Raw genomic sequence first — 57,671 nt, 5'->3', positions numbered from 1 at the left:
TAACGCAGGTGACGAAGTTGTAGAACACGGCGGTATCGACATCAATAATTTATCTCAAACCCAAAAACAAGATTACGCAGAGTTAACTGCCGATGCATTAGCAGTCATCGCGCAAGCGGCTGATAATTGTTCAAATGGAATGGCTGTTGGCGAGACAAAACAATGTGACCTTAGCGCCAGCAATACAACGACAAACATTATTGTAGCAAAAGGCCAAATTGACGTTGAACAACAGGAAAATCAAACTGTTATTGTTCATACAACAAAAGCAATGGAGTTTACCTCTCCAAATGCAGTGACAAACGGTGAAGTCATTTCACTTAATTTCAGTGAAAACCTTGATAAAGATTACAACATGACCCTTAAAACGCTACCTGGCGGAAATAACGTTACCTTTAAGGGAATGCTCATTAATACCGCTGACAGCGATGCAAAATATTGGTCTACTGAATCAACAACTGGACTAGCTCTTAAATATGATGCCAATATCAAGCTTCCATCCCTTATCAGCGGTAATGCCGTAATTACTGGTAAAGATAACCAGACATTTAATTGGTCTGCTGATAGTAATGGCGATATTACCGCTCAATAGAGTTACGCCTAGCATTCATTAACCAGCACTATAATCTAGTGCTGTTTTTTTACATTTAACCAATTGTTTATTAAACAATAAATTTCTTCCAGCTACGATAGCAGAAATAAGCAGTAACCTTTACTTTTCTAGGTTCAGTTAACATCATTTAATATCTGAGCAGTTCTGTTAGACAAGTGTCATGAAAATTATTTGAAAACAACCATTACTGTCATCTCTTTGTCAAAACCAAGTCATTAACACTGCGAATGATTGCTTTCAATTTATTAACAACCTACCCTCTCTCACAGTATTTATACATATATTGATAAAAGGTCTTGTATGAAGAAGCTATGTTTAGCGGCAATAGTAACAACAACATTATTAGGTTGTAATGTTGGTGATGAAGTTGTAAATCACGGCGGGATTGATGTTGATAACTTGAGCCATGCTGATTTACAAAACTATGCAGACGTAACTGCAGATGCCTTAACTGTTGTAGCAAAAGCAGCAAAGGACTGTGCTGAGAATCTACCGGTTGGTAATTCTAATGAATGTTATATTCCTGAAATTCAGGGAAATATTGATATTGCTGTTACAAAAGGCCGTATCAAGGTAGAAAAACAAACTGACAGAGTTGTTATTCATACCATTGAAGCGATGCAGTTTACCACCCACAACGCGATTGCAAATGGCGAAATTATTTCATTATCTCTGGATAAAAACACTGATGATGATTACATCATGGCGATGAATAATAGTAATCAAATCACATTTAAAGGTATGTTGGTTAATACTGCGGACAACGATACTACATACTGGTCTACCGAATCTACATCGCCACTGACTTACCGATACAATATCAATGAAGTTCATCCTTATATCACAAATGGTAGCGCGATTATTTCAGGTAAAGGTAACCAGTACTTTACTTGGTCTGCTGATGCAGATGGCGACATTTCTGTTATTCGATAAATGAATGATCGCCCAGCACGTCATTATACATTGGTCTATGCTGGACGATTAATAGAATCTTATTCATTACTATAATGAATCACGCTCTATTTTAAATTAGCTGTAACACTTGTTTAATTAACGTCACCCCTTCTGGGGTAAACGATAGAATAAACGCCGCGCAGTTAAGTATGATCATTGCCCATAATATGGCTTTAAATGGCTGTTTTTGAGATTTATGGCGCAATATCTTTTGTGCCCATAACGCACCAGGCCATCCCCCCACTAAGGCTAATATATGCAAGCTTGCTTCTTTGGTTCGCCATTTATCTAACTTAGCCGCACGTTTATCATGTGCATACACCGCAAACGTCACAACGCTTAATACTAAATATCCAATCAGTACTTGATAAGGGGTATTAAAAAGCGCCACTGATATCGCAACAAAAGCCAAAAAGATAACACTAAACCACTGTGACTTTGAAAAAGGTGCGGTGTATTTATCTAAACCTGAATGTGCTTTGGTCAATGTCACTGTTGTTGCTGACATGCGCCCTTTTTTATCTTTACTTATACGAAATGTTACGGCCTCATTGATACGAGGACGACACTGTTTATCCGGCAAGGCAGAGACATGAAAAAAAACATCTTGCTCGCCGTTATCTGGTGCAATAAATCCAAAACCTTTTTGTTGATTCCAGCTAATAATCTTTCCCGGTTGGGCCATGTTTGTTCCTAGCTTAAAAAATGTCGTCTATCGCGACGATAGACGTTGTTTTAAATGTTGATGGGCTGAATCAGAGATATCGCTACCCCATGCTTGACGCGCTAACCTATCGGCCGCCACTAATGTTGAACCTGAACCAAAAAACGGATCGGCAATAACATCACCTTCAACACTACTTTGCTCTATTAATATCTCTAATAGTGGGACGGGCTTTTCTGTCGGATAACCACGATAAACACGCTTACATTCCAATACATCTGGAATCGATAAGTTATTCAGTTTTCGCTTACCTTTTTCGAAAAACAAAATAAATTCATAACGTGCTCGATAATGATATCCCATGCCTATCGCGACTTTATCCCACACGATGGGTTTCCAAAACTTAAACCCCACCTGCTCTGCAATCGGTTTAATGTGAAACATTGTTTCTTGATCACAGAACAAATAGAAATGACTGTTTGGTTTTAAAACGCGATAGGCTTGCGTCAATAAACTTTCAAATCGTTCATTGGGGAAAATATCAAACCATTGGTTACTCGATCCTTTACTTTGTTTTAATCGCGTTGTTGTTCCCACTGAGCGGTGTTTTTCAAGCGACTCATAAGGTGGATCGGTGATCATCAAGTCAATACTTTGATCGGGCAAAGCTGTTAACCACTCAATCGCATCTTTTTGGAAAATTTGCATCAACAAACCTAATCTAATATGTGGGAGGAGAAACACGCAAAATAATGTCCGTCATAATACGTTAAATAACAAAAAACTCATAAAAATGTGATCTAGAATTAAATGTGTGCATATTCTTAAAGGTAATATCGTCTAATTCCAATATGGAATAATTAAATCACCAAGGATAAGGAACAGTGATGAGTAAACGCGCTTTGGTTGTCGAAGGTGGGGCAATGCGTGGCATTTTTGCCACTGGTGTATTAGATGCTTTTATTGAACGTAGTTACAACCCATTTGATTTTACTATCGGCGTATCAGCAGGCTCTGTAGTACTCATGGGATATCTGTGTGAAAGTTATCAACGTAACTATAAAGTTATTACCGAATACGCACGTAGTAAGGAGTTCATTAATTACAGACGTTTTGTTAAAGGTGGTAACTTAATTGATATTGATTGGTTATGGAACACCAGTATCAGTCATCTTCCTTTAGAGCTACACAAATATGAGAATCGTAATGTCCCGCTATACGCCACAACAACGGTGGTCGATACGGGTGAGCCTAACTACGTTGAAGTAACACGTAACAACTTAAATGAAGTGATGACTGCAACATGCGCCCTACCGATCATTTACCGTCAATTTCCACAAGTTGACGGTATTGAAATGAGCGATGGCGGTATTGCCGATCCTATCCCAGTGATCGAGGCTTACAATAAGGGCGCACGTGATATCACAGTTATTCTATCTCATGCTCAAGGTTTGTTTGCTAAAAATCGACAAGTGCCATGGTTAACACGTCGCTTATTCCGAACAAATCCCGTGTTTGGGCAAGAGTTTTTAACCAAAGAGTCTCGCTATAATAAGGCATTGTATTTTATTCATAATCCGCCAAAGGATTGCAAAATCACCGCCATTGCACCTGATAAAACGTTTATGATCAAAAGATTAACTAAAGATATCAGTAAATTAGATCAAGGTTATCAACAAGGTAGAGAAGCAGGATTAAGGCTGATCAATAATGATCTTCAATTTAAGCCATGATATTTAATGACTTTTTTACTACAAATAGCATCACTATTACGTATACTGCCCGATTCAATTTACACCACGGTTAGTTTTAGATGATTATTTTTACCACCAATGTTGGCGATATTACGATTGAGCTGAACAAGCAAAAAGCGCCTGTTACGGTTAAGAACTTCTTAAAATATTGCCAAGACGGTTTTTACAACGACACTATTTTTCACCGAGTGATCAAAGGCTTTATGATCCAAGGTGGTGGTTACACTGTGAAAATGAAAGAAAAACCAACCCGCGCCCCCATTGTTAATGAAGCAAACCGTGGTCTGAAAAATGTGATAGGTACTATCGCAATGGCAAGAACAGATGCCCCGCATTCAGCAACGGCTGAGTTTTTTATTAATGTTGCTGACAATGATTTTCTTGATCACACAGCAACAACAAATGCGGGCTGGGGATACACTGTTTTTGGCGAAGTAACGGCTGGAATGGACGTAGTAAACAAAATTTCAAAAGTAAAAACATTATCTGTTCGCGATCATGACGATGTCCCTCGTGATCCGATTGTGATTGAAAAAGTCACTATCATTGAATAGTAAAAAGCCCGTATACGTTTAACTCGCTATGATCGAGTTAGCGTAATACGGGCTTTATCGTTAACTGTAAAGGCTTAAATATCACTACAAACCTAATGTAAGTTTTCTTGCTTCTCGCCTAGCTTGCGGCGTTAATATACCAATATTCGATATAAGAAAATGATCAACGAAAGGGAAATCGGTTTCACTGTAATTTCGCAATACTAACCCTATCGCTTGCTGCACCTCATAATCACTATCATCGGCTAATAGCAGTACTGTCTCGCACAGTAAGTCGACATTGGTATGCTGTTTGTGATGACAATGCGCCAATAATGACGCTCGTTTCAACCATTTATTATCAGACTCTCGCCATTCAATTAGTTTTGATTCAAATTCGCGATGCCCTAACACAACAGGACTGATTAACTGCTCAACTAAGCGATCAGCAATATCAACCCCATCAACAGTTTCCAGCATTTCTTGATAAGTATGAAAAGCATGTTCATTTCTAAATGCATGGTAATACTCACCAGCATCAAGTGCTAAATAACGCTCTTCACGATAAACACCGGACCATAGCCAAAGCAGTAAGCGACGATAATTTTCTGCATTATCAATTTTTGTATGTGCTCTCGCATCTTTAAAAATTTCACTTCGTTGCTCGGCATTAACCCCATAGCAAGGCTGATTTACCCTAAGTGTTTGTTGCATATTGGCAGCAACCGCTTTATCTGCAACTTTGGCTAAGTGCTGCTGTATATAAATAACCATAGGTATAACAAGTGACATTGGGCGAATCTTTCCTTTTGCACTGTGTAATGACGCTATGACACTACACATTATGGCCAATTGGCTGACTTTTTATTATATAAACGAACCAAATGGAACGCTGTTCGCTTAACTGTTTCATATTCACTCTAAACAATCAATTTATAAAACACTTTATAATCCCAAGCGATTCGAAACCGTTTTATTTTAGGTTATCAATAGCAAACTAGTTATCAGCACAATCTTCCATTTTTTGTATACAGATTAATTGAGCAGCGTGCAAAACTAAAAAGTGTAAACATCTAATAACACTTCTATCTTTTTTACAGAAATTAACTAATTCATTACAATTAATGATTTTCAACCCCGCCAATGCGTGATAAATATGTTAATTATGTAAACTCAATCAGTTTAAATAACTTTTTATTTTATGATTTATAGTCAAAGATTTTCATATTTCTCATAGTGAAAAGGATATTTAAGACTAAATATTTATAACAATTATGACTCACTACAATCATTAACAGGATGTTTTATGGACACATCAACTTCTCCAACCGCTAATCGTGGAAACTGGAGTTCACGAATTGGCTTTGTTATGGCCGCAGCAGGATCTGCTGTTGGTTTAGGAAACATTTGGAAGTTTCCTTATACTGCTGGCGACAATGGTGGCGGCGCGTTTGTTGCTATTTACTTGTTTTTCGTTATTTTCATTGGCTTTAGCGTCATGCTAACTGAATTTGCAGTGGGACGTAAAACAGGTTTGTCTGCCGTTGGCGCATTTAAAACCACCGATCGTCGTTGGACGTTTGTTGGCATCATGGGAGTATTAAGTGGCCTACTTATCATGGGGTTTTACCCTGTTGTTGGTGGTTGGGCCATTGCTTATATCTATAAAATTTCAACCGGATTATTAAGTACGCCAACGGCTATTAACGATAGTTTTGGTAGCTTTATTTCTGATCCTATACAACCGCTTTTCTGGATGGGACTTTACCTTTTATTTAATATTTTTGTCGTTATCCGAGGCGTTTCAGGTGGTATAGAAAAAGCAGGTAAAGTGTTAATGCCACTGCTTTTCATTATCTTAATCATTGTGTCTATCAAAGGCCTTACCTTACCTGGCTCAATGGCGGGCTTAGAGTTTTTATTCAAGCCTGATTTTTCAAAAATTGATAGTTCTGTTGTGCTTGCTGCACTGGGACAGGCGTTCTTCTCACTAAGTTTAGGTATGGGCTGTATGCTGACATACGGCAGTTACTTACGCAGAAAAGAGAATATCGTACAAACCACCGCTATGGTTACGGCGATGGATACGGGGGTAGCATTACTCGCCGGCATCGCTATGTTCCCTGCAATGTTTGCGTTCAGCATGGAACCTTCTGCAGGGCCAGGTTTGGTATTTGTCGTTGTTCCGCAATTGTTTGCTGAAATGGGTGGCATCGGCTTCTTACTTGCAATTTTATTCTTCGTTGCTTTAAGTGTGGCGGCATTAACCTCGTCAGTGTCATTACTGGAAGTGGTCGTTGCCTACTTAATTGACGAGAAAGGTTTTAGCCGTGTGACTGCGGTGATCAGCGCAAGTATTGTGATGGCGCTACTTTGTATTCTTGCTTCGCTATCTATTGGTGGCTTTGGTCCTAAGCTATTCGACACTGGCGCATTTGATGTCTTTGACTTACTTACTGACAAAATCTTCCTTGCTGTTGGTGGTATGTTGGTGTGTCTATTTGCGGGCTGGCGTTTAGATCGAAGTGAGCTAAAAAAAGAAATTACCAATAACGGAAAAGTGTCATTCCCACTGTTCAACCTTTGGTATGTATTGATTAAATATATCATTCCAGTGGCTATCGCTATTGTTGCAATTTCAGGTGTGAAAGCTGGATTTGATAGTGATAAAGGCGACATCATGTTATTAGGTTTAGCGATTATTGCGCTGTGTGGGGTTTTCTCTAAAAAGCTGTAAATCTATTCGCTACAATATAACAATGAAAGGTTTGTCACTAACAATGACAAACCTTTTTTTTCTTATCGGTATACATTTATTACAAATGAAATCTGGCCATACTTGTATATTTTTATAAATTTGTATTCTCGTATTGAGACCCTTCATAATAATTCGTACACTGAGAGCGTTTAAATAATTAACTGCCATGCATACGGTTTTACTGTAATAAGCTCAATCATAAATCATATTTTTCCTCATTTTCTTATGAATGCGCGACTACACAGCTAATAACAAAATGCCAATACTAACTAGGTGAACTATGTTCAAACGCTTCGAAGGTTTCACGAACGCTTTTCCAAAGCAAGAGCCCACACAACCCCCCCAAGGTATTTTTGCATTTTGTCGCTATTACACTCGTGGATTTGAAAAGCCGTTAGCTTGCATGGCGTTACTTAGTGCTATTGTTGCAATTATTGAGGTTGTGCTATTTGGTTTTATGGGTAAGTTAGTCGATTGGCTAGCAGCAAGTGATCCTAAAACATTCTTAGCTGAAAACGGGACAACCTTAATTTGGTTATCCGTGGTCGTGCTTATCGTAATGCCACTATTAGTCTTGATCTCATCATTGCTATCACACCAAACGTTACTGGGTAACTACCCAATGTCCATTCGTTGGCAAGCTCACCGTTATCTGCTCAAACAAAGCCTGTCGTTTTACCAAGATGACTTTGCCGGACGTATTGCAACTAAAGTCATGCAAACTTCTCTTGCAGTAAGAGAAACGGTAATGAAAACGGCTGATGTTTTCGTTTACGTCTCTGTTTACTTTACTTCGATGTTAGTGATCCTTGCTCAAGCGGATTGGCTATTGATGTTACCTATGTTGGCTTGGTTAATCGCTTATATTGGTATTCAAATTCACTTTATTCCTAAGCTAAAGAAGGTCGCAGCAGAGCAAGCTGATGCCCGCTCGACCATGACAGGACGAATTGTTGACAGTTATACCAATATTGCAACAGTCAAACTGTTCTCCCACAGTAAATATGAAACCGATTATGCCGAAAAAGGGATGAAGGGCTTCCTTGCAACGGTTCATCATCAAATGCGCTTGGTTACCGGATTTGATATTTGCGTTCAATTAGCTAACTACTTATTACTTTTTTCTATTTCTGTCCTTTCTATTTACCTGTGGATGCACAGTGCAATTCAAGTGGGTTCGATTGCAATTGCGATTAGTTTAGCGCTGCGTATTAATGGCATGTCGATGTGGATCATGTGGGAAGTGGGTGCGCTATTTGAAAATATGGGTACCGTTGTCGACGGTATGAAAACGCTGTCTAAGCCAGTTGAAATTGAAGATGAGCCTAACGCTAAGCCATTAGCTGTGCAAAATGGTGGCATTGAATTTGATAACGTAAGCTTTAACTATGGCGAAAATAAAGATGTTATCAACCATCTCTCGTTGAATATTAAACCTGGTGAAAAAGTTGGCTTAGTCGGTCGATCTGGCGCAGGCAAATCAACCTTAGTTAACTTGCTATTACGTTTTCATAATTTAGAAGGCGGAAATATTCGCATAGATGGGCAAGACATTGCGAAAGTTACGCAAGATTCATTACGCAGTAAAATTGGCATGGTAACGCAAGATACGTCTTTGCTTCATCGCTCTATTAAAGACAACATTCTTTATGGTGATCCTAAAGCCAGTGAAGAGCAGTTGCTTTCCGCAACTAAACAAGCACATGCCCATGAGTTCATCGAAACATTGACAGACCCGTTTGGTAATATTGGTTACGATGCTCAGGTGGGTGAACGTGGTGTTAAACTCTCAGGAGGACAACGTCAGCGTATTGCTATCTCCCGCGTATTACTGAAAAATGCGCCAATCTTAATCTTAGATGAAGCAACCTCAGCGTTGGATTCTGAAGTGGAAGCGGCGATTCAGGAAAGTTTGGTTGAATTAATGGAAGGCAAAACAGTTATCGCGATTGCCCATCGTTTATCGACTATTGCAGCGATGGATCGTCTTATCGTATTAGATAAAGGCCAGGTTATTGAGCAAGGTACACACCAAGAGCTCATCAATCAGAAAGGTATTTATGCTCAGTTATGGGCACATCAAACTGGTGGCTTCATTGGCGAAGAAAATCATCACCTTGCCACTGAAAGTTAACTATTAACTTAGCCTATGTGTGATTGATGTTAAAAGAGGTCGCTTAGCGACCTCTTTTTTATAATAAGATTATCCGTATTCAATAGCACTGCCCCTTTCATACAACTCTTCCCTTGATTCACGTTGAAACGCCTAACAGTAATATTCCTCATGAAGATAACCCACCAAAAAACAAAAGCTTAATTGAGTTACACGTTGTTACATAAGAATATTTGTTGATTATTTAATTAGCTATTATCATCCCGCTCCCTTTACAAATTTTAAATCCATTTTCCTTTTCTGAGCTTATATGGTTAATAGTCAATCAATTCTAATTGTCGATGACAGTGTAATTATTCAGCAAACGACTAAATTAATTCTGTTGAAAGCGAAATTTGAAGCACAACGAATTTATTTTGCATCAAATGCACAAGATGCAATAAAGCTTTGCCAACGCAATGTATTCGATATCATTTTTATTGATTTTAATTTAGGTCTTGGCAGCACAGGCCTTCAGTTACTTGAGCGCCTCCACCACAATCAATTGATCACTCATCATCCTTTGATTTTTATTGTTACTGCAGATGATTCAGAATCAATTTTGATGGGATTTTCTGAATACCAACCTACAGACTATTTAATTAAGCCTTTTCGTTTAGAAACACTGACAACGCGAATAAATCTCCATTTTAATAAGCATAAGTTTGAAGATGCTGTATTTAACACTTACCAATCAAAGGGTTGGTTAGGTGTACAAGAGTTTATTGAAAACTATTCTTATTGTGATAAATATTGGTCGAGTGTAACAGCCTTGGCTAAACGATTATTGCTAAATAAAGTGACGACAAGTTATAACGATATTGACGTCATGTTAAATAGTTTACTTCAACAAAATGACTATGTGCCTGCTAAATTATTATTAGCGCAATTATGGTTAGAGCAAAATAAATTTGACCAGCTTACTCCGTTGCTTACATCAATTAATTCTTCTAGCCCACAACAACACCTGACACTATTAGATCTTAAAGCTCGCTCTGCATTAAAACAGAACCGTATAAGCATAGGCTATGAATTTTGGTTAGCGGCGCATAAAGTAAGCCGTAATAATCTCTACCGCTTGTTTGGTTTAATATGGATTGAGTTTTGTCTTCAACACGACACTGAGATCGAACGTCATATCAGAGAAGCCTGTTTTTCACTGCGTTTTTCCATTTGGGATAAACCTCAAAACTACGCATTTTTAGTGTGGGTACAGCTACAACAATACAACAAAAAGCACCAGTCGATAGAGAAACTATGGTGCTCTATTAATCAGCAGCAGAAGATCACTAAGCACGATCGCGCCTATATCTATTTATTACAGGCATATCAGGCCGCTGAAAATGATTCTAATTTGATTGCGTATCGTGAATTTATGAATGCATTAAATTATGTAGAGCACCATGAATATAATGAATTACCAAGCGAATTTCTTATTATTGCGCTAAGTACAGCCATTAAGCTTTCAATGCATACTCATATAATTAAATTTGTAAAGCAGTTGACCAACATTTTCAATTTACAACCTAATGAACCACATAATGTCATTAAGCAGATGTGGCTAAAAGCGCAGACGGCTAAAATTAATGAGAGCAAGTGTGCTGAGTATAGTTATACCTTACAGTTGGTAAAACAAAAACAATTTGTGACGGCTGGACAGTTACTTTTTACATTATGGCCGATGTACCGTTTTGATATCACTTTGGCACGCTGCATAGTGGAACTATTTGCTCGTGGACACCTCGATTTATATGTTAGTGAAAAAAATACTGTCAACGAAGCAAGGTGGGTATTTGAGTCACAAGATATTAAACCTGAATGGTATAAAACATTAAAAACGAAACATACCGTACTCAACCAGCGCCTTTACTAAACGTTAATGAGAATTAAGTCATGCGTCACTTTACTTTACTAATAATTTTATTTATTAGCTCATTAACCTGGGCTGATGACAATGTTCAAAAAACAACATTAAAAGTTGGATACCTTTCATTAGATTGGTCACCGTTATCCTCACTCAATAAAAAGCAAGAAGTCGTAGGGCTATTACCTGACTATATGTCAATTATCAGCCATAACGCTGGGTACACTATTGAAAATATTGTTTATGATACGCCGACTGAAATTCTAACAGCATTAGCACGCGATGAGCTTGATGTTGCCATAGGGGTAAGCAACAGTGCAGAAAGAGAAAAGTTTTTTGCATTTAGTGAGCCTCTATTGGCTTTTCCTTACGCAATGCTTAGCTATTCGTCTTCTAATATTCTCTTAAATTTTGATGACAAGATAATCGCCATTGAAGAGAACAGTGTTCTTAGTGGTTTATTACCTCAAGTTAACGAAAGTATTACCACGATTTCAATGACTGATTCAAAAACCGCTCTCAATTCTGTTAAAAGAGGCGTGGCTGACGCTTACATCGGCAATTCAATTCTTTTAAATAAGCTACTAAAAAGTAATGATCCATCGATCCCATTTGAAGTAACAATACTTGAACAATTACCTTTAGAGCAGTTGCATCTTGCAAGTTCAATAAAAAATAGTGCCATTATCAAACAACTCAATAGCACTATCGTTGCCCTATCTAAAACAGAAATAAATTGGCTTCACAATAAATGGCTGACAAGTAATCAAATTGCTCTACTCAAGGATCCGAGTAAGATTAAACTTACTGGCGATGAAAGTCATTTTCTTGAGTCTTTAGCTACGCTAAAAATTGGTTACCAATTTGATGATAATCGTCTAAAAGATGAAGATATTCTATATCTGCAAGTTGAAGATATCGCTCAAAAAATGAGTTCAGGGCTCGGTATTAATTATGAGTTTATCCATATTAATGACTACTCCCAAGCTAAAGCGTTGCTTGCACAAGGGGATATACATATTCTTAGCGCCGTTGCCACGTCATCATTACGGAAAAAAGAACTGCTTTTTAGCATGCCTTATGGGCAAGAAGGCTGGGTTATTGTAAATAAAATATCAAAACGAAATAGCTACGGAATTACACCTAAAAATAGTATTGGTGTTATTAAATCAAGTTTTGTTAAAAACCTTGCTTTAAACTTATACCCAGATAATAAAACTATTAGTTTTGATTCAAGAAATGACATGCTTGCTGCATTGATTAATGATCAAATCGATTATGCTGTTATTTCACTTAGCCAAGCGCATGTGTTGTTACAAAATGAATACCTTGGCCAATTAAAAATTGTCCCTAGCAAGTTGGATAACCACCAACGTTCAATTAATTTTGCAGTAGATAATAACAATCTTCAGCTAAGAAATATCATTAATAAAGTGATAATGACATTGCCACCAGAAGATCTAACGAATAGTTTTAGAAAGTGGCATTCTATAACCATAAAATCTGACGTTAATTACAGCCAAATCATTGGCTGGGCGATCATAGTTACAACAGTAATTTTTAGTATTATTACTGTAATTATCTATTGGAATCGTCGTTTAAGTCGAGAGATCACACAACGGAAAAATGCCGAACAAAAGCTAACTTATCTAACGAATAATTTTGATGGTGTTTTGATTCAACACTTACAATACAGTGCAAACCCATTTGATATTGAATTTTTATTCATTAGCGAAAAAATCAATCTATTCATTGATTGTGATGCATCTAAACTATACGAAGATCCGGCTTTATTAATTGATATTTTGAAACAGCGTGAAGACTTCGAATCTCTTTATTTAACAATGCAACAGGCAGTTTCTATTGGCTATTGGAGTACTAATTTACAAATTCATTCCAACACGCTTAAACCGCGCTGGATAGAACTACGTTGCCAAATATCGGAAGTTGAAAACGGTTGGCAGTGGAATACTATTATTCTAGATATTTCGCAAACCAAAGAACAACAAGTAGCACTAATGGAAGCTAACGAGAAATCACTGGCTGCGACTGAATCTAAATCACGCTTCTTGGCCATGATGAGCCACGAGATCCGCACGCCAATCAGCGGAATTCTAAGTTTATTAGAGCTAATGGAACCACATGCGAAAACTAATGAATTACGCCAAATTCATCATAATTTGTCACAATCAGGGCGTAACTTGCTCAACATTGTCAATGATGTATTAGATTTTTCGAAAATTGAAGCTGGTAAGCTCAGTATTAACCCAAGTGAAAATAATATTTCGGATCTTATTCATGAATTAGTACAGCCCCACTCTATTCATGCACAGCAAAAAGAAATTACATTCACCTTGTGGCTCGATCCTTCCATCGCACACTGTTTGCTGTTTGATGAAGTACGTTTAACGCAAATTCTTAATAATCTTATTAACAATGCGATTAAGTTTACCGTGCAAGGAAACATTCATCTGGCTGTTGATATGATCCAAGAATCAGCATCAGAACAAAAGCTGACATTCTCTATCACTGATACGGGGATTGGTATTAAACCTAAAGATTTAGAGCGTTTATTTCAACCATTTGTTCAAGTTGAGCAAAACAGTAACCGTCGCTTTAGTGGTACAGGGCTAGGTTTATCCATTTGCCACCAATTAGCCCAACTAATGGGGGGTGAAATTGTAGCGAAAAGTGACATTAATGTTGGCACTACATTTAGTGTTACGATCCCCTTCACTGTTGTTGAAAAGAAATCTGTCAAGCCGTTACATAAACATTGTGGCTTTTTGGGCGATATTGACGAGCAGTTTTTAGAGTTATATTTACAATCATGGCATTGCTCATACACAAAAATTGCAATTGCAAATAAAGCTAAATTACCAGCATTCATTCTAACGAATAAAATCAATACGATTATCGTGAAAGACACATGGCTTACTGATCACAATATTGATGCAGCATGGTTTAAGGCTAATTTACCGTCAATAAACGTTATTACAATTAGCTCTCCGAGCCATTTTTTCACTCAAAGCACCTCGGAAGGTTATATCATTTCTTGTAATCCATTATTGCCGAATCTGTTCTATCAAGCGCTAGCAAAACAGACCTGTAAAAATACCCTATTCCCTGATATAACCACCACAGAAAAGCGTGTATACACCTATGAGCAGGCTGTTGCAAAAGGGCGTTACATTCTGGTTGCAGAAGATCACCCTATTAACCAGCAGATCCTTAAACAACAACTAGAGCAACTTAACTATGCCGTTGATATTGTCGATAACGGTCAAAAAGCACTAGATGCATTAAGCAAGAATTCATATGATCTATTACTAACAGATTGCCATATGCCAGAGCTTGATGGTTTTGAGCTGGTTAAAGCCATTCGTAAACAAGAACAGATAAAAGCTGCTAAGCCTCTTCCTGTATTGGCGTTAACAGCAGATGCGCTATCTAACGAACAATTTTTTAAAGAGATTGGATTTGATGCGTATTTAATTAAGCCAATAACATTAGATGAATTAAATACCGTATTAAACCAATGGCTACCGAGTAGAAATTGTGACAATGTCACGTCAACATATGAGCACCTCGTCCCTAATACGTTAACGGATAGTGAAAGCACAACGGATTTAGTTAATATTAACGAGCTTATTGATATCTTCGGTGATAGTGAAACAGCCTATACATTGCTCGATCAGTATCTTGCATCATGTATTAAAGACCAGCATGAATTGAATATGGCTATTAACGAAAATAATATTGAATTAGTAGGCTTAATTATTCATCGAATTAAAGGTGCAGCTCGCGTCATGACGTTCCACCAGCTTGATGCACTTTGCATCGATGTGGAAAAGGATATTCAACAGCATAGAATAGAGACTTTACAGCACCATTATGAATCATTAATAGCTTTAGTTGGTCAACTCACTCAACAAATCGATAATTTAAAAGGTAACTAAAATGCGCATACTATTGATAGAAGATCATGATTTTCAGCGCCAAGTGCTAACAACGCAGTTAGCTCGTATTATCGATCCTGTTAATGATGAAATTCATTGCGCGGTTAACGGTGCCGAAGCATTAAAAATTATGCAGCAATATCAACCACAGTTATTGTTGTGTGATTTAAATATGCCGGAAATGGATGGCATCAGTTTTCTTGGTCATATTGCAAAACAGCAGTTTAAGGGTGCTATTATAATCACCAGCGCCTTGAAACAAGATATCTTAGCCAGTGTTGAGAAAATGTGTCTTAACTATAAACTTAATTTATTAGGCACATTGGCTAAACCTACCTGTTTAAAGCAAATTAGTGCTTTAATTGAAACAGCAAAGCAAACTAATGCATTACCTGAACGCCTACCGTCTTGTGATATAAAATTGGATGAAGCCTTTATCGATCTCGCCTTTAAACAATACTGGTTTGTGCCTTACTTTCAGCCTATCGTATCGCTTGAAACAGGTGAATGGGTTGCTTGTGAAGCGTTAATACGTTTAGTGCATCCTGAATATGGTACGGTTCCGGCTTACCAGTTTATTGATCAAATCATGGCGCACAATAAAGAAAAGCAATTAGCAATTTACATTATTCATTACGTAATTTGTTATCGTTCATATTTCCATAATCGAAAAATTGCGATAAATATTTCATCTAAAACATTGGCTGATCCACATTTCATCAACTGCGTACTGAAATTAAAAGAACAATATTACGATTTAAATCAATGGTTATATTTTGAACTAACAGAGTCCGATATATTTGAATCAGTCGGTGAAGCCATTGAGTCTGCATCACGCTTGAGTATGCACGAGTTTGTTTTATCCATTGATGATTTTGGTACTGGCTATTCGTCACTTAAGCAGTTAGAAACATTAACGTTTAATTCCCTTAAACTTGATCTTGGCTTTATTCAGGCATTACCAACAAGCATTACGGCACAAGCCATTGTGGAATCATGCTTACTACTCACTAAACGCTTAGATTTAATCACTATTGCTGAAGGCGTTGAAAACCTTGCTTTATGGAAGCAATTACAGGAAATGCACTGTCAACAAGCACAGGGATATTTTATATCTCCCCCTTTGCCATATGACAGTATTGAGCAATGGTATCAGCAGTGGCAACAAAAAAGCGCCTCACTTGCTATTACTCCCGCTGAATAAAAAAAGAGTTAGTGTTTTTGAACACTAACTCTTCTTATGCCCTCTTAAAAATTACAATGCTGCAATTTCAGCTTTTCGCGTTTTAGAGGTCACACAAAAATTCCCACGGCGAGTTCGACATTTTGAGCATCTTTCACACTCAACATCGATCCGATCCCCCTCTTTCCAACGTTTGATCAGTTGTGGCTCCGTCAGTAGCGGACGTGAAAACGCAAACAATTCAATATTTGTATTATCAGCAAGCGCTTCAATTGCACAGTAATTACTTAAGCCACCAACAGTCATAACAGGCACTTTAACGTCTTCACTTATCACACGGCCATATTCGCTAAAGTAACCTTCCGCTTGAATCTCATAACCATCATGCACTTCACCAACCATAGTATCGGCTTTGCCATGAATATTGCCTGAGATGATAATGGCATCAACCCCAATCGCTTCCAGTTTTTTACAAATAACACGCGTTTCTTCAAAAGTTAATCCACCTTCAAAAAATTCTGTCGCGGTTAATTTCACTAGGATCGGGAAATCTTTACCGACTAACTTTCTGATCGCATCGTAAATTTCAATTAAGAAACGCATACGATTTTCAAGGCTACCGCCGTACTGATCTTCACGTTGGTTGTAGTAAGGGCTTAAAAACTGATTTATTAAATAAGTATGCGCCGCATGAATTTCTACACCATCAAAACCCGATTGTTGAGCACGTAAGCTTGCTTGGGCAAATGCATTAACGATGTAATCAATTTCTTTTTGTGTCATTGCTTTACCCAATGTTTGGGTACTTTTTTCACACACGGCACTAGGTGCAAAAATAACACGTTCGCCAAGATTATAGGTTGTTTTCGTGCCACCATAGGCTAACTGCATGACAATTTTTGAATCATATTGATGTACAAGCTCTGTAAGCTTTTTATATTCTTCAATAAAAGAATCGTTATACATCCCCATCATGCCTGCATTCGGCTTTTCTTCTTCTACAATATTGGCATAACCCGTGACAATTAAACCAACCTCACCTTTGGCAAGCTCTTCATAGATAGCATAAAGCTTATCTGTCATATGACCTTCTTCTGTCGCCATATTTTCCCACGTTGCACTGCGTACAAAGCGATTTTTTAACGTCATCGAACCAATGTGAGTTGTAGAAAACAAATTACTCAAGGTGAAGCCTCTTACATCTTTTTATGATTTATCATCAGATTGAAGAACAAAAAGAACAGCGACACGATCAAGGTATCGGTTCTTTTTTCTAATATCTGTCAACTTTGAACAGATGGAGGGGATAGTACTGATAAAGGAAGGTGAAAACTTTAATCTGGATTAAGTTAAAGGCAGTTCTGTAGCACGTAAAAGTAATAATTTGGCTTAAAAACGGAATATATCCACATACCCTCTGTATATAGAGCGCAGTCTTGCGAGTAATTTAGCTCATCATAATACTTTTACTTAACCGTTAGTTGCAAAGATCTGGGTTAAATGATGTCCTTTCAATACTCGCAACCCATTGCTGTAACTGCTGGTCTGTAAATAACGGTGCCTTAAATGTATGGATATAATGCATCATTGCACTTACTGATTTGACTACATTATCAGGCATCTCGGTTTTAAAAGTACAATCACCAACAAAAACCACTGCGGAATGAAATGCCGTTTCATCAACACCCAATAAATATTGAAGTGTCTTAGTATGTTGAGCATTTTGATGTAACGGGTTTTTAAATACTGATGAGCGATTAAACGATGCTTGTTGCCATACTGACTGATAGGTCCCACCAAAAATCCACCCTTTAATATTTATCGTTTCCACGACAAAAATACCGTATTGAGAAACAACAAGATGATCAATTTGCGTTGTACCACTTTCAGTAGGCAAGGTTACATTAGTTAATACTTTGTAATGTTTTGCTGGCAAAAGTTTTAATCGGTAATGAACAATTAATTCACCTGCACGACCTTTAAACCACGGTGAATTTACTAAAAACAGAATAAAAACAACCGGAATAATCCAACATAAAGGCTGTAGAGCATTAAATATTATTGATGTCATATCCATGAATTAGGTTATCCATTCCAGTAAGAACGATTACGCCTCTGTCTAACATTATTTAAGTGAAAAAATTAACGTTTTTAGAGATAAAATACTAAGTCAAAAATATGGCAGTATATTTACTGTTTTTAAAGGTCAAAAATGTAACGTTTTAATACACATGAAATTATATTGAAAAATACACATGGCGTTACATATAAAGCTATTATACAAATCATGAAATACAACTATTTGAGTATCGTTTAAATTTTACTTCTATTTCTACAAATGGAATTTAATTATACCGCTGTTTCATAGTAAAATATTTGCATTATGAATGCGTAAAAGGCATGTTATTAGGCTTTAATTAAAATCTAATTTCGTGGAGTTATATTAGTGTTTAAGCGTTCTACCTCACTTGTTGCACTTACTTTTTCTGTTTTTAGTATTTCTAATGCTTTTGCTGATACCACTCAACATAATACCTACCAAGCTGTCCCGTCCAAAAATGAGTTGATCACTCAAACTGATTTTGGCAATCAAACCTATGTTTTTCACTTTAGTAGCGGCTCACATCAACTCGCCCGTATCGACTTTATCGACCATATGCCTACTAACCAAAGTGTATGTAAAAGTTGGAAATATGTTTCAGCGCTAAGTAATTACAATGTGGCTAAACAAACCTTATTACGTGTATCTACTAGCTTCGATCCAAGCAATAACACCTGTACGGCCTATGCTTACGCCAGTAATAATGGCGCACAAATGTCGCAAGTTCTTGACCTATTTCAAACTAAAAACTACGTTGACATCGCAGGTTTCAACTTATCGGCTGACGGTTTTACCGCAGCAGTAAACGCACTGTAATCAAAGCCTTAATATCAACAAGAGATCCAAGTACTATTTAGTGATACTCAAATATTCATTTTCTTGGATCCTTACTCTCCGATACGTTTCACGATCACTTCTCCCCTTGCAACTAATCTAAAACTGACACACCAGTAAATGTTAATAAATCTTATTACCATTCATTAATGGATCCTTATCTCTCAATAAAACACATTTATAACGATAATTATTATCATTACTATTTCGAAAATTTTTTAAGGATAGCCATTTTGAAAACGCCCATTAAAACGTTGCTTTCTCTAACTGTTGGCTTAACAGTTTCCAATATCGCTTTAGCAAGCACCTATCCCATCACAGTAACGGATGTTGCGGGTAGACAAGTTACCTTTGATCATCAACCTCAAAACATTGCACTTTCAACCAGTCGAATTTTTCCATTGCTAGAAATTATTTATCAAAAAGAAGCAGAAAAGCACCTTGTTGCGGCAAGAGATGATATGCGAGTTTCAGCGCCAAGCATGTATGCTAGCTATATTAAGCAATACCCCTCACTAAAAAATGTTCCGACTATTGGTCTTATTAAGTCTGGAGAATTTGATGTTGAACGGTTTATTAATCTAAAACCTAAACCTGATCTTTTTATTGTTGATCTATCAAATATTAAGTTGGCTGAAGATAAAGGCTTATTGAAAAAACTCAATGATGCTGGCATTAAAGTATTAACGGTCGATTTCCGTGAAAATCCACTCAAAAACACAGTGAAATCAGTACAGGTTTTCGCTGATGCTGTTAACCGCTCAAAGCAAGGCGATGCATTCGCCAAATACTATACAAGTCACTTGAATGTGATAAAAGAGACACTGGCACAGCACCCAAACACACCGACTCCGCGCGTGTTTATTGAACGCGCTGCAGGTTACAGTGACTCCTGCTGCCGTACTTTTGCTAATGGTAATATGGGCGCTTACATCCCAATGCTTAAAGCTGAAAATATTGCGATAGCGCCACTTGATGGTTCTGAAACTGGACAGATGTCACCAGAGACAGTCATTACCTCACAGCCTGATGTTTATATTATGCAAACAACCGGTTGGATCACCAATGACGGTCAGCCAACAAGTGGGATTCCTCTTGGTTACTCTCCTAACCATGCTGCAATTAAACAAGCGACCACCGATTTGATGAATCGACCATGGCTACAAGCACTAACAGCGTATCAACAAAAGAATGTTTATTCGATTTATATGCCATTTTACAACTCGCCGTATAACTTAGTGGCGATTGAGTATTTTGCAAAATGGTTACACCCTTCACTTTTTTCAACGTTACAGCCAGAAAAGACATTTGAAGAGATGAACCTTAAGTTTGGTCATCGTCATCTGAGTGGTCAGTTTGGTCAAGATAACTTCAAGGCAATGAATCAGTGAATAGCATTACAGTTGAATTGAGAGCTCACCATATTCGTTCTCGTAATAAAAGAATCGCACTGATCAGCCTTGCCATATTAAGTGTGTTATTTGTCATTATTGATGTGCTTATTGGCTCACAAGGCCTCTCTTTTTCACAAGTGATCCAAGCGATTTTTTCACCAAGCCAAAGTGCTATCGCCAGTCGAGTCATTGTATGGGATATACGTATGCCAATGTCACTCATGGCGCCTTTTATTGGGGGGGCATTAGCCTTGGCAGGCGCACAAATGCAAACAACATTGCGTAACCCGCTAGCGGATCCTTATACCTTTGGCGTTTCAGCAGCGGCAGGATTCGGCGCGTCTTTAGTTATCACCCATGTTGTTGCTCTACCCTTTATCCCAGCACAATATCAAATAGCCGTGATGGCGTTCATTATGTGTTTATTAACGACGTTATTGATCGCAGGGATTTCATCGATAAGGCGTATTTCAATTGAAGGTGTGATGTTATTTGGTGTTGCCGTTATGTTTGCATACGATAGTTTGCTGATCATGATGCAATACATTGCCAGCGAAACCCAATTGCAAACTTTAGTCTTCTGGCAAATGGGATCGCTAGATCGCGGTAGCTGGGAAAAAATTGTTTTCTTACTGATTTTGTTACCCATTGTATTAATCATTATGATGAAAGATGCTTGGCGATTATCTTCATTAAAAATGGGACAAGAACGTGCAGAATCGATGGGAATTAATGTCAAACGTCTACGTATGAAGACCTTAGTGTTAGTTTCAATTATTACTTCTATCTCGGTTTCATTTGTTGGCGCAGTCGGATTTGTAGGTTTAGTGGCTCCGCATATTGCACGGATGGTTTTAGGTGAAGATCAACGCTTCTTCTTGCCCGCATCATTCTTAGTTGGAGCGGTATTATTAGAGTTAGCCTCTATTGCGAGTAAAGCAATTATGCCAGGGATCATTTTGCCTCTTACTGTTGTAATGTCGATTGTTGGGATCCCTTTCTTTATCTTTCTTGTGATTAAAAAAGGGGGACGCTAGCATGAGCCTTGATATCAATCATGTCACAGTGACATTTGGTAAACAGTCGGTCTTGAATGACTTAACATTGCCCACTATTCACTGCGGCGAAATGGTAGCCTTGATAGGAAAAAACGGTGCAGGTAAATCGACACTCTTGCGCCAAATGACTGCGCTGCTTAAACAATATCCTGAACAAATTCGATACCTTAAACAACCGCTTTCATTAAAGGATATAGGCTATTTACCGCAAGAGCATCGTATCCACGCTAACGTTACGGTACTCGAGTTATTGATCACGACAATGAACATTCACTCAACGTCTTTGATCGCGAAAAAAGAAAGTGCAGAGCAAGGGTTATTCTTATTAAAAGATATGGGGATTTTACATCTCGCTAATAAACAATGTTTTGCACTCTCTGGTGGTGAAAGCCAAATGGTAGGACTTGCCCAAGCGTTAATAAACACCCCTAAAGTATTGCTGTTAGATGAGCCAACTTCAGCACTTGATATGCAAAACCAATTGCGATTACTCAATTATGTTCGCTCCTATACTAAACGCACAGGGGCATGTGTAATTATGGTGATCCACGATCTTAACTTGGCGCTTCAATATGCCGACCATATTGCTGTACTACATAACGGCAAATTATTTGATTATGGCTCGCCTAAAACAACAGTAACGAGTGAGCTTATTTCTGCGGTATTTAATGTTGATTCGCATATCATTATGGTTGATCACACCCCTATTGTAGTCTTGAAAACAACGCATTAAATAATAATAACAACTAAAAAGCCCGTAACAGAACAATGTGCGTCTGTTACGGGCAAGTATTTGATGACTTATGATATGGGCTAAATATTAGTTTGTTGATACCACGATTTTCTTACCTAATGACATCGCAAGATTATTATCATAATAAGCGGCTTCATTAATAAAGTGAGGGTACGCTTCATAATCCCCTTCCCAGAAAATCTCTGTACCATCGAACAAGGTGAAAATAGGGTCGCCTGAGCGCAGTGGTTCAAAATCATTATCTTGAACAGATTGATGAACCATACCAATTCGCTCCCCTTGTTCATCTACTGGAAGCTTGAGGGTTTCTTCATAACGGTAAGCGTCATAACTTGCAGGTAAGTCAGGCACTTCATTAGTGTTATTTAAATGAACAAAATCCAAAATATGTTTTGTCATCGCTTCCATCCAATCTAATACATCCTGACGGATAACCGATTGTGGTTGCGGCCCTATTTCAACGATCACACCTTGCTTGGCAATTGAGCAAAGAAATAAATGCTCATTAACAGAGGTATGATCTTCAAATACCACCACTGCTTTTGGCATTTTAGACTTAACATACGCCCCTAACTGACGATTAAATAGATCAGACTGAAGTAAGATTAACGAAGGTCCCATATTACTGGTGGTATTATGCAGATCGATAATAAAATCAGTATTTGCCTTTCCTTTTGGTCCAATTTGCTGATTAATTGCTTTAGCGCGAGTCTGTTCATAACTCGTCAGCTCATTATTCACGAGATCATCAATACCAAATTGGCGATTCAAATCATGATCAACATATCGCTTATTTTCACCGTATGCTTTTGGGTTAGCAAAGACAGTGTCGACAGAAAAACTCTCACGCGCTAATTGTAGGGGATCACTTTGCCACTTTTTGAGTAAGTAAATACCACTAAATTCATTACCGTGAGTACCACCAACAACTGCAACTTTATTTATCTTACTCATCCTTGACCTTCCTAATATCCAAACCTTTTTATCAGTGTACTGATAATATACATCGATACCAGTCTATTTTATCAACCAAAAAGCTATAGATTAGAATTTAATAGGTCGTGTTTGCGCTAATTTAAGATACGAATGCAGCTCGCCATTTTTGTACTCGATGGCGGAATGGATATTAGCGTGACGGTTAGCAAAGACAGTAAAGCGATAGGTATTTTCTGCTTTTTTAATTTCTATTTCGATCGCTCCATCTACTAGCTCCCAATAGCCAGTGGTGTGTAGACGATTGAATAGCGTGTATTCATCAAGCGTTCCGTCATCATGTAACCTTAACTCTGTTATGTACCCTGCACTACAAGTTTTTAACCATACCTGCTCCACAATTTCATTGTGTTCAAAATTGCGTTTGGTTTCTAACCATAGATTCATTTGTTGTTGCTGTTCAACAGCTAATGGCAGGAGATCGTCTAAAGTGAATAAACGTACGCGCTCTGTTTCACGATAAAACAACTGTAAAAGTTGAAGTGTTTTTTTCTCAAACATCCCTGCCACCCAATAATAAATAAATGCAATAAAGTATTTACACAGCTATTGATAGCAAAGATATTCGGTTTGGTATCACAATGTCACTTCTTTACAGCAACTTATGCCGCAAAGGTCACATTAATATTGGTTAAAAATTCACTTTACCTCTGAGGTTTTTGGTTTTCCCTCGCTGGGTTTTCTTATCGACACGACGTACCTGTGAGTTTTTCGTAGGACGTGTCGCTTTACGCGCTTTTTGTGTTGTCATAACACTTTGAATAAGTGTTTTTAGACGTGCTAACGCTTCATCACGGTTCATCTCTTGGGTACGATGTTGTTGACTTTTAATAACAATGACACCCTCTTTTGTGATACGGCTATCAGATAGTTTTAAAAGGCGTTCTTTGTAAAAGCCAGGTAAGGATGAACGATTGATATCAAACCGCAAATGGATTGCGCTCGACACTTTGTTGACGTTCTGACCACCAGCACCTTGAGCTCGGATAGCGGTAAGCTCTATTTCCCAATCGGCAAGTTGGACTGAATTTGAAATAACTAACATGTATTTACTCTCTGCATTTCTTACGTCAATTTTACCATAGAGAGCGTTAAATCGTTATATAGCAATATGGAAAGAAATAGTTATGCCTTCTTCATACTCAGAGCCACAACAAGGATCTAAATACTGTAATAGAAGCCAGTTAAGTATATCTCTGTATGCCGTGATCTTCTTGGCAAGTTTGTACTACTACACTAGTTTTTTATCATCAACACAACTACCCTCAAACGTCATTATTTAGCAGAAATAGTATACTTACATGGAGCTCATTATTCGTCTTTTATCTGATTTAGGACACGATCTTCGTCCTTGGTTAGATGATATTTCAACCGCGATTGTCGCTTGTTCATTGGTTGTTTTCGGTGGGGATTTTAATCGTTTTTTACGCAGGCATTTGTCCCATTACAATTTTATTATTAGGACTATTGTATTTATTCTCGTCAATGCCTTCGGTTATGGCTTTTTAATTATCAATTTATCACCTTGGGTATATCGTGAGCTGTTAAATCTTCCTAATTATTTGTCAGTTTGTATTATAAGCATCTTTTTTATCTTTATTGGCTGTTGGGCACAACGAAATAAACATATATAAAAAAAGCGACCATAACGGTCGCTTTTTTTAAATTCATTAACAACTAGTACTGTGAATTAGTCACGACTTCTTCACCGAAAACACCATTTTTAGCAATTGGTCGGTTACTTGAGTTGGCAGCTCGCATAATACGAATGCCTTCTGCTCCCGCTTTGCGAGCTGAAATAATATCACCGTCAGAATCACCATAATATAACTTAATATTATTTTCTTTTATGTAAGGCGTTTTAGTAAATTCTGTTTTACTTGATCCTGCAAATATCACCTTATGCATATTTTTAATACCAAATACATCTTTTAAATATTGCGTGGTAATTTCACATTTTGACGCTGTACGACCTGTAATAAAGTAAATTTGATCGCCACGTTTTTGGTGCATAGCAATCAACTCTTTACCTATTTGCTTTGGTAAACTAAATTTCTCCCACTCACAGTTCATTTTATCCCAGAACTTCTGCTCATGCAGGTATGAAAAACTATTTGGAGAAAACTCCTGCTTACCACGATAGAAACCCGGTGTACTGAATAATACCGTGTCATCAATGTCAAAGCCGACAGCCATTGGTGGCTTACCTTTTAATTTTTCAGCAATTTGCTTAACTGAGATCCAATGGACGTCTTTTGGTTGCCCCATTTCCATTATTTGGATCGTACTATAACCAGGATCAGTCGCCGGTACTTTAGGATCCGCAAAAGCCGCTGTAGAAAGTGTAGATAAAGCAAATAATGAGCTAACGGCTAATAATGTAATTTTTTTATTCATAATAAGATCTCTGTTCATTCGTTATGAATAATTTACAACAAAAGTATTCATAATTATGCGCAATACATCACAATGATATTTTCAAATAATGAAAAATAAGATCTATATTTTATATAACAATTTAATTAACTCACTTTCTTCTATTGAATTTTTTATTTAAAAATAAACATTTCTATAATATTTAACAATTTGATTCAGGTTACATTCATACTCTATATCATTTAATTGGTGATAATTAATACGCTATCTAACGTATAGAGATAAAATGAAAAAACTAATTTTACCGCTTATGGTGACAGTACTATTAGCTGGCTGTAATGAAACAACAGTAGTTAATAATAAAGACTTTAGCCCTGAGCAAAAAGCGCAAATTGAAAAGATTGCCAGCCAATATATTATTGAGCACCCTGAAGTTTTAGTAAAAGCATCAGAAACACTGCAAAAGCAACAGATGGAAAAGCAGGTACAATCAGCGAAGCAAACTGTTGTCGCTTATGCTGACCAACTTATTAAAGATGCTAAAACACCATATGTTGGCCCTAAAGATGCCAAAGTAAACGTTATTGAGTTTTTTGATTACCAATGCATGTTCTGCTCAAAAATTTCACCTATCGTGAAACAACTTGAAGCTGAAAACCCCGATGTAAAATTCATTTTCAAAGAAACGCCAATCTTTGCATCACGTTGGGAAGCTTCAAAATATGCGGCAGATATGGGTAACTGGATTTTTGCCCATAAAGGCAGTGACCTTTACAGTAAATACCATAATGCCGTATTTGCCTCAGGTAAAGATGAAGGCAAATTAACCAAACAAGATGTTAATGATATTGCAACTAAGTTGGGCATTGATATTAGTAAGTTTGATGCAAACAATAGTTTTGAAGGCAACTTCCAGCTATTTAGTAAATTAGGTTTTCAAGGAACACCGGCATTAATTGTTATGCCAACAGATAATGTAACCACAGACAATGTTCACATTATTAATGGCTACGATCCTCAGGGGCTTAAAGATGCCATTGCGGAAGTAAAGAGCAACGCTAAATAATTCAGTACGTTATTAAGCGAGTATCAAGCCAGTCAGGAAGACTGGCTTTTTACTATAAAAAACCTACGTAAACACGAAACTCAAGCCTATAAATATAATCTAGTAATACTGAAACATCTTTTGTACATCACGATAATCATTTGTTTGCGTTAATGACAGCATTAATAGAATACGGGCTTTTTGGGGATTTAGAGTTCCGGATGCAACAAAACCATATTTAGTGTCATCGATTTCTGCCGCAAGTGTTGTCGCGCCAGTAGGTACACGAGAACTCCGAACGACCATGATCCCGTCTTTACTTGCTTTAGCGAGTTGTTCGAAAATACCTTTATAAATATTACCATTACCAACACCAGCACTCACAATACCATCAAATTTTGCATCAATTAGCGCTTTAACAGGTAAGTCAGAGGCGTTGGAATAGTTATAAACGATCCCGACTTTAGGTAAGGTTTTCACTTTCGATATATCAAACCTAGAATCTTTCGTATTATGACGCTCTGGACTGCGTTGATACACCGCATCGCCATTATGGATATAACCTAACTCACCAAAATTAGGTGATTTAAATGTATCGACAGCTGTTGTACTGGTCTTAGTGACATCACGCGCATCCAAAATCACATCATTCATCGCCATTAACACACCGCGGCCTTTTGAATCAGTGTCAGCAGCGGTGATCACAGCATTGTATAAGTTAACAGGTCCATCAGCACTCATCGCGGTTGATGGGCGCATTGCACCCACTAATACAACAGGCTTATCACTCTTCACGGTTAAATTTAAAAAGTATGCTGTTTCTTCCATGGTGTCAGTACCATGTGTAATAACAATACCGTCAACATCGTCTTTCGCTAAGAGTTCATTGACACGTTTAGCTAACGTAAGCCATACCTGATCATTCATGTCTTGCGAACCAATATTCGCAACTTGCTCGCCACTGATATCGGCAATTTTTGTCATTTCCGGTACAGCATTAATAAGGGCATCAATACCGACTTGTCCTGACGTATACGCACTGCCTGTTGCCGATTGCCCTGCACCAGCTATTGTTCCACCCGTTGCTAATATCTTAATATTAGGCAGTTCAGTACCTTGAGCAAAAGAGGATGATTGAAAACTTAAACCAGCAACCAAGATACCTAAGCAAACTAAATTCTTTTTCATTAATACTTCTCTCGATATTTATTACAAAATATTTATAAATTGAGAGTAGTTATTAATAGAAATCATTTTTGCGCAGAGAATCACCCTTCATATAAATGATAATTCGATATTCATCACACAAAGGAATAACGCAATACAAGCATTAACATTAATAAGACGTAATATTTTAATCCATCACATCAGAACAACATATTAATTATATTAATAACAAATTTTTAAGCACCAATAGCTGAGAATGGATCAACTTTAAAATAGTGGCTCTGACAACAATCTGCTAATTGAGCATCGACATAATGCTCAATCATTTCAAGAGATTCTGCTTCCCAAACACATTGAAACGTTTGATTATCAACATAAACTAAAGCAAGGTGTAATTGTAAATTAGATGGTAAATTGCACCCCATATACTGCGACTTAATGAAAAATTGCTCTTCATTTGTCATTTTATGTTCACTGGTAAAGAACATCACTGACCCTCCTTAACCGTTAAATTAACAATAAGTATAGGTCAGCTTTTTACATAATTAATTATGGGCGATATCTTTAACGGCACGTAAATAGGCTTTTTCAGATTCTATATACTCTAAAGACTTTTTGGCTCTTAACCATTCAGGATACAATAAATCTCTTTTTATCAATAAGTTATTTATAAAGGATTGTTGTTGTTCTGACGCCGGGTATTTTGTCTTAATACGTTGAATTTCAAACATCACATGAACTTTATTACTAACAATTTCTTTATAACTTTGAAAATCAAACTTTTGCAATTGCGGCCAAGTATCATAAAAAGCACTTAGACACTTTTGCTCTATGAGCGATAATTCATCGTCCATAATTTTGTACCACGCATAGGACTGTCCTAAGCGCTCATACATTACGCGTTCTCTTTCAGTATAATAAATCGGTGTTGTGTTATCCCTAACCTGTTGATCGATACTTCCCATCACATTCGACTGAGGTTGATATTTCACAAAACTACCTGTGGTTACTTTATTGTTCCTATTATTCAAATAATGCTAGATATTTTTGTCAATATAATGACAATTTATCTCAATCCGTATTAATTAGTTTATATAAAAGATGGATAAAGACTCATAGCTTTAGCAATAAATGACCACTATACATCATGTTAGATATTCCCCCTTTTTTGCACAGTAGTCTTATTTAACCTTCGATTATGTTTAGTTTGTAATCACTCTATGGTGGCATTTTAAACAGCAATGAAAGCGGCGTGTAAATTTTCATCGAAAAAACACAACACGCTAGGTTTTATAAGGGCTGGGAACAATTTTAAGGTATCCTATAGACTCCTTTTTTGCTTGGCGTTAATAACGACAAGCGAGCAAACGCTCATTACTCAGACTTAATTTATGCTTTACGATCAGAAAAGTCACATCCGCTACCCGAAAGGATTTTTTGCGATGTGGACAGTTTATAGTTTCACAGGTGCAGCTATTCTCGCCTCTATCATCTTCTCGCTGCTATTATTCCTTTCCATTGATGATGATCCATTAATGAAGTTTCTCTTTGGTGGATTGGCGGTTATTTTCGAACTAGGAAAATTCTTCGCATGGTACGAAGTTGGGGAACGTAAAGCACGTCGTAACTATACTGGCACACTATCTGCTTTTACTTTTTACGCCGTTCTTGCCGCAATTTCGATTGGTGGATCTATTGGCGGTATTAACAGCGCAACGAATAAAGCACAAAGTGAAGTTAACGTTCAAAAAAGCAAAATCAATGCATTCAACATGCAGATTGAAGCCATTGAAAAACAAATTGATCTCAATAACGTCGCAGCAGAAAAATACATCCAGATGGAGCGCATTGCCTCTGGTGTTGCACGCATTCAAAAACAAAATGATGAATTACGTAAGCAACAACAAAAGCTTGCAATGGAACGTGATAGCATTCCTGTCGTTAGCCAAGGCTCGGTTTTAGGATTGATTGATAGTCTTGCAGAATCGTTACATGTAACCCCTCAAGCCGCACAGTTAGGTTTAGTGGTGTTTCTATCAGTATTATTAGATTTCTTTGCTGCATTCTTTGTAGGGTTAATAGGTGAAGAGAATCGTTTTCGTCATCAGTATCGCCATAACAAAGTGTTAGAAATGGCAGGATACAATGAATTTGACCAACCTAAACTGCTAGAACATTTTGACCCTTCAACGATTGGAACATCAGAAGTTAATGTACATGAGCAAGAGCCAGAAGAAATTATTGTCGAACCTGAACAGCCTAAAACCCCTTATGAATTAACCGTTGATGCGCTTAGTCATAACAAAGTAAATTGCAGTAAACGCGCTGTAAGTAAGTTTTTAAATATTTCAACCGATGAGGTTGATAGTATTTTCAAACAGCTATTGGATGAAGGTATTGTGAGTAAAAAGCCTAACAATCATTACCAATGGCATGGACTTACAACCACGACGAGTTAACGCATCACTGTGATAGATTAACCAAAATACCAGCCCGAAATAAGCAATTATTTCGGGCTTTTTTTGACTCAATATAATAATAGATTCTTACTTTGTTACACTTCTTATCAGTTAGTTTTCTAAAAGCAGAAAATGATCACATAATGTATTTTTAATTACAGCTTACCCAATTATTCCTCTGTAGAATCCAGTCACATTTATTTTCAATGTCTTAGCCATGATCCGTATTAAAGATTATAAGAAGCTGTTATCTCGTACTATTATCGCAACAAGTATTCTAGCACTTGTTGGTTGTGCTCAACCGTTATCACTAGAAAAGCAAGCAAGCTATTCCAATGTTGATAATTTCAACACTAGCTTGTACCAAAGCTCTTTGCCTTATACCAGCATTCATCCTGATAAAACAGGCTTCTACCCTCTTGGTGATGGTCAAGCCGCATTACTTGCACGTTTGGCTATTATTGAACATGCACAAAAAACACTGGATGTTCAGTACTATATTTACCGTGATGATGCGACAAGTGGGTTGATGACATGGTATTTATATCAAGCTGCTGAGCGTGGCGTTCGTGTGCGCTTATTACTTGATGATATGCAAAATCGTGACGATCAAGCATTAGCAAGCCTCTCTGCTCATCCTAATGTTGAAGTACGCTTATTTAACCCATTTTCAAACCGTACTATTAAGCCATTAAGTTTCTTAACTGACTTTGATCGGTTAAATCGCCGTATGCACAATAAAGCCATTATTGCAGATGGTGTGTTTGCCATTACCGGAGGACGTAATATCGGCGACGAGTATTTCTCTGCCAATAGTGACGTAGAATTCGGAGACTTCGACCTCATTATGCTGGGTAAAGTGATCCCACAATTCGCACGTCAATTTGATGAATACTGGAACAGTAAACCAGCAACACCGATTGAAGCCTTAGTCTCATCAGCACATAAGCCTACAAAAGAACAACTGGCACAGTGGAAAGATGCTCAGCTTAAGTACATGTCATCAGACTATGCAAGTTCGCTAAAAAACCACCCAATGGTACAGCAGTTAATGGAAGAGACATTACCGCTATACTGGACAGATGCAGAACTGCTTTACGATACACCGTATAAAATTGCGAATAGTAAAGATGATTTATTGCTACATAAGCTATCAGAGATGATCGCGAAAGCAGAGCATGATTTCTTTTTAGTTTCACCGTATTTTGTCCCAACAGAAGAAGGGGCTAAAGTGCTAGCTAAAGCGGCAAAGAACGGCAAAAACATCACTATTGTTACCAACTCATTAGCTTCTAATGACGTTTTCGCTGTACATGGCTGGTATGCCAAATACCGTAAAATCATGCTAGAAGGTGGTGTTAAGCTATACGAAGTAAAAGTAGAACCCGGCCATAAAACAAAACACAAATGGCTAAGTCGCTCTCGTACAAGTTTGCATGCGAAAACGTTTATTATTGATAAATCGAAAATTTTCGTCGGTTCATTTAACTTTGATCCACGCTCTGCATACTTAAATACAGAGTTAGGCGTGATTGTTGATTCACCTAAATTCTCAGGTGAAGTTTACAACACGATCAATAACTCACTTGTTAAAGATGCTTACCGTTTAGCATTGGACGAAAATGGTGAGATCATATGGAATGATGATACAACGGGCAAGCAGTATACATCAGAGCCAGACAGTAGCATTTGGCTTAAAATGGGCGCTTGGGCGGCCGGTGTATTACCAATAGAGAAACAGTTATAAGTCGGTAAGATAACCATTAAATAGTGACAAAAAAGGCGCTCATTGAGCGCCTTTTTTATGCTTAATTTTTCAATTAGCCTTTATTGCGAAGTGTCGTTTTTTTCACTGCATTTTTTTCGATGTAATCGATGATCATGCCGGCAATATCTTTACCTGTCGCTTTCTCAATACCTTCAAGGCCTGGTGAAGAGTTAACTTCCATAACAAGTGGACCACGCTCTGAACGTAACAGGTCAACACCAGCAACACCTAATCCCATAATTTTTGCAGCTGCAACGGCTGTTTTACGTTCTTCAGGTGTGATCTTAACCAGTGCTGCGCTACCACCGCGGTGTAGGTTTGAACGGAACTCGCCTTCTGCACCTTGGCGTTTCATTGCTGCAATCACTTTATCGCCAATAACGAAACAACGGATATCTGCACCGCCTGCTTCCTTAATGTATTCTTGAACCATGATATTCGCTTTAAGACCCATGAAAGCTTCAATAACACTTTCAGCAGCTTTACGTGTTTCAGCAAGAACAACACCAATGCCTTGTGTGCCTTCTAATAGCTTAATAACGACTGGCGCACCACCAACCATATCAAGTAAATCTTTAACGTCATCAGGCTTACTTGCAAAACCTGTCACAGGCATACCAATACACTTACGTGATAGTAGTTGCATTGAACGTAACTTATCACGTGAGCGGCTTATCGCTACAGATTCATTAACGGTATATACACCCATCATTTCAAACTGACGCAAAACAGCAGTACCGTAAAAAGTTACTGATGCACCTATACGTGGAATAATCGCGTCAAAATCCACTAAATCTTCACCTTTAAAGTGAATCTGAGGTTTTTGCGAGTTAATGTTCATATAACAACGCAGTGCATCGATCACTTTAATTTCATGGCCACGTTGTTCAGCGGCTTCAATCAAACGAGCTGTCGAGTACAGTGAACGATTGCGAGATAAAATTCCAATTTTCATGACAACTAGCCTTGATTTTTAATAAGATAAGATGCTTCTGGATCAACAATAATACGATCATGCATAGCTGTACGCCCTAGTAGCATACGGAAAGCCATATTATCACGACTGGTTAGCGAAATTTCAATCGGCCACTGTTGACCATTAAAATCAATTGTAGAAACGATAAAGTAGCGCAGTTGCTCATCACCACCTGAGTTTCTTACAACGCGTTTATCAGCCACTTTAGCTTCACAAATTTGTTCTACGTCGGTGTTGTTATGGATTGGGTGAATCCAAAACTTCACCCAATCTTCACCGTCACGGGTAAATTCTTCAATTTTGAAAGTATGTAGGCACGAACTACGTGCACCAGTATCAATTTTTACATGAATATTATTGATACCCAGATCAGGTAATGTAGCAACTTCACGCCACCCAACAAGAAACTTATTATTTTTATTCACTATTGTATCTTTATTAACCATATTAGATGTCCAATATACTATAGAAGCATTAAACCCAATACCTTGAAATGATACTACTACAGTATAGAGAACATTAACCAGACCCTCTGGTATAAATTTTACATTGAAGAAATGTAAAATTTATAGCTAACAGCAGGGAAACAAATTGCTTATTTTCATTAAGCTAAGATTTTTCGCTCAGGACACCTCGGCGTATTTGGTCAAGTTCAATTGATTCGAACAAAGCTTGAAAATTACCTTCACCGAATCCTTGATTTCCTTTACGTTGAATAATCTCAAAAAATACGGGACCAATCACAGTTCCCGTGAAAATTTGCAACAAAATACCATGTTCATCGCTATCGATCAGTATTTTGTCATGCTGCAACAATGCAATATTTTCATCGTGACAATCAATCCTTTTATTGACCAGTTCGTAATAAGTATCCGGTGTATCCATGAAGATAACACCTAATTGACGAAGTTTTTTCACAGATGAAAGAATGTCATTAGTACTTAAAGCGATATGCTGAATTCCTTCTCCATTATATTGTTTTAAGTATTCTGCAATTTGAGAATGTTCATCGCTTGATTCATTGATAGGAATGCGGATTTTGCCACAAGGTGATGTCATTGCGCGAGATTTTAAACCAGTCAGTTTCCCTTTAATATCAAAATATTTAATTTCTTGAAAATTAGCAATTTTTTCATAAAAATCAGACCACTTATCCATGTGTCCAATTGCAACATTATGCGTAAGGTGATCAATCGTTAATAACCCTGTATCTATAGCGGCTAAACGCTGTTGTGCGTCTGGGTAATACTCAAAATCCACTTCATAAATATCTCGTTCGCCATAACGATCGACAAAATATAATAATGCACCACCAATACCTTCAATAGCGGGAATGTTGAGTTCCATAAGCCCAACATTATTTTCGCACCTCGTTGCACCATGCTTGATAGCATAGTCTAACGCCTTGTTAACCTCTTTCACCCGAAATGCCATCGCATTAACGCTTGCGCCATGCTGCAATGCAAACGAACTTGCTTGCGAAGCTAACTCGCCATTAACTATGAAGTTTATGTCCCCCTGACGGTAAAGCCACACCATTTTATGTTTATGTTTCGCTATTTCCGCAAAGCCCATTTGTCTAAATAATTTTTTAAGCTTAGTGATCCCAACTTTTGTTGGAGCAGTGTATTCAACAAATTCAAAACCATCAGTGCCTAATGGATTACATACTTTTGACATACAGTGACTCCTATAAAACTTATTGTTAACTCTTTAAGCTTTAGCAGCACTTCAAAATAACGGGCAGTTTTATCTTTCGTCATTGTTCATTTAATTTATTCTTCATTGTAACGTACTGTTTCCATAATATTTACATACACAAATAAGCCTCATGTTTCAGCTGTAAACGTTTATTTGTTCTATATTTAGGGTTTAAAGTGAATTTTACTAGTTAGGCAAAATCATGCATAAGCGAGACACTTTTCAGCTTCCTCGAAAAACGTCAGGTGTTTATCCTATTCATTCTACTTTGCCACTATTTAAAATTATTCGCGCTCACGTATTACAGAGCTTCTCTTTTTGTGAAAACTATCAAAAAGGCATTGTAAAAGATGATGATCCTGAATTTCTTCATCAATATCGCGTTACCATGCGCCGTATACGCGCCATACTTAGTCTCCATCAATCACTTTTCATTCCAGAACAACTAAAAGAAACTAATTTAGCTATCAAAAGTTTAATGCAGCCCACTAATTTACAACGCGATCTCGATGTTTATCTCATGCAAATGGAGCATTACTTTTACTTAGTCGAACATAAGCATCATCAAGGACTGGCACGCTTTTTTGACGATCTGCAGCACCAACGCCAAAAAGCCTATAAGAAAAATAAGCATTGGTTAAAAAGCGAAGAATATAAAACGCAATATAAGCTCATCTGTATACAGTTAAAGCAGCTATCGCCTCTCATGGAAGATCTGTCTACACCACCACAACAAATGATAAACACGCTATTCATGAACTTAAACAATCGTATTATCACCTCAATGAAGGCTATTGATTCAAAAACGTCTGACGCGCAACTTCATCGCTTGAGAATCAAATATAAAAAATTACGTTATGGTTTGGAGTACTACCACCCATTAACAGAACAGTTATCACTTCGTTTGAAATTAAAAACAGTGAAGTTTCTACAAGCCAAATTAGGTGACTTCAATGACAGCTCGGTACAAATTGACTTTCTTAATCATTATTTAGAGCAATACAAAACAACGGGGAGACGTGCGAAGGCGATTGGTTTATTACTTCAAAAAGCACAACAACGGCACCTAGAAAATAAGCAGCAATTGATTAATGAAGTCATCCTATGTAGTCAAAATACTGCTTATTAATCATTATGATAGTAGCTTGATAATATCATCTTCTAAAGCAAATGGTTTTGTGGTGGGTGCATAGCGTTTCATTGGTTCACCCTCTCTTGAAATCAAAAACTTGGTGAAATTCCATTTAATATCATTGCCTAGCAGACCAGGTAATTGTTTTACGAGATAAGAAAATACAGGTTCAGCATCACGCCCTTTTACATCCACCTTACTAAACATCGGAAATGTCACGCCATAATTGATTAGACACTCCTGTTTAATTTGGCTTTCAGTTCCAGGCTCTTGTCCACCAAACTGATTACATGGAAAACCAAGTATTACTAAGCCTTGATCACGATACTTTTCATATAATGCCTGTAATGCTTCATATTGAGGTGTAAAACCACACTTACTAGCAGTATTTACAACGAGTATAACCTTCCCTTCAAAAGCACTTAATGAAAGCGCTTCCCCTGAAAGTGCTTTAACCTCGAAGTCATAAATTTTTGTCATTCTCATTCCTATTTATTATTACTCGCTAATTGTCCATGTTATTCTGTGGACGTCCTTTTGTACGAAGTTAATAGCATGACAGATCTCAAACACTTATTTTTTTCTCTTGGCCTTGAACAACTTGATTTATCAGAAAAAGATAAAAACATTATTAATGCTTTTATTCATGAATCAACACCTCGATTTAATGATATTTGCCACCAACGACAAGATAAAGAGCCTTTAGCGTTACTATTAGGCTATATGACGCAACAACATCACATTGCCTCGTCTCGTTGGACTGAACAACAGACCGCCTATCATCAAATGCAATCGGTATTTCAATCAACCGTAGGGGTTGAACACGCTAGCAAATTTATTAATCAAGATGTCGATGAATATATTCTGATCACTCTACTATGGTTGCTTGTTCAAGGGGCAAATAAAATTGATTATAGTTATGCTAATGAACAAGCAGAGACGCTGTTAGATCACATTAGTGAAGAGATAAAACAGTCGAATGACAGTAAAAAAGATGAACAGCTTCGACAACGGTTACTGCAAGCATACTATCAAGGAAAAAAAACGACGCAGCAAAGCCTTTTCACAAAACTAAAGCGTATGTTCAGGTTATCGCAACAACAATAGGAAATAACAGCATAACTTATCGCGATAATACGCGAACCAAAACGTAAATAGACTGTCACCTAATAATCTAAATATTTTGCTAACTCGATGAAATAGAGTCGTTATTTTACCGTTCTATTTTATCACCAAGACCATAGTATAAAACTTATACGCTCATGATCGTTGCAATGACATGCGCATTGTTAAAACGGAGTTCTAGATTGAAAAAGATATATCTCAATACTTATTTCGTCTGTGCCATGCTCGGCGCATTACTCAGTATCACTTTTTCCAGTCAAACATTTGCGGCTACTGAGATTACAACTGGGTGGGTAACAAACCCACAGCATCCCCCTGTGCAAGTTAGGTTAGTGCTAACGGGTGAAAAAGACACAGCTAACCATACAGTTCAAGGACTGCTAGAAGTTAAACTTGATAAAGATTGGAAAACCTATTGGCGATCGCCTGGTGAAGGTGGTGTCGCACCATCTATAAACTGGGATATGTCTAGTAATGTTGAAAGTGTTGACTGGCAGTGGCCGATGCCAAAACGTTATGAGTTCTTAGGTGTTGAAACGCTGGGCTATAAACATGATGTTATTTTCCCACTATCAATTCATGTAAAAGACATGAATAAGCCTGTATTCCTTGCAGGTAAATTAACCATGTCTTCCTGTACCAGTATTTGTGTACTGACTGACTATGAATTAGCACTTGATTTTAACCCTGAAAAACTCAGCTTATCGACTGACGCGATGTTTTTATACAACAAGGGTTATAGCCAAGTACCTAAATCGTCTCAAGCAGTAACATTGGATACTGTCTCTTATAACAAGGACAAAAAAGCAATTACGGTGGTTGCAACAAATAAGGCTGGCTGGATAAAACCAGATGTGTTGATTGACGGACATAATAAAGCCGTTAAAGACACCTCTTTTTTAGCGCCGAATGTTACGATTAAAGATAAAACACTGTATGCGGTATTACCGGTGACCAGTTGGTTTGGTACACCAAAGCTTGTTGGTGAACCACTTCAAATCACAATCGGTGATAATAATCTCGCTGTTGAGATCCCAGCAACAGCAACAGATACCCCAGTGATTGTGCCAAGTTCTAATAGTAACTTATTAGAAATAATTGGCATTGCGCTATTGGGCGGTTTAATTCTTAATATCATGCCATGCGTATTACCGGTATTAGGCATGAAGTTAAGTAGCGTTGTTTCAGCGAAAGGCTTAGAAAAACGCCAAATCCGTACCCAATTTATCGCTTCTGCTGCAGGTATTATCACCTCATTTTGGCTATTGGCTGGCTTTTTAGCATTAATGAAATTATCAGGCCAAGCGTTGGGCTGGGGAATCCAATTCCAGAGCCCTTGGTTTATTGCTGCCATGATTGCGATCACCGTCCTGTTTGGTGCAAATATGTTAGGCTTATTTGAAATTCGCTTATCAAGTAACACCAATACTTGGATGGCAACCAAAGGGGATAACTCACACCTTGGGCACTTTATTCAAGGAATGTTTGCCACCCTTCTTGCAACGCCATGTAGTGCCCCATTCTTAGGCACAGCTGTCGCGTTCGCATTAGGTGCTAATTATGTGACACTTTTTGCCATCTTCACCGCGTTAGCGATTGGTATGGCTGCACCATGGTTGCTCATTGCTCTCTTCCCACAACTGGCAAACGCATTGCCAAAACCTGGTCTATGGATGGATAGGGTTAAAACGCTGTTTGGTTTGATGATGCTGGCAACCAGTATCTGGCTATTAAGCTTAATGACTAGCTTCTTTTCTGCAGCGGTTGTTTGGGTGATTGGTCTACTGATCATGCTTGTTATCTTATGGCAATTAGGTCGTAAGAAAGGACGTAAAGCCGTTATCATCACAACAGCAGTTCTTTTACTGGGTGTTGCTGGTAGCCTTATCGTGGGTAGCTTAACCTCAAACCATTGGGCGAAGCCGCTAGCTGATGACCACCATTGGCAAACGCTAAACGTTGATAACATTGCAAAACAAGTCGCTGAAGGAAAAACAGTCTTTGTTGATGTTACAGCTGAATGGTGTATCACATGTAAAGCCAATAAAGTCGGTGTATTACTGCAAGAGCCCGTATATTCAGCCTTATCTGCTGATAACATCGTGTTAATGCGCGGTGATTGGACAAAACCTTCTGACTACGTCACAGGCTTCTTACAGTCACATGGACGTTTTGGTGTACCATTTAATATTGTATATGGTCCTAATGCGCCTCAAGGTATCCCATTGCCCGTAATTTTAACAAGTGACGAAGTGCTTAACGCAATTAAAAAAGCAAGTAAGGAATAAAGGAATAACATACATGACAAGGACGTCTGCCAAAGGATGGCTTAAAAACATACTTATCACTGCTATATTAGTAACAGCAATAAGTATTGTGGTTGATATCTGGCGAAATAAAGATTTAACGGTTTCTGTTGATAACCATTCGATAGAAAAAACTATAAACCAGCATGATATTGATTGGCTAACTCTCAGTTATCAACAGCCTGTTGTACTCTATTTATGGGCAACATGGTGTCCAAGTTGCCGCTTTGTAAGTCCATCAATCAATTGGCTGCAGCAATATCAAAGTGATCTGAATATAAAGGTATTTAGTGTTGCTATTCGCTCTGGAGATGACCGTTCATTACGAGCATACATGAACAGTAAAGAATATCGCTTTCCTGTCATTAATGACCAAAATGGTTCTATTAGCCAACAATTAGGGATAAGTGCTACACCTACTATTCTTATTGTTAAAAATGGCGAAGTCTTTAATTCTACGACAGGTGTGACGACTCCTGTTGGTTTATTCGCTAGAGTAATGGCCGCAACATATTTATAAATAAAAAGCCCAGCTAGAGTAGCTGGGCTTTTTATCATCTAATTGTCATTGTGGTTTCGGCATACGTCTAATTTGCCAAAAATGTCGCTTCCAATAAGGATTATCTAAGCGTGAAATCATCACACCTTTTGATTGTGACGCGTGCATAAATTCTGAATTGCCTAAATATATTCCAACATGGCGTGTATTACGTCCCGTTCGGAAAAAGACTAAATCCCCTTCTTTTGCACTGTTACGTGAAACTTTACGTCCCTTTTTCACCAATTGTAATGTTGTTCTTGGCAACATCATTTGGTAAACACTGGAATAACCAACTTGCACAAATGCTGAGCAATCAATGCCTTTCTTTGTTGTTCCACCAAGACGATAAGGTGTTCCTTTCCATGAATGGTAAACACCATCAAACATACCTGTATCTACAGAAGCGTTCTTTTTCAAACCTTCTTCCAACGTATCATTGCTAACAGCAATTTTTTTGCCTACTGACGTTGTTTCAGCAGCCTTATTGTTTGATGTTTTATCATTTACAGAGTCAGTCGAAGAACACCCAATCATTGACACAAGCGCCAATGCAAATAATGCGTGTTTATTATATTTAAATCCGTTCTTCAAAATTTAGCCTGTACTGATCGTTTGATAATACTTTTATTGATTATGGCTTAAAATAATACCAATAATAAGGACAAAGTGCACACTATCAGAATAAATTTGACCTATTCCAAACAATAACAATTCTAATATCTTAAAATTAGATACAAACATTAAACGTATACGCTCAACAATATGACCTCAATACAATTTCATAATTATAATCCCCATTATGAGCAAGAATTGTCTCAGCTTTACTATGACGCTATTACAAAAATTGCGCCTGCTTATTATCATCCACAACAAGTCAAAATATGGGCTGATTATCCGCGCAAACACCCAAACGAATTTGCTAAATTATTAACACAAGGTGCTGTAATAATGGCAATTAACAATGAAGGGAGTGTCATGGGGTTCGGTCAACTTCATCCGAAAAATTATATTGCTTTACTCTATACCCGGCCTGAGTTTAATCGCTTGGGTGTCGCGAGTGCTATTTATAGTAAGCTCGAACAAATAGCACATATAAGCCATCAAACAACACTGAGTGTTACAGCCAGTAAACTCTCTCTACCCTTGTTTAGCAAGCTAGGTTTTGAATTAATCGATACAGAAATTGCTATCCGTGACGACATTACGTTCGAACGCTACAACATGGTAAAATTATTGTAGGGAAGGAAAAAAAAAGCTTACTGTTAAGTAAGCTCAAAAATTTATACAACAGAAGAGATAAAAACTACGTCTATAACGTATTGATTATCTATATATAATTTTTACTTTTATCCTATTTAAGATCCAGTCATTTACTTATCTATAAATACATATGCGATTATCTTCACGCCTAGATTGAAAATGTAACTGTTAATGTTATTAACAAGCAATATATCATCTGACCAGATACCGTATATTTTTATAAATCGTGATAACACACTATAAAATGTTAATTATTTGTAAAGCCACACTATCACAATAATAACTATTTAGGTAATGTATAAAGATGTAGTCATGCGACATAACTTAAACAGCATAAGGAGTATATGTGCTGGCTTTAATTCGAATTACCATCGCAACCCTTTTTATTATCATTACAACCTGTTGTGCACTACTTTACTGCCTAATAAACCGACCTCGTGCACCTAAACATGTCTACACCTTTTGCCGCTGGTTTAACCAATTGCAAAAAATTACAGGTGTTCATGTTGAGCAACGTGGACTCAGTAACAGCGCCAATATTGCTAATGCCGTCTATATATCCAATCACCAAAGTGTTTATGACTTTGTTACGACCCCTGGTATGTTGCAACCAAATACCGTGTCACTAGGGAAAAAAAGCTTATTATGGATCCCTTTCTTCGGGCAGCTTTACTGGATCACGGGCAATATACTGATTGATCGTGAGAATAAAGCCAAAGCGCGTAATACCATTCAGCAAGTTGCTGATGCTATCCACCAGCGAAATTTATCTGTCTGGGTTTACCCAGAAGGCACGCGAAGCAAAGGACGTGGATTGCTGCCTTTTAAGACAGGAGCTTTTAGAATGGCGATAGAAGCAGGTGTACCTATTATTCCTGTCGTGATCAGTACGACACACAATAAGATTGATTTAAATAAACTTGATAACGGTACTGTTATAGCTGAAATGCTAGCCCCAATCGACACTCAAACATTTAAATCGACTGACGCAAGACAGTTAGCTGAAAAATGCCATCAACTTATGGCAGAAAAGATCGCCCAACTTGATAATGAATTATCGCAAGATTCTTATTTGGCGAGTGAAGAGACATCAAAAGAGAATAAAGCCTAAAATAATTACACCCAATGAGTTTCATTGGGTGTAAATTATATCAACAATCTAAGGCTTAGATGTAAAGCTTAGCAACATCGCTAGGCTCAACTTCCACACCTTCAAGACTTTCGTTCCAGTTCAAACCAACAAGAACACCGTCTTCAGCTAATGTGATCATCCAATCTTCTAAGAAAATATCTAGTGGCAATTCACTTGGTTGGAACTCAGCCCACTCATCAGCACATTGCGCTTTCGCATCTTCTTCATTTGACCAGAATGGCATTACTTCCGAATCTTCAAACTCAGATGAAGCAACAGATAGCCAATCACCTTCTTCATTACGAAGGCTCCAAACAATACGTGTATTTTGTGTTTCTTCAACAAACATTAATTTGTTAGCTTGGATATCTGACGTTAATTTAGTCATCTATTTTCTCTCAGTTGTAAACCTAAATGGCAAGCAACCATAGCTTATATCACCACAGCACTCTAACCCATGAAGTTTAACAAAAAACAGAATAAACAGTGATTAAATATTGTTTATATTTTTATGCTATATAGAGATAAAATAATGTTGACATATACCTATTCGATGGCAAAATGTCGCGATTATCGTCTAGGTTCATTCTGTTCCACCCGATATGGCAAAGTCTTGCCAACACATTACATCAAACATTTACACTTACTGTTAGGTCAATCAATGCAATCTCGTCGTGCTGGAAATATGCTGGCGGCATTTTCTTTTGTGCTTTGGGGAATTCTCCCACTGTATTATCAGTTCTTGCCACAAGCCAATATTAATGAATTACTCGCACTAAGACTTATTTTTTCAGTGCCTGTTATGTTATTAGTCATACTACTACTTAAACGGCCTTTACCTAACGTTACGGAACTGTTGGCAGATAAGAAATCGTTCTTCATGTGCGGTGTTGCTGGCTGTATTATGAGTGTATCTTGGTATGCTTTTACCTGGGCGATTACCCACGGTGAAGTGCTTGCCGCAAGTCTTGGTTATTTTATTAACCCATTATTTGCTATTGCCTTAGGTATGTTTTTCTTAAGAGAAAAGCTCACAAAAGCTCAAGTAATCGCTGTGGTTCTGGCTATCTTAGGTATTGCTTATCAAGTCTGGCAGTACGGGGAATTACCTTGGTTGTCTCTTCTTATGGGCAGCTTTTTTGCTATCTATGGATTAACCAAAAAGTATATAAGATATGATGCATTAACCTCGGTGACTATTGAAGCCGCTATCCTTACCCCCTTTGCTGTAATTTATATGCTGTGGCTTTACTTCTCTGGTGATAGTGTGTCGTTAACATCAGGTACGACTACATTTCTATTATATGTAGGCTCTGCGCCAGTTACAGTCGCACCCTTAATCTTCTTCGCTTTAGCACTGAATCGTACTAGCTTAACAATGGTTGGATTAATGCAATATATCGAGCCAACATTACAGTTCTTATTAGCCGTGTTCTTGTTTGGTGAGTTCTTTGATCATACTAAAGCGATCAGTTTTAGCCTTATTTGGGCAGGTTTGATCTTTTGTACGCTTGAAGCATTACCCAACTTATTCGATAAAAAGCGTAACGTTACCCTGCCTCACTCGTAATTGTCTTAAATGTAAACACCGTGCGTTGTACGGTGTTTTTGTTTATCCTTCAATTATTGTCCAAATAAGAACGTTTTATCATGTCATCAAACCCACCTTCAGAGCTACAGCAACTACAAGAACAACTCCGACACTTTGCAATACAGCGCAATTGGGATCAGTTCCATACCCCTAAAAACTTAGTAATGGCCTTAAGTGGTGAAGTGGGTGAATTAACAGAAATTTTCCAATGGTTAACCCCCGAGCAAAGCCAAGACCTTTCAGTTGAAAAAAAACGGCAATTAGAAGAAGAACTTGCGGATGTGATGATGTACTTGGTTCGATTAGCGGATAAGTGCGATGTGGATATTTTAGAGGCTTGCCAGAGAAAGATAATCAAAAATGCTGATAAATACCCTATTGAGAAATGTTATGGATCAGCGAAAAAATATAATGAGTTATAACAGCGTTCAGTAAAAACAAAAAAGCTGGCGATTATAGCCAGCCTTTTTCATTTACTTGCCAACTATTTTTGGCCAACACCGCGATTTTCTTTTTTCGCTAAAGCAATTTTACCAAAGCCTAGCTTACGAAAATAACTATCACGATAGTCACGGGCAGCTTTACTTGAATTTGAAACTGCTTCAACTTGCAATTCCATTTTTAGAAATGACGTTAAGTCGATACCTTCTGCAGCAGCTACCGCTTCATGAATATTACGGTATTGATCAAATGAAAAAATAAGCTCTTTTTCTTCATTTTTGTAGGTATAGATAATAGTGCGTGACATAACGTCCCCAGTAGAGCATAAAATGGATACGAAATTTACCGTATATCCTTTTAAGATGGAAGCTTAAACAACGCGGTATTATTTAATAAATCCGTCACCATTAAACTATACCTCGATAGCTGTTACCTGCTTGGTTGTCAGATCATTATTTATATCGTTATTAGAAACAAAGTCTTGTAATAATTCATTAGCAAAAACATCTTGTTGCGACATTGGTCGATAGTAATAAAAACCTTGAATATAGCGTACCCCCACAGATTGAATAAATTCAACTTCTTTAAGATGCTCTACCCCTTCAACAACAATCTCAGCATTGGTGATCTTACCGAGTTGTACAGCTAAGCTAAACAGATCTTTACCTCGCTGTGTTTCTAGATTCAGTACCAGTGTTCGATCAATTTTTACTTTATCAAAATCAAAACGCGATAAATAAGCCAGTGATGAATAGCCAGTACCAAAATCGTCTAATGCTACGGCAATGCCTAATTGATGTAATTGATCGATGACTTTCGCAACATCGGCTTCATTTTGCACCAATAACTCTTCAGTGATCTCAATTTCAATTTGAGAGAATGACAGTGAGCTCTCTTCAATATGTGTTTTAATCGTTTGGACAAAATTTTTCTTTAAGACAGTATCTGGTGAGATATTTATCGATAATCTAATGTTCTCATTCACTTTCGCAAATCGTTCGCCAGCACGTAATGCTTTGTCAAAAACCCAATAATCTAAATCAGGCATTAACCCTAATTGATTAAAGGCGGCTAAAAACGTCGGCGGTAAAATCTTTCCATCCTTATCATGATAACGAATAAGTGTTTCAAAACTAATGATCTTATTCGTATTCACATCAACCTGAGGTTGAAAATAGAGTAAAAACTCCCCTTCAGCTTGTAGCCGTTCGATCTCTTTTTGTGCTTTTAAATTTCGATGTAAAGACGGTATAAAACTGGTTAAACGTGTTTTAACTTCAATCTCATCACTGGTAAATAAGCGATTGGAGAAGACATCGGACACACCAATACCAAGGTTACGCTTATCCATTAGTTTAAAGAATGGGTAATAGATCACGACACCAATTAGGATGATAACAGCCTGTAATATTGCGCCAGAAATAGCCCCTCCTGTTGCAACATAGCCGCTTAATAAAGGCGGCATTAACCAGCTTTGGATTTCACTTAATGGTGGCACAATTCCCCAATACATCGATCCATAAGCCACCACAAAACCAATTGCAGGTGCAATCAGAAAAGGAATAATCATGATTGGATTAAATATAACAGGCACACCATAGAGCACCGGCTCATTGACGTTAAAAAGACACAAGATAAGGGACGCTTTTGCTAATACTTTATAGCCTTCACTTTTTGCAAATAACAGCATACAAATAACTAAGCTCAATAAGTTGCCGCTACCACCAATGCCCGTAAAGAAATCATAAAAATTGGTGCTGATAATATTAAGATCTGCACCAAAATTATGCCATGCTGAAATATTCACCATAGTGATATCGTAAAGTTCAGCTTTGTACATATGAAGTACATTATGGCCATTGATCCCTACGGACCAAAACGCCCCGCGCAATAACTCATAAATAAGGCCATCAACAAAAGAAGTAGGATCAAGCGAGGGTAATAATGAAGATGAAATGCTTACCGAATTAACAGCAAAGTAAATAAGCTGACTGGATGTTATCAATGCACCAATGGAGACTATCGCACCTAGTAGCATGTTTGCTGAGCTGTCGATGACGGAGTCGCGATCACTGCCTCTAAAAACACGAAATTTCTTTAATCGAGAAATCAGTCCACAAGTAATATATGCCGTTAATAACGACAACGGAAAACTATTAGGTAATGGCATAATTTGCGATAAAAAGCCCCATTGGTAGGACACAACAAAATACACAGTTAATGCACTGGCTATTGAGACCCCTTTAGGGATACGTTTTACAGAAGAGAGGTATGTAACAAGATAAAAGTTGATCAATATAGGAAACATCAAACCCGTTGATTCACCTACATACCTTATCGTGCCAGTTAATGAGTCATAGCCGTAGTGCTCACAGAATACCGCTATAAGTTCACAGAACGTCGAGATTAATGCCAGCGGTAAGGCCATGATAAAGACATTCGAAACAGCAACAAGATATTTATTCGACGAGAGCTCTGACATTACTCTGTAAACAGTCATAACTATTTTCTTATTTAATTATGATAAATACTATCAGCTCGATGCTGCCTGTATTTCACTACTCAATACCAACATTCGTGTTGATAACATCAACTAATCATCACGAACAACGCTAACTAATTATTTTATTTCAATAAATTATACTATCAATCATATCAGTTTATTATACATGAAAATTTATAAAATACTGTGCTACCTATCACTTCACACAAAACATGTAAGAGATTGTTAATAAAGTATACTTCGAACACTATTTAAAGCTGCATATCAAAGAAATAAGAGATAAATACCGTTATGTAACCACAGGAGTAATAATTAAAATGTGACATGTTTTAAACGTATTCTCGTTAATAGGGCATGGGTAAAATCATACACTGCCTTTTCCCATACTTATACACAGAAACAGTGGATAACTTTACTAACGCTGTGAAAAAACACACTTTTCGTATGTTTTTTATACAGGTGGGATTTTTAAATAATCAGTAAGTTACGATAGTAAGTCAAAATTATCATGTAATTCTCATTATGATTATTTTTTAGTTAAATAGTGGATAACTTGATTCTCACTACCACGCCATACCAAAGCAGGATCTCGTTGAGATTCTTCGTATTTTCCATCAACAAGAACATCGATAAGATCAACAATTTGCTGTTGCTGCTCAGTTAACTCAGCGAACGTGTACCCCGTCCATAACCAAATATCTTTACCAATACATTCACTACGGACACGTTTTACCAACTTTAAAATATCAGGCACGTTGTTTGGGTGTAACGGATCACCTCCAGATAAAGACAAACCACGGCGTTTAATTCTAGTATCGTTCAAATCATTAATGATCTGATCTTCCATCTCTTGGCTAAAAAAGTGCCCTGCATCTAGTCGCCATGTACTCTGGTTATAACAACCTCGACACTGATGAATACAGCCAGAAACAAATAAACTTGCACGAGTGCCCGGTCCATTAACAATATCGACAGGGTAATAGTTGTGATAATTCATATTGGTCACCTACACTCTCTAGTAATTTATTAAATAATAATCTTAAAAAGAAAAAGTGCCCTCTCAGGCACTTTTATCTTGTTACACTATGCACTCAAATAGAAATTACATGTGTTTAACACGACGCTTCACTTCTTCTTGTTTACCGAAGTTAAACGGGCGTGCGTCAGGGCTACCTAAGTAACCGCATACACGGCGTGTTACTGATACCTTAGATGGCTCGTGGTTACCACACTTAGGACATGTAAAGCCTTTACTTGTACAGTCAAACTCACCCGTAAAGCCACACTCATAACACTCATCAATGGGTGTATTAGTACCGTAATAAGGAACACGCGAATAGCTGTAATCCCATACATCTTCTAGTGCTTCAAGGTTATGCTGAATATTTGGGTATTCACCGTAACAGATGAAGCCACCATTCGCGATATCAGGGTAAGCCATCTCAAAGTCAATTTTATCGTATGGGTTTACTTTCTTTTCAACATCTAGGTGGAAGCTATTTGTGTAGTAGCCTTTGTCCGTCACACCTGCAACAACACCAAATTCTTTAGTATCGATTGCACAAAAACGACTACATAGGTTTTCACTTGGCGTACTGTATAAGCTAAAGCCATACCCCGTTTCTTTCTTCCATGCATCTGTTGCATCGCGTAAACGCTGAACAATGGCAACCGCTTTTTGGCGAAGCTCTTCACTGTCGTATACATGCGTATCATTGCCATATAGTGCATTCACTGTTTCATGAATACCAATATAGCCAAGCGAAATTGAAGCACGACCATTTTTGAAGATTTCTGATACGTCATCATCTTCTTTAAGGCGTACACCACATGCTCCTTCCATATATAAAATAGGGGCTACACGTGCTTTCACTCCATCAAGACGGGAGATACGTGCATCAAGTGCACGACGAGATAAGGCCAAACGCTCATCTAATAAAGTAAAGAAACGCGCTTCATCCCCTTTTGCTTCTAATGCAATACGTGGAAGGTTAATACTTACAACACCAAGGTTATTGCGGCCTTCGTGGATCAACTCACCATTTTCTTCATACGGACCAAGGAAACTACGACAACCCATCGGCGTTTTGAATGAACCCGTTACTTCAACTAACTTGTCATAGTTCAAAATGTCTGGGTACATGCGCTTAGAAGCACACTCTAACGCCAATTGCTTAATATCGTAGTTCGCGTCATCTTGTTTATGGTTTAACCCATCTTTAATGGCAAACACAAGCTTAGGGAATACTGCCGTCTTATGATTTTTACCCAAACCTGAAATACGGTTCTTCAAAATAGATTGTTGAATTAAGCGTGATTCCCACGACGTACCTAAACCAAAACCGAAAGTAACAAACGGTGTTTGCCCATTTGCGGTATGTAATGTGTTTACTTCATATTCTAGTGATTGGAATGCGTCATAACATTCTTTTTCAGTACGCGCATTAGCAAAAGCAACTGGGTCTTCAATGCCCCACTCTTTTGCTACTTCTAAATGCTTTTTATAACTAACAGTAACATAAGGTGCTAATACTTCATCAATACGGTTGATGGTTGTTCCACCGTAGATGTGGCTTGCTACTTGTGCAATGATCTGAGCTGTAACTGCTGTTGCGGTAGAAATAGATTTAGGAGTATCAATCTCTGCGTTACCCATTTTAAAACCATGGGTCAACATGCCGTTTAAATCAATCAGCATACAGTTAAACATAGGGAAGAAAGGAGAATAATCCAGATCATGGAAGTGAATATCACCACACTCATGTGCTTTAACAATGTCACGCGGCAACAAATGTTGAGTCGCGTAGTGTTTAGCAACAATACCAGCCAATAAATCACGCTGCGTTGGGATCACTTTACTGTCTTTATTCGCGTTCTCATTAAGTAAAGATGCATTGCTTTGCTCAATCAAACCACGAATTTCATTATTTAGGCGGCTTTTCTTTTCACGTGCAATATCGCGATCATGGCGATATTCAATATAGGCACGGGCAACTGTTTTGTGAGGACCAATCATCAATTGATTCTCTACAGCGTCCTGGATAGCGTGAATATCTACTTCTTCAGCATGCTGGAATTGAGCTAATGTCGCTTCAGCAACAGACATTGCATCCACTTCACTCATATTCATGTCATTGATTGACTGAGCTGCACCCATTACCGCTTCTTTAATGCGTTGCATTTCGAAAGGTACACGGCAGCCATCACGCTTAATCACAACAAGTTTCACACTAGGCTCCTAAATATACAATATTCATTACAGTGTCACGTAAACACAAAATATAGGCATTCGGTATACACGCAACAACAAGATGTGGGTATTAGGCGAGATTTTCAAAAAACAAACATTGATCCAAATCAATTTGTTTTAAAGAGAGATTACGATACGAACGATGCATCTGATGCGTCACAAAATTCTTTATAAAAGCAAATTTACATATACGCTTGTCAATAAAATTATTTGGTATTTAAGTAAAAATAATGAGAAAAAATTCTTGATTTTTTGCTGAATGAAGTAGACTGATTAAACACTTTTACCAGGCTGATTTGAATATTTAATGGATGGCTTAACACTTACACAGCGTATCAATAAAGTAACCTATAAAAACCTTCGTATTGGTTTTTTATGGTCATCTAAGATATCTCTGATGATCTTATCTTTAATGTTAGTCACATTATGGCTCAATCATTTCACTAATGACTCTGATATATCATTTTTGTTAACAGCCCAGTTTACTTGGCAAATGATACTTTCTGGTTTCGGGATCATTTATTTTAATCGCAGCACTGAACCTGCAAATTATCGCTTAGTGAGTGCCTTTTATAGCTTCACCTATGGTTTGAGTTGGGGAGCAACTATCTTAATCTTAGGCCTGTATGCACAATTCACTTTACTCTCTGAAGTATTAGCCAACCTGACAACTATGGTGGCATTACTTGGATTTTATACCTACCGAAATGCCTTATATTTAGCGATTACACCAATACTTGCTTTGAGTACTTGGATAACAATCAAAGATGAGCACTTAACATTACTGTTTTCGTTTGAAAAGTTTATGATCACTCTCATCATCATTGAATCTGGACGCCGTGTGCTATATCGCTGGTTCAGTAATCGTATTCAACAAGAACATGAGAATAAACGTTTACTAAAAGAGTTAAATCAACTCGCTTCTCGTGACCAATTAACCCAAATTAAAAATCGCCGTTTTTTCCAAATAGAACTTGAGAAGCAAATTAAAAATAGCCAACGCTTACATATCCCTTTGTCTCTAATTTTAATTGATATTGATCACTTTAAAGCATTTAACGACAGTCAAGGCCATATTGCGGGGGATGAGTGTTTAAAATTAGTTGCAAAAGTGATTGATGCAAGCTTGCTTCGAGGCACAGATAGTGTTTCTCGTTTCGGTGGAGAAGAATTTGCGGTTTTGTTACCAAATACCAACCTTGATGGCGCTATTTTAGTCGCCCAACGTATTCAGGAAAACTTAACTAAAGTAGCGATTGATCATCCCGCCTCACAAACCAGTCATATCGTGACAATCAGCCAAGGTATAACGACTTATGAGGAAAGCCAACGTTCAACGCAATTTATAGAAAAAGCAGATCACAATTTATATGATGCAAAAAAATCAGGACGAAATTGTTATATCGCTGCTTAGTAAATACCGCACTTTGAGCTATGTATAATAACCATCTGTGGCTGTTTTGGTCATATTGCGTCAACGGCTTGCCGACATTTAGATACTCGTATCGACATTACACTTTTATAGTGTTCTGCTTGCGCTTTGATATACACAGCGCAGCCAGCACGATCATGAGATATCCATGCCTTTTCTGGCTCAAGCGCTACCTTTTTCCCTTCAGGAAAGACATAGTTCAAAATAACATTGCCATTAGGTTGAATCGCAAAACTATAAAATCGATCTAAATGCTCTAAATAGCCTACTGTTAAAAATAATACAGGTAGAAAAGAGCACTTAAACACAATGCTTTTAACGGTTAATGACTTAAATTTCATGTATGCTTCTACACGCAGCACAACATAGACCAATACAATAGATAAAGCAGCAAACCACGCAAGGATCTTAAATTTCCCCCACGAAACTTCGGGTTCAAGCAGTAGTATTTCCACCTTAGATTCCTTTCTAAAACAAAGCTGACAGTAAGATGCCACAAAAGTTATAACTCATGATTTTTGTTTGAGATAACACACTGCATACGATATTAAGAATAGCTTTCAAGTGGTGTGATAACTCACTCCAGAAAACTATGTTTACCAAGAATAGTGAAACTGAATTTTCATCATAAATATTATAATAAGGCTAAAAAGTTAACCTAAAATAAGGAGAACATAATCCCGTATTTATTCTTTTTTGCGATTCAATTCATACTCGCTAATATTTGTCATGCACACTCATTAACGTTAATGACGTGGAATTTTCAATGGCTAGCGGATCATCCCAAAAACGACATACAACGAACAGCAAAAGACTACCAAGTATTAAAGCAAATCTTTCTTACTCACCAACCCGATATTCTCGCCTTTCAAGAAGTCGATAGTGCCTCAAGCCTTCATCGCATTGTTCCTAAAGACCGCTATCAAATATACATATCATCAAGAGTCAAAAACAAAGACGACGTTTTTAATGGGATCAACCAATTCACTGGTTTTGCCGTTAAAAAACACCTTACCGTTAAAGAACACCCAGATATAACCACGTTGAGCTCTCCCGCTATAGCATTAGGAAACAAGCCGTATTACCCACAAAAGTTACGTTATGGTTCAGCAATTAAAGTCAATCTTAATCAGCATGATATTATCGTTGTGAATGTACACTTAAAATCAGGTTGCTTTACTCCTAAACAGCTAAAGAACAACCGTAAAAAATCCTGTCGCACACTGAATTTACAACGAACATTAATCCAACAATGGATAGAACAGCAAGAAGTGAAAAGGCAGCCTTTTATCTTAGTTGGCGATTTTAATCATCGTATATCTCTTAATACAACAAATAACAAAACTTACTTTTTCTCCAATAATAATCAGCAAGGTTCTTTAAAATGGCTTACTCATAATGTTAAAGGTAACTGTTTAACAAAAAGAAGAAAGAAGAATAAAACCTATTATCGTCGTTATAAAGAATTAATTGACCATGGTTTTAGTAGTGAACATTTTACTATCTCATCTATCCAGCAGGTACCTTATTCCTTCGAACAAGTATCAACTTACCAATTGAGTGATCACTGTCCAGTTATCTTTAGACTCAGTTTTACACCGTTTATTTCTTCATGACTTATTAAGTTGTAAACTACAGTCAAAGAAAAGCCCACTTATCGACACCCTACGAGAAAGTGTAAAATAAGTGGGTATTGTTCATCAAATTTTATTCTGTCGCGTAATTGGAGCCATTGTAGTAACGTACATCAGGCACAATATTATGTTTATTCAACAAGCGGTACATTGTTGCTCTTGAAACACCAAGATCTTTTGCAGCTGATGCTACTTGACCACGGTGAGTTTCTAATACAGCAACCAGTACGTCTTTTTCTGCCTCATCTTTAATATTACGTAAACTTTGCTTCATATTAATTTTCTTAGGTAAGTCGAAGTGTTCAACACCCACTTCATTACCATCTGTTAATAACGAAACGCGTTTAACTTGATTTATTAGCTCTCGTACATTACCCGGCCAGTTATAACGGAGAAGTAACTGCTTTGCTTCTTCATTATACTGAGTTGCAATGGTGTTATATTCGCTTGAATACTTATGTAAGAAATATTCAGCTAAAGCAATAATATCAGCACCTCTTTCACGTAACGTTGGTACTGAAATATGGAAAACATTAAGTCGGTAAAATAACTCTTTACTGAATGTTTCATTCGCAATTGCTTGTTCTAAATTAGCACTAGAGCAGGCAATAACACGAACATCACACTCTCTGGTATCTTCTAAAGAGTCATTAGTCGGTTTTTGTAAATAAGCGAGAAGCTTCTGTTGCAAGTTTTTAGACAGTTCTTCAATACCATTAAGTAAAACCGTACCCGCTTTTATCGTGTTTTCAGATACATGTTCACCGTCTGAATTTAAAAAGGCTATTTGCTCATCATCGTCCATAACTGATGCGCAATTGATCATAGTAAAACTGTCATTTCTTCGTTTACTTAAATTATGGATAGAATTCGCAATAAGATCTTTTCCGGTTCCTTGCTCACCGCTAATAAAAATATTAACGTCTGTCATTGCAACACGCCGAACCATATCTCTCAAATGCTTAATTGATTTAGATTCACCAAATAAACCGACATCTTGCTGAGCATCTGTCCAAGAATTAGATTCAATTTCTAACATGCCTAATTGATGGCCGACAGTTTCCAATAGATGCGTCGATGGAATGGGAATTGAAAAATAATCAACACAATAATTATTTATAAATTGACAAATAGCATCCATACCAAGCTGTTCTTTCTTAATTACAGCAATCCATTTTACTTGCTTGGTTTTATTTGCCCTTAAAGAAATGCTATTTAAACTAAAATCATTATTACTAAGATCGACAATACAAATGCAAGGGCTATATTCTTCCAAGATGGCGTCAGCAGTACGAAGGTCATAACAACAATGTGTTTTCCATCCAGTTTGTTCTAATAACGCAATCCAAGGTTCATAAGTACAGCCAATAGCAACGAGTTTAGCTTTGAACGTTTTCTTATCACACTGTGCTAGCATTGAAGCCACCTTTATAATATCGTTGATTCCCCTCTTTTTTATAATATAGGCAACAAATGAATAATATGCCTCGTATTAATACCGCTAAATAAATAAAATATATACTATTTATTTTGCATACCAAAATGCAAAAAATACATTATTATATCTAATTCATCATCTTATTTATTAATTATAACTGTTTTTATGATGTTATATTTTTATCTAATTCTTTTTTTGACAAATAAATACAAGAGATAAATCCATTTTAAATATCTAATTAATTATGTTGTATTGTATAACTATATTTACATTCTTATTATAATAAGAAATTAAACAGCCATGACGGCAACCACATAAATTTCATTTTTGTTGTATCAGGCTCACCAGATCCATAAACATTAACTGGGTTATTTTGACTATCTATTGCCTCTTCATTCCCTACGATTTGGTATCCATTCTTTGCTCGTGAACGAATACTCTCCTCAATTTCAGCGACAAGCTGATCGTTGCCACGACAAAAAAGTCCCATTTCAGTATTATAGTGATTAGAACGGTTATCAATATTGTACGTCCCCACCATCACTTCATTTTGAGCATCACCATTGCGTTTATAAATTTGTGTTTTTGAATGCATTCCCCACCTTGCATTTTCCACCGCTTTACTCACTGTTGCAGTTTCATTTAGCCATTCGCCAGCATGGAGATAGATATGCATTCCCTTAGCTTGCCAATCATAAACATGACTATAGAGTTGTGCCGCTACATAAGTGGCATCGGTTGAGGATAAAGAATTGGTGTATAACGTCATATCGATATTTTTATCGAGTAATATTTGCATTAAATGCTCTGATTTTCGATTATTCAGTAAATAAGGAGAGGCCAATATTAAACTGTTATCGACTGTCATCACTTTATCGAAAATAGTTTTACGTAAAAAACGATAATTATCACTATACGGATCTTTAAATCGCGTCCAGAACGATCCTCCTGGTGCGTCTGAAGTAAATGTCGTTTCAGGACATAAATACGTCTTTTTCTCCATTAAAATCGGTCTTGCGATGGCTTCTATTCTTGCTCTTGTCGCCTCTTCAATTTCTGTGTGAGCAAGAAAGGCTTGAACGGCTTCCTGTTTACGCTCGTATTTTTGCAATTCAATACGATTGTTAGGTACTTCAGGAGAGTGATAACGTTCACTGATATCATGTTCAAAAAACGCATTAAAAGAATCTTGCATCGCTTTAACAATAGACCCTGATACATGCAGATCGCGATCAAGAAAGTTATATTGTTCTGAAAGATCAAAATAATCATTTTCGATATTTCGTCCACCCGTTACCGCTTCTTTACCATCAACCACCAACAATTTACGATGATTACGAAAGTTTATCGTAGAAATATAATACAGCGGTGCGGCATTATAATAACGAACATCAATACCATGATCTTTCAAACCATCGGCGTAGTATTCATCAAACTCAAATACGGTGGCAGACTTATCAATTAATACCCGTACTTTTACTCCTCGCTTTGCTGCTGACACTAATTCTTGCACGATTATTTTCCCACTCATATCGGGCGAGAAAATAAAGTATTCCACCTCTATCGTTTTATGAGCACGTCGGATCATATCAATACGGGTTTGTAATGCTGCAATACCGCTATTAAGTACAGTTATGTCATTGCGCCCTACACCGCTATCCGGCTGATAAATATCAACTTGATGAAACGGGTAAGGATTCGATGACGAAAGATCATGATAGCTCTCAAAATCTTCATCCCAATAAACCCAATTACACCCAGAGAGTAGTAATGATAATGACACAGTGGTTGCAATAGAACGGTAAGTAAACAACACAGGCTCCTTGTGCTATATAGATAAATCCCTTTATTATTTCATCTTGCATGACAACTTAATAAAACCCCATAAAATTGTAATAATCAGTAGGATAAAACAAGATCTCTGTTCTATTTTGATTTATTCTTACAATCAATCGACATAACTACCAAGGTAATACACCCATGTCTACGCCATTAGATGCAACAGCAATTGAAACAATCCAAGGTTTTGATGCCGAAAAGCGTTACAAGCATTTAGTTAAAGAAGTTGTCGCTAACCGTGAAATTTGGATCCTTATCGATGAACACGGTTGTGTAATGCTTAATACCGACGATGAAGACTGTGTACCAGTATGGCCAAATAAAGAGTTTGCAGAAGCATGGGCAACTGGTGAGTGGGATAATTGTAAAGCAGAAGCTATTTCATTAAACAAATGGCATAGCCGTTGGACACATGGCCTTGAAGATGACGAACTGGCAATCGTTGTATTTCCAATTCAAGATCAAGAGGGTTTAGTGATCTACCCTGACGAGTTAGATTACGAGCTAAAGAACCAAGCAAAAAAACAGCGTTAATCGCTGGACGAATTTACAATACTAAGGTCAGAGTTATTCTGGCCTTTTTTATAGGAGAAAAACGTAAATGGACGCACTACTTCAAACCATTAAACAAAATCCAACCATCGTTGAATTTGCACACGTTATGGCAGTGATCACTGAACATTACGATTACCAAGCCACCACATTTTACAATGGTTTAAAAGACGATACGTTAAAGAATGATGCAGGAACAAATGAAGGTTCATGTAAGATTTTTGCTTTTGCGCAATTAAATCAACTATCAGAACAAGAAACGCTAGCTTGTTTTGGTCAATATTACCGTCAAGATGTGTTAGAACATCCTGAAAACAACGACCACCAAAATATTCGTCATTTTATTAAATACGGTTGGTCTGGCATTCAGTTTGATACATTCCCGTTAACAGCTAAAGCTTAATCACAAACAAGCCATCACGATAATTACTCTCT

Annotated in this window: 54 protein-coding genes (1 of these 54 only partly in view); 29 read left to right on the top strand and 25 right to left on the bottom strand. The window is 37.4% G+C overall.

From position 1 onward, the window contains the following. Together C9J38_RS13875 and C9J38_RS13870 are read left to right on the top strand one after the other, a co-directional pair. Positions 1-592, top strand: the 3' portion of a protein-coding gene (locus tag C9J38_RS13875) for a hypothetical protein (RefSeq protein ID WP_107207610.1). The gene continues 50 nt to the left of window position 1, outside the view; only the last 592 of its 642 coding nucleotides appear in the window; the start codon falls outside the window, past its left edge; it ends in the stop codon at positions 590-592. A gap of 321 nt (positions 593-913) precedes the next feature. Further along, positions 914-1,546, top strand: coding sequence for a hypothetical protein (locus C9J38_RS13870; protein ID WP_107207609.1), 633 nt, complete (start codon positions 914-916; stop codon positions 1,544-1,546). A 91-nt stretch (positions 1,547-1,637) separates the two neighbouring features. Here the strand turns inward: C9J38_RS13870 and C9J38_RS13865 are convergent, their stop codons facing one another. Together C9J38_RS13865 and C9J38_RS13860 are read right to left on the bottom strand one after the other, a co-directional pair. Further along, the gene (locus C9J38_RS13865) at positions 1,638-2,252 is read right to left on the bottom strand and encodes a cold shock and DUF1294 domain-containing protein (RefSeq protein ID WP_107207608.1); all 615 of its coding nucleotides are present in this window, start codon (positions 2,250-2,252) and stop codon (positions 1,638-1,640) included. 27 nt (positions 2,253-2,279) lie between these two features. Beyond that, the gene (locus C9J38_RS13860) at positions 2,280-2,939 is read right to left on the bottom strand and encodes a site-specific DNA-methyltransferase (protein WP_107207607.1); all 660 of its coding nucleotides are present in this window, start codon (positions 2,937-2,939) and stop codon (positions 2,280-2,282) included. A 179-nt stretch (positions 2,940-3,118) separates the two neighbouring features. Between C9J38_RS13860 and C9J38_RS13855 the strand changes: the two genes are divergently transcribed. Next, positions 3,119-3,964, top strand: coding sequence for a patatin family protein (locus C9J38_RS13855; RefSeq protein ID WP_107207606.1), 846 nt, complete (start codon positions 3,119-3,121; stop codon positions 3,962-3,964). 80 nt (positions 3,965-4,044) lie between these two features. After that, positions 4,045-4,539: a peptidylprolyl isomerase gene (locus tag C9J38_RS13850; RefSeq protein ID WP_107207605.1), complete on the top strand. Its 495-nt coding sequence runs from the start codon at positions 4,045-4,047 to the stop codon at positions 4,537-4,539. 84 nt (positions 4,540-4,623) lie between these two features. Here C9J38_RS13850 and C9J38_RS13845 read toward each other — a convergent pair whose 3' ends face one another. Further along, positions 4,624-5,310 (bottom strand): DNA alkylation repair protein, encoded by a 687-nt coding sequence (locus tag C9J38_RS13845; protein WP_107207604.1) that lies wholly within the window; start codon positions 5,308-5,310, stop codon positions 4,624-4,626. 514 nt (positions 5,311-5,824) lie between these two features. Here C9J38_RS13845 and C9J38_RS13840 point away from each other — a divergent pair. The 5 genes from C9J38_RS13840 to C9J38_RS13820 all read left to right on the top strand — a co-directional run bounded on the left by C9J38_RS13840 (position 5,825) and on the right by C9J38_RS13820 (position 16,455). Further along, on the top strand, positions 5,825-7,255 hold the full coding sequence (locus tag C9J38_RS13840; RefSeq protein WP_107207603.1) for a sodium-dependent transporter: 1,431 nt from the start codon (positions 5,825-5,827) through the stop codon (positions 7,253-7,255). 301 nt (positions 7,256-7,556) lie between these two features. Next, positions 7,557-9,410 (top strand): ABC transporter ATP-binding protein, encoded by a 1,854-nt coding sequence (locus tag C9J38_RS13835; RefSeq protein WP_107207602.1) that lies wholly within the window; start codon positions 7,557-7,559, stop codon positions 9,408-9,410. A 289-nt stretch (positions 9,411-9,699) separates the two neighbouring features. Next, complete coding sequence (locus C9J38_RS13830) at positions 9,700-11,301, top strand: response regulator (protein ID WP_107207601.1); 1,602 nt, start codon at positions 9,700-9,702, stop codon at positions 11,299-11,301. A gap of 20 nt (positions 11,302-11,321) precedes the next feature. Then, positions 11,322-15,251: a transporter substrate-binding domain-containing protein gene (locus C9J38_RS13825; protein WP_107207600.1), complete on the top strand. Its 3,930-nt coding sequence runs from the start codon at positions 11,322-11,324 to the stop codon at positions 15,249-15,251. Between the two features lies 1 nt (position 15,252). Next, the gene (locus C9J38_RS13820) at positions 15,253-16,455 is read left to right on the top strand and encodes an EAL domain-containing protein (protein ID WP_107207599.1); all 1,203 of its coding nucleotides are present in this window, start codon (positions 15,253-15,255) and stop codon (positions 16,453-16,455) included. 51 nt (positions 16,456-16,506) lie between these two features. Here the strand turns inward: C9J38_RS13820 and C9J38_RS13815 are convergent, their stop codons facing one another. Together C9J38_RS13815 and C9J38_RS13810 are read right to left on the bottom strand one after the other, a co-directional pair. Further along, entirely contained in the window at positions 16,507-17,619 is a 1,113-nt protein-coding gene (locus tag C9J38_RS13815; protein ID WP_107207598.1) for an NADH:flavin oxidoreductase, read from the bottom strand. A 292-nt stretch (positions 17,620-17,911) separates the two neighbouring features. After that, on the bottom strand, positions 17,912-18,511 hold the full coding sequence (locus C9J38_RS13810) for a nuclease-related domain-containing protein (protein ID WP_107207597.1): 600 nt from the start codon (positions 18,509-18,511) through the stop codon (positions 17,912-17,914). A 369-nt stretch (positions 18,512-18,880) separates the two neighbouring features. Between C9J38_RS13810 and C9J38_RS13805 the strand changes: the two genes are divergently transcribed. The 4 genes from C9J38_RS13805 (at position 18,881) to C9J38_RS13790 (ending at position 22,554) form a co-directional block, all read left to right on the top strand. Then, the gene (locus tag C9J38_RS13805; protein WP_107207596.1) at positions 18,881-19,351 is read left to right on the top strand and encodes a hypothetical protein; all 471 of its coding nucleotides are present in this window, start codon (positions 18,881-18,883) and stop codon (positions 19,349-19,351) included. A gap of 251 nt (positions 19,352-19,602) precedes the next feature. Beyond that, complete coding sequence (locus C9J38_RS13800) at positions 19,603-20,760, top strand: ABC transporter substrate-binding protein (RefSeq protein ID WP_107207595.1); 1,158 nt, start codon at positions 19,603-19,605, stop codon at positions 20,758-20,760. Beyond that, on the top strand, positions 20,757-21,800 hold the full coding sequence (locus C9J38_RS13795) for an iron ABC transporter permease (RefSeq protein ID WP_107207594.1): 1,044 nt from the start codon (positions 20,757-20,759) through the stop codon (positions 21,798-21,800). The genes C9J38_RS13800 and C9J38_RS13795 overlap by 4 nt, the downstream gene beginning before the upstream one ends. A gap of 1 nt (position 21,801) precedes the next feature. After that, the gene (locus C9J38_RS13790) at positions 21,802-22,554 is read left to right on the top strand and encodes an ABC transporter ATP-binding protein (protein ID WP_107207593.1); all 753 of its coding nucleotides are present in this window, start codon (positions 21,802-21,804) and stop codon (positions 22,552-22,554) included. 87 nt (positions 22,555-22,641) lie between these two features. On the opposite strand, the gene C9J38_RS13785 is transcribed toward C9J38_RS13790, so the two are convergent. From C9J38_RS13785 to arfB, 3 genes are all read right to left on the bottom strand, one after another. Continuing rightward, a complete protein-coding gene (locus C9J38_RS13785) occupies positions 22,642-23,529 on the bottom strand; it encodes an aspartoacylase (protein WP_107207592.1) in 888 nt (295 codons plus the stop codon). Between the two features lie 90 nt (positions 23,530-23,619). Then, the gene (locus C9J38_RS13780) at positions 23,620-24,069 is read right to left on the bottom strand and encodes a hypothetical protein (RefSeq protein WP_107207591.1); all 450 of its coding nucleotides are present in this window, start codon (positions 24,067-24,069) and stop codon (positions 23,620-23,622) included. Between the two features lie 130 nt (positions 24,070-24,199). Next, positions 24,200-24,613 carry an alternative ribosome rescue aminoacyl-tRNA hydrolase ArfB gene (gene arfB / locus C9J38_RS13775; RefSeq protein ID WP_107207590.1) on the bottom strand — a complete coding sequence of 138 codons (414 nt, stop codon included), beginning with the start codon at positions 24,611-24,613 and terminating at the stop codon, positions 24,200-24,202. A 256-nt stretch (positions 24,614-24,869) separates the two neighbouring features. On the opposite strand from arfB, the gene C9J38_RS13770 reads away from it, so the two are divergent. Beyond that, the gene (locus C9J38_RS13770; RefSeq protein WP_107207589.1) at positions 24,870-25,202 is read left to right on the top strand and encodes a DUF3392 domain-containing protein; all 333 of its coding nucleotides are present in this window, start codon (positions 24,870-24,872) and stop codon (positions 25,200-25,202) included. 43 nt (positions 25,203-25,245) lie between these two features. On the opposite strand, the gene aphA is transcribed toward C9J38_RS13770, so the two are convergent. Continuing rightward, positions 25,246-25,965, bottom strand: coding sequence for an acid phosphatase AphA (gene aphA / locus C9J38_RS13765; protein ID WP_107207588.1), 720 nt, complete (start codon positions 25,963-25,965; stop codon positions 25,246-25,248). A 265-nt stretch (positions 25,966-26,230) separates the two neighbouring features. Here aphA and C9J38_RS13760 point away from each other — a divergent pair, with 265 nt between their 5' ends. Further along, positions 26,231-27,010 carry a thioredoxin domain-containing protein gene (locus tag C9J38_RS13760; protein ID WP_107207587.1) on the top strand — a complete coding sequence of 260 codons (780 nt, stop codon included), beginning with the start codon at positions 26,231-26,233 and terminating at the stop codon, positions 27,008-27,010. 99 nt (positions 27,011-27,109) lie between these two features. Here C9J38_RS13760 and ansB read toward each other — a convergent pair whose 3' ends face one another. The 3 genes from ansB to C9J38_RS13745 form a co-directional block, all read right to left on the bottom strand. After that, a complete protein-coding gene (ansB, locus tag C9J38_RS13755; protein ID WP_107207586.1) occupies positions 27,110-28,177 on the bottom strand; it encodes an L-asparaginase 2 in 1,068 nt (355 codons plus the stop codon). Positions 28,178-28,392: 215 nt separating this feature from the next. Next, the gene (locus C9J38_RS13750; protein ID WP_107207585.1) at positions 28,393-28,644 is read right to left on the bottom strand and encodes a hypothetical protein; all 252 of its coding nucleotides are present in this window, start codon (positions 28,642-28,644) and stop codon (positions 28,393-28,395) included. A gap of 57 nt (positions 28,645-28,701) precedes the next feature. Further along, positions 28,702-29,148 (bottom strand): hypothetical protein, encoded by a 447-nt coding sequence (locus C9J38_RS13745; RefSeq protein ID WP_233217771.1) that lies wholly within the window; start codon positions 29,146-29,148, stop codon positions 28,702-28,704. Between the two features lie 450 nt (positions 29,149-29,598). Here C9J38_RS13745 and C9J38_RS13740 point away from each other — a divergent pair, with 450 nt between their 5' ends. Together C9J38_RS13740 and C9J38_RS13735 are read left to right on the top strand one after the other, a co-directional pair. Further along, entirely contained in the window at positions 29,599-30,615 is a 1,017-nt protein-coding gene (locus C9J38_RS13740) for a Preprotein translocase subunit SecY (protein ID WP_107207584.1), read from the top strand. Between the two features lie 217 nt (positions 30,616-30,832). Further along, positions 30,833-32,362, top strand: a complete 1,530-nt coding sequence (locus C9J38_RS13735; protein WP_107207583.1) for a phospholipase D family protein — start codon at positions 30,833-30,835, stop codon at positions 32,360-32,362. A gap of 73 nt (positions 32,363-32,435) precedes the next feature. Here C9J38_RS13735 and rimK read toward each other — a convergent pair whose 3' ends face one another. The 3 genes from rimK to hppD form a co-directional block, all read right to left on the bottom strand. After that, positions 32,436-33,338 carry a 30S ribosomal protein S6--L-glutamate ligase gene (gene rimK, locus C9J38_RS13730; protein WP_107207582.1) on the bottom strand — a complete coding sequence of 301 codons (903 nt, stop codon included), beginning with the start codon at positions 33,336-33,338 and terminating at the stop codon, positions 32,436-32,438. A gap of 5 nt (positions 33,339-33,343) precedes the next feature. Further along, entirely contained in the window at positions 33,344-33,805 is a 462-nt protein-coding gene (locus tag C9J38_RS13725; RefSeq protein WP_107207581.1) for an ATP-dependent zinc protease, read from the bottom strand. Between the two features lie 163 nt (positions 33,806-33,968). Beyond that, a complete protein-coding gene (gene hppD / locus C9J38_RS13720) occupies positions 33,969-35,039 on the bottom strand; it encodes a 4-hydroxyphenylpyruvate dioxygenase (protein ID WP_107207580.1) in 1,071 nt (356 codons plus the stop codon). 223 nt (positions 35,040-35,262) lie between these two features. Here hppD and C9J38_RS13715 point away from each other — a divergent pair, with 223 nt between their 5' ends. Beyond that, positions 35,263-36,189 (top strand): CHAD domain-containing protein, encoded by a 927-nt coding sequence (locus C9J38_RS13715; protein WP_107207579.1) that lies wholly within the window; start codon positions 35,263-35,265, stop codon positions 36,187-36,189. A 3-nt stretch (positions 36,190-36,192) separates the two neighbouring features. Here C9J38_RS13715 and C9J38_RS13710 read toward each other — a convergent pair whose 3' ends face one another. After that, the gene (locus tag C9J38_RS13710) at positions 36,193-36,672 is read right to left on the bottom strand and encodes a glutathione peroxidase (RefSeq protein ID WP_107207578.1); all 480 of its coding nucleotides are present in this window, start codon (positions 36,670-36,672) and stop codon (positions 36,193-36,195) included. Between the two features lie 75 nt (positions 36,673-36,747). Here C9J38_RS13710 and C9J38_RS13705 point away from each other — a divergent pair, with 75 nt between their 5' ends. From C9J38_RS13705 to C9J38_RS13695, 3 genes are all read left to right on the top strand, one after another. Then, positions 36,748-37,299, top strand: a complete 552-nt coding sequence (locus C9J38_RS13705) for a hypothetical protein (protein WP_107207577.1) — start codon at positions 36,748-36,750, stop codon at positions 37,297-37,299. A gap of 200 nt (positions 37,300-37,499) precedes the next feature. Beyond that, positions 37,500-39,605, top strand: coding sequence for a protein-disulfide reductase DsbD (locus C9J38_RS13700; protein ID WP_107207576.1), 2,106 nt, complete (start codon positions 37,500-37,502; stop codon positions 39,603-39,605). 13 nt (positions 39,606-39,618) lie between these two features. Then, a complete protein-coding gene (locus C9J38_RS13695; RefSeq protein ID WP_107207575.1) occupies positions 39,619-40,143 on the top strand; it encodes a protein disulfide oxidoreductase in 525 nt (174 codons plus the stop codon). Between the two features lie 45 nt (positions 40,144-40,188). On the opposite strand, the gene C9J38_RS13690 is transcribed toward C9J38_RS13695, so the two are convergent. Continuing rightward, the gene (locus C9J38_RS13690) at positions 40,189-40,698 is read right to left on the bottom strand and encodes an NlpC/P60 family protein (RefSeq protein ID WP_107207613.1); all 510 of its coding nucleotides are present in this window, start codon (positions 40,696-40,698) and stop codon (positions 40,189-40,191) included. 276 nt (positions 40,699-40,974) lie between these two features. On the opposite strand from C9J38_RS13690, the gene C9J38_RS13685 reads away from it, so the two are divergent. Both C9J38_RS13685 and C9J38_RS13680 read left to right on the top strand, forming a co-directional pair. Continuing rightward, entirely contained in the window at positions 40,975-41,403 is a 429-nt protein-coding gene (locus C9J38_RS13685; protein ID WP_233217772.1) for a GNAT family N-acetyltransferase, read from the top strand. 367 nt (positions 41,404-41,770) lie between these two features. Beyond that, positions 41,771-42,535: a 1-acylglycerol-3-phosphate O-acyltransferase gene (locus C9J38_RS13680; RefSeq protein ID WP_107207573.1), complete on the top strand. Its 765-nt coding sequence runs from the start codon at positions 41,771-41,773 to the stop codon at positions 42,533-42,535. Positions 42,536-42,590: 55 nt separating this feature from the next. Here C9J38_RS13680 and C9J38_RS13675 read toward each other — a convergent pair whose 3' ends face one another. Then, on the bottom strand, positions 42,591-42,944 hold the full coding sequence (locus tag C9J38_RS13675; protein WP_006644976.1) for a DUF2750 domain-containing protein: 354 nt from the start codon (positions 42,942-42,944) through the stop codon (positions 42,591-42,593). Positions 42,945-43,217: 273 nt separating this feature from the next. Between C9J38_RS13675 and rarD the strand changes: the two genes are divergently transcribed. After that, positions 43,218-44,126 carry an EamA family transporter RarD gene (gene rarD, locus C9J38_RS13670; protein WP_107207612.1) on the top strand — a complete coding sequence of 303 codons (909 nt, stop codon included), beginning with the start codon at positions 43,218-43,220 and terminating at the stop codon, positions 44,124-44,126. An 80-nt stretch (positions 44,127-44,206) separates the two neighbouring features. Beyond that, positions 44,207-44,569, top strand: coding sequence for a nucleotide pyrophosphohydrolase (locus C9J38_RS13665; RefSeq protein WP_107207572.1), 363 nt, complete (start codon positions 44,207-44,209; stop codon positions 44,567-44,569). 62 nt (positions 44,570-44,631) lie between these two features. Here the strand turns inward: C9J38_RS13665 and C9J38_RS13660 are convergent, their stop codons facing one another. The 4 genes from C9J38_RS13660 to nrdD form a co-directional block, all read right to left on the bottom strand. Then, positions 44,632-44,895: a DUF2960 family protein gene (locus tag C9J38_RS13660; RefSeq protein WP_045084205.1), complete on the bottom strand. Its 264-nt coding sequence runs from the start codon at positions 44,893-44,895 to the stop codon at positions 44,632-44,634. Positions 44,896-45,000: 105 nt separating this feature from the next. Further along, positions 45,001-47,088 (bottom strand): EAL domain-containing protein, encoded by a 2,088-nt coding sequence (locus C9J38_RS13655; RefSeq protein ID WP_107207571.1) that lies wholly within the window; start codon positions 47,086-47,088, stop codon positions 45,001-45,003. 529 nt (positions 47,089-47,617) lie between these two features. Next, complete coding sequence (gene nrdG / locus C9J38_RS13650) at positions 47,618-48,088, bottom strand: anaerobic ribonucleoside-triphosphate reductase-activating protein (protein WP_107207570.1); 471 nt, start codon at positions 48,086-48,088, stop codon at positions 47,618-47,620. A 105-nt stretch (positions 48,089-48,193) separates the two neighbouring features. Next, a complete protein-coding gene (nrdD, locus tag C9J38_RS13645) occupies positions 48,194-50,320 on the bottom strand; it encodes an anaerobic ribonucleoside-triphosphate reductase (protein WP_107207569.1) in 2,127 nt (708 codons plus the stop codon). Positions 50,321-50,648: 328 nt separating this feature from the next. Between nrdD and C9J38_RS13640 the strand changes: the two genes are divergently transcribed. Further along, positions 50,649-51,755, top strand: a complete 1,107-nt coding sequence (locus C9J38_RS13640; RefSeq protein WP_107207568.1) for a diguanylate cyclase — start codon at positions 50,649-50,651, stop codon at positions 51,753-51,755. Between the two features lie 50 nt (positions 51,756-51,805). On the opposite strand, the gene C9J38_RS13635 is transcribed toward C9J38_RS13640, so the two are convergent. Next, a complete protein-coding gene (locus C9J38_RS13635) occupies positions 51,806-52,228 on the bottom strand; it encodes a hypothetical protein (RefSeq protein ID WP_107207567.1) in 423 nt (140 codons plus the stop codon). A 294-nt stretch (positions 52,229-52,522) separates the two neighbouring features. On the opposite strand from C9J38_RS13635, the gene C9J38_RS13630 reads away from it, so the two are divergent. After that, the gene (locus C9J38_RS13630; RefSeq protein ID WP_107207566.1) at positions 52,523-53,389 is read left to right on the top strand and encodes an endonuclease/exonuclease/phosphatase family protein; all 867 of its coding nucleotides are present in this window, start codon (positions 52,523-52,525) and stop codon (positions 53,387-53,389) included. Positions 53,390-53,480: 91 nt separating this feature from the next. On the opposite strand, the gene C9J38_RS13625 is transcribed toward C9J38_RS13630, so the two are convergent. Next, positions 53,481-54,824, bottom strand: coding sequence for a sigma-54 dependent transcriptional regulator (locus C9J38_RS13625; RefSeq protein ID WP_107207565.1), 1,344 nt, complete (start codon positions 54,822-54,824; stop codon positions 53,481-53,483). A gap of 298 nt (positions 54,825-55,122) precedes the next feature. Further along, complete coding sequence (locus C9J38_RS13620) at positions 55,123-56,661, bottom strand: phospholipase D family protein (RefSeq protein WP_233218510.1); 1,539 nt, start codon at positions 56,659-56,661, stop codon at positions 55,123-55,125. Between the two features lie 164 nt (positions 56,662-56,825). On the opposite strand from C9J38_RS13620, the gene C9J38_RS13615 reads away from it, so the two are divergent. Then, on the top strand, positions 56,826-57,218 hold the full coding sequence (locus C9J38_RS13615; RefSeq protein ID WP_005365846.1) for a DUF2750 domain-containing protein: 393 nt from the start codon (positions 56,826-56,828) through the stop codon (positions 57,216-57,218). 67 nt (positions 57,219-57,285) lie between these two features. Beyond that, positions 57,286-57,639, top strand: coding sequence for a HopJ type III effector protein (locus C9J38_RS13610; RefSeq protein WP_107207563.1), 354 nt, complete (start codon positions 57,286-57,288; stop codon positions 57,637-57,639). Positions 57,640-57,671: the final 32 nt, after the last annotated feature.

It is taken from the genome of Photobacterium sp. GB-210, from assembly GCF_003026075.1.
In the GTDB taxonomy this organism is placed as follows: Bacteria; Pseudomonadota; Gammaproteobacteria; order Enterobacterales; family Vibrionaceae; genus Photobacterium.
This window is presented reverse-complemented; position numbering and strand designations above follow the sequence as displayed.

Bases quoted from the DNA above. Each gene is read 5' to 3' on its own strand.
- C9J38_RS13860 (WP_107207607.1), bottom strand. From the start codon at position 2,939: ATGCAAATTTTCCAAAAAGATGCGATTGAGTGGTTAACAGCTTTGCCC.
- C9J38_RS13655 (WP_107207571.1), bottom strand. From the start codon at position 47,088: ATGACTGTTTACAGAGTAATGTCAGAGCTCTCGTCGAATAAATATCTT.
- C9J38_RS13830 (WP_107207601.1), top strand. From the start codon at position 9,700: ATGGTTAATAGTCAATCAATTCTAATTGTCGATGACAGTGTAATTATT.
- C9J38_RS13740 (WP_107207584.1), top strand. From the start codon at position 29,599: ATGTGGACAGTTTATAGTTTCACAGGTGCAGCTATTCTCGCCTCTATC.
- arfB (WP_107207590.1), bottom strand. From the start codon at position 24,613: ATGTTAGTTATTTCAAATTCAGTCCAACTTGCCGATTGGGAAATAGAG.
- C9J38_RS13665 (WP_107207572.1), top strand. From the start codon at position 44,207: ATGTCATCAAACCCACCTTCAGAGCTACAGCAACTACAAGAACAACTC.
- C9J38_RS13825 (WP_107207600.1), top strand. From the start codon at position 11,322: ATGCGTCACTTTACTTTACTAATAATTTTATTTATTAGCTCATTAACC.
- C9J38_RS13780 (WP_107207591.1), bottom strand. From the start codon at position 24,069: ATGTTTGAGAAAAAAACACTTCAACTTTTACAGTTGTTTTATCGTGAA.
- C9J38_RS13840 (WP_107207603.1), top strand. From the start codon at position 5,825: ATGGACACATCAACTTCTCCAACCGCTAATCGTGGAAACTGGAGTTCA.
- C9J38_RS13850 (WP_107207605.1), top strand. From the start codon at position 4,045: ATGATTATTTTTACCACCAATGTTGGCGATATTACGATTGAGCTGAAC.
- nrdG (WP_107207570.1), bottom strand. From the start codon at position 48,088: ATGAATTATCACAACTATTACCCTGTCGATATTGTTAATGGACCGGGC.
- C9J38_RS13640 (WP_107207568.1), top strand. From the start codon at position 50,649: ATGGATGGCTTAACACTTACACAGCGTATCAATAAAGTAACCTATAAA.
- C9J38_RS13750 (WP_107207585.1), bottom strand. From the start codon at position 28,644: ATGTTCTTTACCAGTGAACATAAAATGACAAATGAAGAGCAATTTTTC.
- aphA (WP_107207588.1), bottom strand. From the start codon at position 25,965: ATGAATAAAAAAATTACATTATTAGCCGTTAGCTCATTATTTGCTTTA.
- hppD (WP_107207580.1), bottom strand. From the start codon at position 35,039: ATGTCAAAAGTATGTAATCCATTAGGCACTGATGGTTTTGAATTTGTT.
- C9J38_RS13725 (WP_107207581.1), bottom strand. From the start codon at position 33,805: ATGGTTAATAAAGATACAATAGTGAATAAAAATAATAAGTTTCTTGTT.
- rarD (WP_107207612.1), top strand. From the start codon at position 43,218: ATGCAATCTCGTCGTGCTGGAAATATGCTGGCGGCATTTTCTTTTGTG.
- C9J38_RS13870 (WP_107207609.1), top strand. From the start codon at position 914: ATGAAGAAGCTATGTTTAGCGGCAATAGTAACAACAACATTATTAGGT.
- C9J38_RS13735 (WP_107207583.1), top strand. From the start codon at position 30,833: ATGATCCGTATTAAAGATTATAAGAAGCTGTTATCTCGTACTATTATC.
- C9J38_RS13855 (WP_107207606.1), top strand. From the start codon at position 3,119: ATGAGTAAACGCGCTTTGGTTGTCGAAGGTGGGGCAATGCGTGGCATT.
- C9J38_RS13835 (WP_107207602.1), top strand. From the start codon at position 7,557: ATGTTCAAACGCTTCGAAGGTTTCACGAACGCTTTTCCAAAGCAAGAG.
- rimK (WP_107207582.1), bottom strand. From the start codon at position 33,338: ATGAAAATTGGAATTTTATCTCGCAATCGTTCACTGTACTCGACAGCT.
- C9J38_RS13790 (WP_107207593.1), top strand. From the start codon at position 21,802: ATGAGCCTTGATATCAATCATGTCACAGTGACATTTGGTAAACAGTCG.
- C9J38_RS13675 (WP_006644976.1), bottom strand. From the start codon at position 42,944: ATGACTAAATTAACGTCAGATATCCAAGCTAACAAATTAATGTTTGTT.
- C9J38_RS13705 (WP_107207577.1), top strand. From the start codon at position 36,748: ATGACAGATCTCAAACACTTATTTTTTTCTCTTGGCCTTGAACAACTT.
- C9J38_RS13630 (WP_107207566.1), top strand. From the start codon at position 52,523: ATGACGTGGAATTTTCAATGGCTAGCGGATCATCCCAAAAACGACATA.
- C9J38_RS13690 (WP_107207613.1), bottom strand. From the start codon at position 40,698: ATGATTGGGTGTTCTTCGACTGACTCTGTAAATGATAAAACATCAAAC.
- ansB (WP_107207586.1), bottom strand. From the start codon at position 28,177: ATGAAAAAGAATTTAGTTTGCTTAGGTATCTTGGTTGCTGGTTTAAGT.
- C9J38_RS13865 (WP_107207608.1), bottom strand. From the start codon at position 2,252: ATGGCCCAACCGGGAAAGATTATTAGCTGGAATCAACAAAAAGGTTTT.
- C9J38_RS13715 (WP_107207579.1), top strand. From the start codon at position 35,263: ATGCATAAGCGAGACACTTTTCAGCTTCCTCGAAAAACGTCAGGTGTT.
- C9J38_RS13810 (WP_107207597.1), bottom strand. From the start codon at position 18,511: ATGGATATGACATCAATAATATTTAATGCTCTACAGCCTTTATGTTGG.
- C9J38_RS13845 (WP_107207604.1), bottom strand. From the start codon at position 5,310: ATGTCACTTGTTATACCTATGGTTATTTATATACAGCAGCACTTAGCC.
- C9J38_RS13625 (WP_107207565.1), bottom strand. From the start codon at position 54,824: ATGCTAGCACAGTGTGATAAGAAAACGTTCAAAGCTAAACTCGTTGCT.
- C9J38_RS13785 (WP_107207592.1), bottom strand. From the start codon at position 23,529: ATGAGTAAGATAAATAAAGTTGCAGTTGTTGGTGGTACTCACGGTAAT.
- C9J38_RS13760 (WP_107207587.1), top strand. From the start codon at position 26,231: ATGAAAAAACTAATTTTACCGCTTATGGTGACAGTACTATTAGCTGGC.
- C9J38_RS13610 (WP_107207563.1), top strand. From the start codon at position 57,286: ATGGACGCACTACTTCAAACCATTAAACAAAATCCAACCATCGTTGAA.
- C9J38_RS13660 (WP_045084205.1), bottom strand. From the start codon at position 44,895: ATGTCACGCACTATTATCTATACCTACAAAAATGAAGAAAAAGAGCTT.
- C9J38_RS13695 (WP_107207575.1), top strand. From the start codon at position 39,619: ATGACAAGGACGTCTGCCAAAGGATGGCTTAAAAACATACTTATCACT.
- C9J38_RS13710 (WP_107207578.1), bottom strand. From the start codon at position 36,672: ATGACAAAAATTTATGACTTCGAGGTTAAAGCACTTTCAGGGGAAGCG.
- C9J38_RS13770 (WP_107207589.1), top strand. From the start codon at position 24,870: ATGGAGCTCATTATTCGTCTTTTATCTGATTTAGGACACGATCTTCGT.
- C9J38_RS13615 (WP_005365846.1), top strand. From the start codon at position 56,826: ATGTCTACGCCATTAGATGCAACAGCAATTGAAACAATCCAAGGTTTT.
- C9J38_RS13820 (WP_107207599.1), top strand. From the start codon at position 15,253: ATGCGCATACTATTGATAGAAGATCATGATTTTCAGCGCCAAGTGCTA.